The organism is uncultured Phascolarctobacterium sp. (genome assembly GCF_902463975.1).
Taxonomy (GTDB): domain Bacteria; phylum Bacillota; class Negativicutes; order Acidaminococcales; family Acidaminococcaceae; genus Phascolarctobacterium_A.
Genome location: NZ_CABQHJ010000018.1, coordinates 1 through 53,910, shown reverse-complemented (window position 1 = coordinate 53,910; position 53,910 = coordinate 1). Strand labels below are relative to the sequence as shown.

Here is a 53,910-nt window from a genome sequence, read left to right as displayed (position 1 = left end):
AAAATAATGGATTTGGTGAACGCTAACAAAGATACTATTTACGTAGATTGCAGAGAGCAGGCTGCTTACGAAGAAGACGAGGACTATGAGGAGTAAAACACTAAAACCGAGCACTCACTAACGTGGGTGCTTTTTATTTTCCGGCATGCGAAGGTATACCGTTTTTTCTATGTTCAAAATCAGGAATAAAATCCTAATTTTATATAAAAATGCTAAAATTTGGATTCCATTCCAAACTTTTAGGGAAAATAGAAAAAACTTGGAATGCGTTCCAAGTTTTCTTGCGTTTATAACAGGTTTGCTTTACAATATAAGTAAGAGGTGATAACTATGCAGCTTATTCCAAGAAAAGAATATCTTGACTGGTTATGTCGCTGGCAGGATAAACAAATCATAAAAGTAGTATCCGGTGTACGCCGTTGCGGAAAATCAACCCTGCTCACACTTTTTAAACAGAACCTGCTTAAGCAGGGGGTAGATGAAAAACAAATTATCAGCATCAACTTTGAAGCAATGGAATTTGAAGCCTTACAAGATTATCATACTTTGTATCAATATATAAATGACCGCCTGCAGCAGGACTGCAAAAACTATATTTTTTTAGATGAGGTACAGCATTGCACGGAATATCAAAAAGCTGTCGACAGCCTGTTCATTAAGGATAATTGCGATATATATCTTACCGGTTCCAACGCCTACCTTATGTCCGGAGAGCTGGCAACCGTTCTTTCCGGCAGATACGTTGAACTAAAGATGCTGCCGCTGTCATTTAAAGAATTTGTATCTGCTTTTAGTCCGGAAAATGCTGATGTAAGCATACAGGAAAAGTTTAATTTATACCTGAATTATGGTTCATTCCCTTTTGTAGCACGTTACAATAGCTTTGACGGTGATGCTTATAATTATCTGCGTGATGTATATAATACAATTATTCTCAATGATATAGTAAAACGTCTGAAGATTACTGATGTGAACGCATTAGATAAGGTAACAAAATTTATCGCTGATAATATCGGTAATGTTGTTTCTATAAACAAAATTGCGAATACCTTAAAATCCGGTGGCAAGAGTATAGACAACAAGACTGTTGAGAAGTATTTGCAGGGATTGGTAGATGCTTTGTTTTTATATAAAGCTCCGCGCTTTAACATCAAAGGAAAGCAATTGCTTACCAATATGCCTAAATATTATATTGTTGATATTGGTATGCGCAATATCCTGATACGTAATAAAGAAAGCGATATAGGTCATATCATAGAAAATCTTGCCTATCTGGAGCTGATGCGACGCGGTTATGATGTATACGTGGGGGATATTGATAAAGGTGAGGTTGACTTTGTAGCCATTAAAAACAACCAGACAGAATATTACCAGATATCCGCCACTACGTTAAACCCTGATACATTAGCAAGAGAGTTGGCACCGCTACAAAGCGTACAGGATAATTATCCAAAATATCTTTTGACACTTGACGAGCTTTTTGGCGAAGCTAATTATGATGGAATACAAAAGAAAAACCTGATAAAATGGTTGCTTGAATGAGAGATATACAAGCTTGCCTCCAAGCTGACCGCATAATAACTTCTTCCATAATATTATAAATTTTACCAGTTCTTCACAGCAGCTTGTGCCTTGCACTTCGCTGCTGTTTTTTTATGCGCCCTGATATGCTATAATATATAGTGTATGATTAGCTTTACTGCAATGAGCGTTACAGCCTGCGCGGAATAAATTCCGTTCCGGCCTGCAGCGCTTATTTGCCAGCAATAAGGAGTGATAAGCATGGAGATAAAATCTGTCGCACTTTTGGGAGCAGGAGCCGTTGGCTCTTATATAATCTGGGGACTGAGCAAGCTCCCCGATATCAGATTCGGCATTATCGCCGAAGGCAGCCGTGCTACGCGTTTGCGTGACGAGGGCTGCACCATCAACAACGTTACCTATCATCCGCAGGTGTTGAGCCCGCAGGAGGCCAATGGCGTAGATCTTTTGATTGTCGCTTTAAAATACGGCGCTCTGACCGGCGCGTTGGCAAGCATCCGCGAGGCAGTAGGCCCCAATACTACTGTCATGAGCCTGATGAACGGCGTGGACAGCGAGAATATTATTGCCGGTGCTGTCGACAGCAAGCAGATTCTGCCTGCATTGATTAAGATTGCGTCGCGTCACGAGGGCAACGGCGTGCGTTTCAACCCGGAAAAGACTATCGGTATTGTTTTCGGCGAAGCGCAGGCACCGTTTGAGAGTGAGCGTGTGCTGGCGATTGAAGCGCTTATGCACAGTGCCGATATCCATATCCGCCATACGGATTACATTAATGAAGAAATCTGGTGCAAGTTCCGCCTGAACGTCTGCAATAATCTGCCGCAGGCTGTGATTGGCGCAGGTCTTGGCTGCTATCAGGACAGCGAGCATATGCGTGCTATTAAGGAAGGTCTGCGCCGTGAGCTGGAGGCTATCGCCGCCGCTAAGGGTATTGATATGAGCAAATGTCCCGCAAGCTCCGGCCGTGGCAGTGCCGTTCCGCCATCTGTACGCTATTCCACGCTGCAGGATCTGGACGCAGGCAGACACACCGAGATTGATATGTTCTCCGGTGCTCTGATGGCGATGGGCAAGGAGCTGGGGATTCCCACTCCCTACAACGAATATACCTATCATATTATCAAAGCGTTGGAGGAAAAGAACGACGGCCTGTTCGATTATTCCGGACAGAACAAAGAAAATACCTGCGCGCGTTGAGTGCGCATTAAAGGAGGCAGAAAGCAGATGAAGAATTTGCTGACGATTGCCGGCAGTGATTCCAGCGGCGGCGCAGGAATCCAGGCCGATTTAAAAACCTTTGCCGCTCATGGCACCTTCGGTATGAGCGTCATTACCGCCGTTACGGCACAAAACACCTGTGGTGTTACCGCAGTACAGAATATTGACTGTGATATCGTCGAAGCACAGATTGCTGCCGTTTTTGACGATATCCGTGTTGACGCAGTGAAAATAGGCATGGTGTCGCAGCCGGAGATTATCCGTACGATTGCCGCCTGCCTGCGCCGTTATCAGCCGCGCATTATCGTGGTGGATCCGGTGATGATTTCCAAAAGCGGTTATCCGCTGCTGGCACCGGAGGCCTGCGAAACGCTGATTAAGGAGCTGCTGCCGCTGGCAACATTGGTTACGCCCAACCTGCCGGAAGCAGAGGCGATTACCGGCATGCAGGTTACGGAAAAGGCGCAGATGCGCGCAGTAGCGGAAAAAATTATTGCTCTGGGTGCGAAGGCTGTGCTCGTAAAGGGCGGTCATTTAAGCGATACGGCGGATGATTTACTCTTTGACGGCAGCGCGGAAACATGGTTCCCAGGCAAGCGCATTGCTACGAAGAATACCCACGGCACAGGCTGCACACTGTCGAGCAGTCTGGCGGCAAATCTGGCCAAGGGGCTGGAGCTGATGGATGCGGTACGTGCCTCCAAGGCCTACGTTACCGAAGCCATCGAGCATGGCATCGAACTAGGCAGCGGTTGCGGACCGACGCATCATTTTGTTGATTTATACAGAAAGGCTGGTATCTTAGACTAATGGATTTAAAAAATACTTTTGGCGAGCTGGTTGACAAGCTGCGTAAGGCAAGACCTGTCATCCACGAAATTACAAATTATGTTACGGCAGAAAGCTGTGCAGATGCTGCGTTGGCAGCGGGCGCTTCTCCGGTGATGGCTGACGAGCCGGAGGAGGTTGTACAAATTACCGCCGGTGCCGACGCACTGGTGCTGAATCTTGGTACGCTGAGCTTCAATAAGCAGATTGCTATGGAGCGTGCGGCGCAGGCGGCCAAAGCCAAGGGCATCCCCGTAGTGCTGGACCCCGTTGGCGTAATGGCTTCTACCGTACGTCTGAACTTCGCGCTGAAGCTGCTGAACGCAGGCTATATTGACATCGTGCGTGGCAACCACAGCGAATGCCAGGCGCTGCTGTTGGGTGCAACCGGAGGCCGTGGTGTGGACAACATGGAGCAGGGAACCGAAGAAGGCGAAGCACTGCGCACCGCTAAGGACGCTGCTGCCAAATTCGGCTGCGTATTTGCTGTTACCGGCCCGATTGACAACATCAGCAACGGCAAGCAGGCTGTTGTGCTGAACAACGGTCACCCGCTGCTGCAGGACATCACCGGCAGCGGCTGCATGACTACTACCTTAGTTGCCTGCTGCGCCGCTATCACCAAGGATATGCTTGTTGCTGCAGCACTGGGCGTAGTAATCATGGGCCAGAGCGCCGAGCTGGCAGCCAACTTTCTCGAGAAGAAGGACGGCCCCGGCATGTTCAAGGTGCGCCTGATTGACGCAATTTACCATGTAACTACGAAGTGGAATCTGGTGAATCTGAAACCGGAGGAAAAGGTGTCCTGATGAAAGCACAGCCTGATTACAGTATTTATCTGGTTACGGACGATGGCTGCCTGCAGGGAAGGGCGCTTATAGACTGCGTGCGTGAGGCGCTCGAGGGCGGCGTGACGCTGGTGCAGTACCGCGCCAAGACAGCATCCAGCGCGGAGATGTACGCCGAAGCGCTGCAGCTGAAGGCACTGTGCGACAGCTTTAACGTGCCGCTGATTATCAACGACCGTTTGGATATCGCCATGGCAGTGGGCGCAGCAGGCGTACACCTGGGACAGGACGACCTTCCCTGCGCTGCGGCGCGCAAGATTTTGGGCGAGGATTACATCATCGGCGTTTCGGCGCACAATCCGGCGGAGGCTAGAGCGGCGCTGCTATGCGGTGCGGATTACCTTGGCTGCGGCGCTGTCTTTGGCACTGCTACGAAGGCAGACGTCAAAAAGCTGGGTACGGACGGCTTGGCAGCTATCTGCAAGGCGAAAGAACTGCCTTACTCCGGACCGAATCTTCTGGCAGCTATCTGCTGGAAGAAGGGACTGCCTGTTGTCGGCATCGGCGGCGTAACGGCGGACAATTACCGCGAGGTGCGTGCGGCAGGCGCTGACGGCGCAGCCATAGTCAGCGGCATACTGGCTCAGCCCGATATCCGCGCTACGGTAAGAGCTATTGCCAGGGTAAGCCAAGAGTTTGCCAAATAATAAACGTTGTCACAAACGTTCCTTTTCAATAAAATTATGGTCATCTTTTAGGATGGCCATTCTTGCATTGTGGCTGATTTTCCGAATTATTTTTAGCTAAAACTGAAAAATGTTCACCAATTTGCCTAGATTTATCGCTATCCATATTGGATAAAACGCCGAAGTATGTTAAAATAGATACATAAATAGCAAGTATTCACCTCGAAAAAATTACATTGGAGGCCGTGTATATGAGTAACATTAGAAGACTTTTTGTAGAAAAGAAGGATGCCTTTGCTGTTGAAGCACATGGCTTGCTGGCAGACCTGCGCAACAACCTTGGTATGAGCAATCTTACCGGTATGCGTATTGTTAACCGCTATGACGTGATGGGCTTGAGCGATGAGGAATTCGCTATGGCTAAACAGCTTGTGCTGTCCGAGCCGCCTGTCGACAATGTCGTAGAAGAAGAGCTGCCGCTGGCTGCAGGCGAGGCTGCCTTCGCCGTAGAGCTGCTGCCCGGTCAATACGACCAGCGCGAGGATTTTGCCGAACAATGTATCCAGCTGATTACCCAGAAGGAGCGCCCGATGGTTGCTGCCGCTAAGGTATATGTGCTGGAAGGCGAGCTGACTGCGGAAGAAGTTGAAAAAATCAAGGCTTACTGCATCAACCCGATTGAAGCACGTGAGGCTGAGCAGGCTAAACCCGAAACCCTCATCAGCACCTGCGAGGAGCCGGAAAAGGTTAAATCCGTTACCGGTTTCCTGACCATGTCCAAGGAAGAAGCGGAAGCACTGCGCCAATCCATGGGCCTGGCTATGAGCCTGGACGACCTGCTGTGGTGCCAGAAATACTTCAATGAAGAGCACCGCGAGCCGACTATTACTGAAATCCGTGTGCTGGATACCTACTGGTCAGACCACTGCCGTCATACCACCTTCATGACGCAGATTGAGGATGTAGATATCGTTCCCGGCACCTTTACCCAGCCTGTACAAGAGGCTTATGACAAATACATGGCTGCCCGTGACGAGGTTTACGGTGAAGACACCGAACGTCCGGTAACATTGATGGACATTGCCGTAATCGGCATGAAGAAGCTGCGCAAGGAAGGCAAGCTGGCTGACCTTGACCAGTCCGAAGAAATCAACGCATGCTCTATCGTTGTGCCTATCGAAATCGACGGCAAGACTGAAGAGTGGCTGGTAATGTTCAAAAACGAAACCCATAACCATCCGACCGAAATCGAACCGTTCGGCGGCGCTGCAACCTGCCTCGGCGGTGCAATCCGTGATCCGCTGTCCGGCCGTTCCTATGTATATCAGGCTATGCGTGTAACCGGCAGTGCCGACCCGCGCACCCCGATCAGCGAAACCCTGCCCGGCAAGCTGCCTCAGCGCAAGATTACCATCGGCGCAGCTGCAGGCTACAGCTCCTACGGCAACCAGATTGGTCTGGCAACCGGCCATGTACAGGAATACTATCATGATAAATTTGTTGCGAAGCGTATGGAAATCGGCGGCGTAATCGGCGCTGCTCCCCGTAGCGCAGTTCGCCGTGAGCGTCCCGCTGCCGGCGATATCGTAGTGCTGCTGGGCGGCAAAACCGGCCGTGACGGCTGTGGCGGTGCAACCGGTTCCTCCAAGGAGCACACCGTTGACTCCCTCATGAGCTGCGGCGCAGAGGTACAGAAGGGCAATCCTCCGACCGAACGCAAAATCCAACGTTTGTTCCGCAACCCTGCCGTAACCGCAATGATCAAACGCTGCAACGACTTCGGTGCAGGCGGTGTATCCGTTGCTATCGGCGAGCTGACCGACGGTCTTGTTATTGATCTCGACAAGGTTCCCAAGAAATACGAAGGTCTGGACGGCACCGAGCTGGCTATCTCCGAATCTCAGGAGCGTATGGCTGTTGTTATCGCTGCCGCTGACCGCGATGCCTTCATCAAATATGCTGACGAAGAAAACCTGGAAGCAACTGTTGTTGCCGACGTTACCGAAGAACCGCGCCTGGTTATGTTCTGGCGTGGCGATAAAATTGTTGACCTGTCCCGCGCTTTCCTCGATACCAACGGCGTTGCACAACACACCAACATCGTAGTAAGCGAAGAAAAAGAGGACAACGTATTCGAGCAGGTTCCTGTTGAAGTAACCTCTGATGCTGACCTGGAGGCTGCATGGCTGGCTAACCTCGGCCGTCTGAATGTCTGCAGCGAAAAGGGCCTGTCCGAGCGCTTTGACAGCACCATCGGCCGCGGCACCGTAATGATGCCGTTCGGCGGCAAAACCCAGCTCACTCCGAGCGAGGGCATGGTAGGCCGCATTCCTGTGCTGCACGGCAACACCACCGCAGCAAGCGTAATGGCCTGCGGCTATAACCCGAACGTTGCCTGCTGGAGCCCGTTCCACGGCGCAATGTACGCTGTAACTGAATCTGTAGTTCGTGCCGTAGCATTGGGTGCCGACCCTGCTAAGCTGCGCCTGACTCTGCAGGAGTACTTCCCGAAACTGCATGATGCCAACAGCTGGGGCCAGCCGTTCAGCGCACTGCTGGGCGCTTTCACCACACTTGATGCTCTGGACCTGCCGGCAATCGGCGGTAAGGACAGCATGAGCGGCACCTTCATGGACAAAACCGTTCCGCCGACACTTGTTTCCTTCGCAGTAGGCGTAATCGACGGCAACAAGGCTGTATCTGCCGACTTCAAGGCAGCAGGCGACAAGGTAATCTTCCTGTCCTGCCCGCGCAATAGTGCCGAAGTACTGGACTTTGCAGCGCTGAAGGAAAACCTGACCGCTGTACACAAGGCTATGGAAGCAGGCAAGATTGCTGCTGCTGCCGCTGTTAAAGAGGGTGGCGTAGCTGCACTGGTAACCACCATGAGCCTGGGCAACGAGCTTGGCTTTGAATTCATCAAACCGTTCCACGATACCGACAGCCTCTTCACTCTGCAGCCCGGCGGCATGGTTATCGAGCTGGTAGCAGGCGTTGAACCGGAAGAGCTGTTCGAAGGCCTTGATTACATGCTGCTCGGCCACACTACTGCCGAAGCAGGCATCACCATCAACGACACCAAGATTGACGCTGCGAAAGCCTTTGCCGCATACCGCGAGCCGCTGCTGGGCATCTTCCCGGACGGCACTCCGAAGGCAGAAGAGCCTGCTGACATCGCTATGCCGCTGTACAAGAGCGAGCTGACTTTGACCGCTCCGGTGAATATCGCTAAACCGCGCGTATTCATTCCCGTATTCCCCGGCAACAACTGCGAATACGACAGCGCCCGTGCTTTTGAAGCTGCAGGTGCCGAAGCTAACACCTTCATCGTGCGCAACCTTACCGCTGCTGCTATCGAAGAATCCGTAGAAGCAATGGTTAAATATATCAACAACTCCCAAATCGTTATGATTCCTGGCGGCTTCAGCGCCGGTGACGAGCCTGACGGCAGCGGCAAGTTCATCGCTACCATGTTCCGCAACCCGCGCATCAAAGAAGCAATCAGCGACCTGCTCGAAAACCGCGATGGTCTGATGCTGGGCATCTGCAACGGCTTCCAGGCATTGATTAAGCTCGGCCTCGTTCCGTACGGCGATATCCGCGATATGACCAGCGATGCACCGACTCTGACCTTCAACAACATCGGCCGCCATATTTCCCAGATTGTTACTACCAGAGTTGTTTCCAACAAATCTCCGTGGTTCAGCCTGTGCGAGCCCGGCGAAGAACATGCAGTTGCCGTATCTCACGGCGAAGGCCGCTTCTACGCTCCGGAAAGCACCATTAAAGAGCTGTTTGCTAACGGCCAGGTTGCTACCCAGTATGTAAATGCTCAGGGCGTACCGACGATGAACACTCCGTTCAACCCGAACGGCAGCCTGTATGCTATCGAAGGCATCACCAGCCCCGACGGACGTATCCTCGGCAAGATGGGCCACAGCGAGCGCTTTGCTCCTGGCTTGTTCCGCAACATTGCCGGCGACAAGGATCAGAAGATTTTCCTGTCCGGCGTAAGCTACTTCAAATAAGCTAAGGCTTAATACCGACACAATAAAACGCTCTGCTGACCGTAAGGTTGGCAGAGCGTTATGTGTACGTTTTGGCTATCCTCAAAAACCGTACAAAGCTGTACAAACCGTACAAACGCAGGCCGGGCAAGGCTTTGCGCATGTACGGTTTTTGTTATGATGTACGGTTTAAACGTTAGTCAGTTCCCAACCGTTTTTCAACAAGAGGTTGAGCAGTGCCTTGTCTTGCATTGTAACCATAAGATAAAGAAGGAGAAATAATGATGCGGTATATGCAGGGAAATTTATATTCATAGCGAATAATTAAAATGTAAAGCTTATACAATAATTGTAAATGAAAAAAAGAAATATAGAGAGGAAAGTATAAGATGAAAAAGATTTTAGCTTTAGGATTAGGACTTTCTTTAATTATGTCCCTAGGCACTGCTAATGCTTCAGATGTTGCACAAAAAGGTGATACGGATATTTTCTTTAATCATTGATATCCTTGATCCCTTCACAAGCCGTAATGAGCCTGTAAAGTACCAATTCTAAGCAACTTCATAAAAATATGAAAGAAAAATGCCACACATCCTTAATACTTTGTGGAGTATGGTATTTTAAAAGGACATGCACATGGAAAAATGGCAGATATATTTATATCTTTTCTTTGTAGTCACAATATTGCACGCACTTTACGATAAACGTACCAAGCTAGCAGTAGGGGCATGTGTTTTCTTCGCTATTGTTATAGGTGCAATTAAATATGCAACATATGGTTTATATTCAGGATTACTAGCTTTTGTTTTGCTGCTTGCTCCTGCTGCCGTTGGTGCATCTATGCAAAAATCAGGGGTACTAAAGAAAGTATTAGATGAAAGTGATGATAAGACTGAGGATGCTCCACCTGTCTCTCTTGCTTCAGCGGATGAAGATTTCCCGAATACTGCACAGGAAAGCGTTAATCCGGAAAGCATGGTCAATTACCTGGATGATAATGGCCAACAGGTTGCAAATACATATCAACAATGCGAGCCAGAGAAAAAAACAGACGATGAAGCGGAAACTGGCAAAAAAATAATAATCTGTATAGTTATGTTTTTTCTTCTTGTCCTGCAAGATGTAAGGTTGTACGCAATTTGCGTAGCATGTTTTCTGTTGGTTTTTAAACGCAGAAATTACTTTATGGATAAAAGGATATTGTGGCCCCAAAGTCTGCATCTGGTAAAGAAATTTTATTACAACATACTGCTTATATTTAGAATCTGGTTTTACAGCATGATGCTTTTGATCGCGTCTGTACTAGTAACAAATAAGCTTTGGTGGCAACCTGATTATACTTTTGCTTTTTATGCTTTCGCAATTGCTTTTCCGTTCTTTTTCGGGTTCTTGCTTGTTGATATCAGCGATTTACATGATCTGTGGGCAATCCGTTATCAGGCAAAAACTATAAACAATAGGACTGATAAGCAGAGAAGCAACATAGATTATTACAGAAACCATCCAGATTATGAAAATTATCTGGCGCCTGCAGGATTAATTCTTCTTTTATTTTTGTTTGATAGTCCGTATTTAGCTTTAGCTATGGTATTAGTTGGTATACTTATCTTAGTGCAATATACTTTATGGACATCTTCAAAGCAGGCGAGGGAAGAATAAAATATATAACACTTAAAAACGACATAAAAAAGCGCTCTGCTGGCCGTAAGGTTGGCAGAGCGTTTCTATATGTTTATATATATTTTTTGGCTATCCTCAAAAACCGTACAATACTGTACAAACCGTACAAACGCAGGCGGGGCAAGGCTTTGCGCATGTACGGTTTTTGTTATGATGTACGGTTTAGACGATTATGCTATAATATACATATAACAAACGAGTGGAGGCGTATACAATGCTAGGTGCAATTATTGGCGATATTGTCGGTTCACGTTTTGAATGGGATAATTATAAAGCGAAAGATTTTGAGTTTTTGACTAATGACTGCTTTTTCACAGATGACAGCGTAATGTCTTTAGCGTTATGTGAGGCGCTTTTGGAGAGCAAGCCTGATTTCAGTGATTTGCGCGAGGAGGCTGTAGCAAAAATGCGTGCCTTTGGTGGCGCATATCCTGATGCAGGTTATGGTAGAACGTTTTCCTGCTGGCTTTATTTCGGCGACCCGCAGCCTTATAACAGCTATGGCAACGGTTCGGCAATGCGCGTGAGCGGTGTTGTCTATGCTGCGAATACTATGGAGCAGGTCAAACAGCTTTCGCTGATGGTTACAGATGTGACGCACAACCATCCGGAGGGCATTAAGGGAGCGGAAGCAACTGCCGTGGCAGCCTTTATGGCTAAGCAGGGCGCAGATATGCAAGCCATCAGGGATTATATTGATGCCAACTATTATTCTATGGACTTCACGCTCGACGGTATCCGCGATTCCTATATGTTCAACGAAACCTGCCAGAATACCGTACCGCAGGCATTGATGGCCTTCTTTGAGTCGACAAGCTATGAAGATGCTATCCGTAATGCTATTTCTATCGGCGGTGACAGCGACACACTGGCAGCAATCACCGGTGCGGTAGCAGAATGCTACTACGGCATACCACAAAAACTACGGGAGCAGGGCATGAGCTATCTGGACGAAAGACTGCTTGGTGTATTGCGAGCTTTTGAAGAAAAGTATCTGCCGAAGATTGTAGGGGTATAAGTATATAAAAATGCCGTACAAACGCAGGCAGGGCAAGGCTTTGCGCATGTACGGTTTTTGTATTGGTGTACGCTATTCTATTACTTCAGATACAAAATGCCGCATATAAAGGAATAATAAGCTTATTATCCTCCTGAGCAAAATTCTTGGTAGAAAGCTTGATAGCATATGCAGGCTCAAACCTGTCCATATACAGCTTCAAGCTTTTGGCTCTGGTGTTATCGGCAGCTTTTACTTCAATAGGAATTAGCTTGCCTTCGCGCTGAATGATAACGTCAATTTCAGCGCCACGGTCCGATTCCCAATAGTATGTCGTATAATCATTAATTTTCAGCTGATTATGCACATAATTCTCCGTCATGCCACCCTTAAAATCATTAAGTTCATCCACCATATAAAGAATATCGTTAGCAATGATATCTTTCTTGGCGCATAATAAGCCTACGTCTGACAAATAAATCTTAAAGGCATCAATATCACGATAGTTGGCCAAAGGTTTTTTGATTTGCTCAACCTTATAAACCTGGTCAACAATGCCAGAAAGAATAAGCCATTCTATCGCGTTTTCAAACTCAGCTGCCCGCGCACCGCTTTTTATCAGCTTATATTGAAAACGGGTATTCTTCTTGGAAAGCTGCACCGTTATATTATCATACGTAAGTCTGGTCTTTTTAATTTCATTTTCAGTATTGTACTTGCTCATATCATTAAGATAGCTTGCCAAGATAGTATCCTGAATATGACGAACAAAGACATAATCCTTCGTCTTGCTGAAGATCATCACTGCCTCCGGCATACCGCCCACAACAAGATATTGGCGATATAACTCTAAGGCTGATTGGTGTAAGGCTGCAGGCATAGCAGTTTTATCTGTAAAGCAGGCCTTGATTTTCTCCAACAGGTAGCTTTCATCCAGCGCCAAAAGGAATTCTTCCATATCCATAGGGTACATAGTAAGCATATCAACCTTACCGACAGGGAAGGAGTAGGTTTTGCGGTTAACTGCGACACCTAAAAGGCTTCCCAGAGCGATAATATGGTATTCCGGTGCCTGCTCGCAAAAGTATTTTAACGAGGTGAGAGCGCGTTCGCAAAGCTGTACTTCATCGAAGATGATGAGTGTTTTTTCCTTGATGATGCTGGTACCTGCTATATGCGATAAAATAGGCAGCAAATACCCCGGCTCTATGTTTTCCTCAAAGGTTGCGTTTAATTGTGTGTTGGTTTCAAAGTTAAAATATGCTACATTTTCATAGTTGTTACGTCCGAATTCCAAAACAGAGAAGGTTTTGCCTACCTGTCTGGCACCTTGCAATAGAAGTGGTTTGCGGAAAGGACTTTCTTTCCATGCAAGTAGTTTCTGTGATATTTTTCTATACATATTTATCACCTCCGGTAGTTCTACATATATTATAAAATTCTTTCGTGTCAAAAACAACACATTTCCGCAAAATATTCGTGTGAAAATACGTGAAAAAATGCACTTTTTTTACACTAAACTACACAAATAGCAAAAAACGCCTCAAATACGCTGAAATGAGAGGCGGTTTTAGAATACACAAGAGTGTTATCATATACTCAGAGTATTCGATAAGCTATATCTTGATAAAGCGCGCACAGCTCTTGCCCGTATGCTGGATTTCGCTGTCTACGATTTGCATTATGACATCAGAGAATTCTTTGAGTTTTTTCTCGCTTCCGGTATCGCCAGACGCTTCGAGCAGGGGGATTTCACTATTCTCGCAGGTATGTCTGGCGTGGAGCTTGCCTATACGGTTTTAGAGAACGTGGGACTGGCGTGGGAGCGCATCAAGCCTGATTATCCGGTCAACCGCAGTGAGGAATATTGGACAGGCTGGGCGCTGGCCTACTACCAGTGGCAGACGGCGCTGAGCTTTGCGGAGATTAACCGTTACGTTCCTATCAAAACTGTGCAGAGCCTGTACAATCCTTATCACGAGATGGATATTCGCCATTTTACGGAGAAGATGACGGAGCTTTATAAAGAAGCGAAGAAGGATACGAACCTGAAGCTGTTGCGCGTAAAGGCAGAGCTGACGCAAAGGGAGCTGGCGGAATTGGCAGAGGTTCCGCTGCGCACTATTCAGCAGTATGAGCAGCGACAGAAGAATATCAACCGCGCGCAGGCAGAAACGCTTGCCAGAATAGCAAAACAGCTTTATTGTAATATTGAGGATTTACTGGAGAAGGTCTAAACAACTAAAAACCGTACACAACGCAAAAACCGTACAGCCCCAAAGCCGCATGCAGCAAGGGTTTGTACGGTTTTGTACGGTTTGTACGGTTTTTAGAGAGCGCTCAGCCCTTATAGAAAAAATAGCTGATAATTGCCACCTGCAGGAAGAAAATGAGCGGTACGCCGAAGATGAACTTCAAATGCTGTGTCTTATGGCGGAAGAGCTGCATAGCGATAAATGCGCCTGCGCTGCCGCCAATCGCTGCCAAAAGCAGCAGCATTATTTCCGGCACACGCCAGCTATGCAGCTTGGCGAAGGCTTTATCCGCACCGTAGACGACAAAGGCGGTGCAGTTGATGAAGATCAGGTAATAATATAAAAAGCTGTGCATGGTTCATACCCTCACTTTCTCCTGTTCAGCTGCTTTACTCCAGCAGCTTGGCGATATCCGGCAGGGGAGCGACGCTGCGCTGTAAAATGCCGTGCATATAGGCAATGGCGATGCCGTAGTTGGTCATGGGGACGCTCTGCGCCGCCGCGCGTTCGCTGCGGCTTTGCATTTCGCGCTCGTTGAGCATGCAGCCGCCGCAATGCACTACGAGCTTATACTGTGACAGGTCAGCGGGGAATTCCGTACCGCTGCTGAAGCAGAATTCAGGCTCAGCTTTGGTAAAGCTGCGAATCCAGCCGGGAAGCTTTACTGTGCCGATGTCCTGACATTGGCGGTGGTGCGTGCAGCCCTCGCTGATGAGCACCTTATCGCCATCCTTGAGCGTATCGAGCACACGCACTGCCTCTACGGCTGCGCTGAGCGTGCCCTTGTAGCGCGCCATGAGAATGGAGAAGGAGGTGAGCGGAATGGTGGGCGGCACAATTTTGCTGACTGCGCCGAAGGCCTGACTGTCGGTTACGATGAGCTTTGGCGGGAAGGCAAGGCGTGCCAGTGCTTCCGCCAGCTCGCTTTCCTGCACGGTTACGGCAATGCCCTTGTTGTCGAGCACGTTGCGTAGTACCTGCTGCTGCGGCAGGATGAGCCTGCCCTTGGGTGCGGCGCTGTCAATCGGCGTTACGAGCACTACGATGTCGCAGGGCTTGATTAAATCGCCAAGCAGCTGGCGTTCTGCCTCACGCGGGCGCAGGGCGGCGATAGCCTCCTTCAGCTCGTTGATGTTGCGGTTGGCAAGGGCGCTGACGAGGAAGCATTGCTTCGTGAGCTTCATGGCCTCCATGGTGAGCAGCGCCTGGCGCATTTCGTCCAAAAGCTCTACCTTGTTCAGCACAAGGATGGAAGGCAGCTTTTTCGCCTGCAGCTGCTGCCACAGCGCTTTGTCCGCTTCGCTGAGGCCAACGCTGGCATCTACAACGAGCAATGCAATGTCGCACTTATTAAGCACCTGCTGAGCCTTGGCAATGCGCTGCGCGCCCAGCTCGCCCTCATCATCGAGGCCGGGGGTGTCGATAATCATCACCGGGCCGAGTGGCAAAAGCTCCATAGCCTTATATACAGGGTCGGTAGTAGTGCCCTTTTGTTCGCTGACAATGGCAAGCTCCTGACTGGTGATGGCGTTGATAAGGCTGGACTTGCCGGCGTTACGCTTACCGAAAATGCCTATGTGCACACGTTCGGCAGCGGGAGTTGTATTCAATGACATGGTGATGTCTCCTTTACATATATAAGAAATTGCGTTAGTTACAAACAGTATTAAAGCTAAGACCTGTGAATAGGGAAATGGAATGTCGTGAAGTGAATAAAAATTGCAGCGAATGAGTGTCTGGAACCACAGAAGGGGCGCAATGTCTGAGCGCTATGCCTAATTTATATAGTAGCATTTATCAGCTTAGCGCGAGTTTTGCGCCGCTTCGTCTTGATTCCACACGAAATGAGTGACCGTAATTTTTACTGAGCGTAAGGACATTTTATTTCCCGTAGTAAAGATTCTTTATACTACCAGTATCTCCTTCTTTCGGGTAGCAAAAAAGGCTGCAGCACTTTCGCACTGCAACCTCATTGTTGCAAATTATTTCACAAGCTCCATTTTGGGGTTAGGATTGTATTTGCGGCCAGCCTTAGCGCAATCCTTGCCGTCAACCTTAACGATATCAGCAGTGTAGTTGATGTTGCCGTCAAAGAAGGAAGAGCCTACAGCATAGGTATCAACCGGTACGCCAATTTCCTCAAACGCTGCTACGCGTTCAGCGTCAAAGCCGCCGGAAGCGATAATCTTAACGTGGTTGAAGCCTTCGGCATCCAGCGCACGGCGAACATTGCAAACAAGCTCCTTGCAAACGCCGGTCGGTTTAAAGGTACCGATCTGAGTCCACAGGCTCTTGTCAACCATGCTGCCGGAGGTATCCAGACGCACACCTGCAAGCTTTTTGCCCAGCTTGCGGGCAACAGCCAGAGAAGTGTTTACGCAGTCGTTGTCAAAGTCAACCAGAGCTATACGTGCGATAGACGGGTCAACATATTTATCGAAGGCTTCGGTAGCAGCGACAGTGTCACCCTTATAGGAAGCAATCAATGCATGGGGGATAGTGCCCAAGCCCTTGCCGCCTGCTGCCAGTGCGTTGGCATCGGTAGAAAAGCCGTGGATGCCGCCAACTAAAGCTGCATAGCCGTCGGATTCCTGAGTCTGGTAAATATCATAGCGTGCAGGGAAGAAAAGCACCGGCTTGCCGTTGGCAGCCTTCACTACGCGGCGAACATTGGTAGCAATGCGGCTCTGGCGTGCCAAAATACCCAAATAGATGGTTTCCAGATGCGCAAAGTCGGCATAATCGCCTTCAATAGTCATAACGGTTTCCCATTCGTCAACCTCTTCGCCGTCACGCAGGGAATGAATTTCGATAGTTTCCGGATGGAAAGCGCATTGACGGATCAGAGCAATGACCTCGTCGGTACCGCAAACAACAACATGGTCACGGGCGAACACCTGCATCAGCACGCGCGGATGATAATTATCACCGTTTAAGATTTCTTCGGAACGCATAAAATATGCGTCAGTATAATAACCTTGTTTAATTTTTTCTACAGGAAAGCTAAAGCTTTCAACAGGTCTTCTAGTAGTCATTTGATGAGCCTCCCAAAAATTTCTCACGAATTTTACGTTTCGCAAGAACATTAACTATTGATTGTAGTTAAAAATATGATACAATATAAAGGCTATGATAGCAAGCCTTTTTCGCAAAAAAATTCCGATTAGCTATATTTCCGATACAATATAGATGGTGATACATATGCAAAAAACACGAAAAAAATATACTGTGCTCCTGCTTTCGGCACCCATAGGCTCCGGACACAGACTGGCAGCCGAAGCCCTGGAGCAGGCCTTCGCCGACCGTCCGGAGGTTGAGGTCATCCACGGCAACATCTTCGACTTCTTCCCGCAGCTTTTGGGCAAGGCCTTTTTAGGCACCTACCTGTGGATTTTAAAATGCTGCCCGTGGCTTTACAAGCTGGCCTACAGCTGGGGCAATAAGCAGGGCGGCTCCTTATGGCTGCGTGAGCTTTTAAACCGCCTGCTGGCACGCTTAGGCGGCAACTACCTGCGCAGTGTGCAGCCTGACGCGGTAATCGCCACGCACGCTACACCCGCAGGCATTATCGGCTATTACAAAAAGCAGCATCCCGGTCTTTGGCTCGGCGCCGTAGTGACCGACTTTACGATTCACCGCTGGTGGGTTTGCGACGGCGTGGATACCTACTTTATTGCAGACGAGCTGCTGCGTGATAAGCTAGAAACAACTGCCGACATTCAGGCTACGGGCATTCCCGTGCGCCAGCAGTTTATGATTAAGCATGATAAGCAAAAATGCCGCGAGTTCTTCGGCTGGGACGAAAACGAACGCGTCTGCCTTTTGATGGGCGGGGGCGAGGGCCTTTTGCCGATGGCTGAAATTATTGCGGCACTGCAGCGCGCCGCTCTGAAAAACCTGCGCGTTGTTGCTGTCACAGGACATAACGAGGCGTTGGCAGCACAGCTGCAAGCCAAATACGGCGCTACGGCCGAAATTTACGGCTTCCGTGAGGACGTGCCGCAGCTTATGGCCGGCGCGGATATGATTATTACCAAGGCCGGCGGTTTAACCTCTGCTGAGGTGCTGGCGAGCGGACTGGACCTTTTAATCTACAAGCCGCTGCCGGGACAGGAGGAGGGCAACGCTGCCTTCCTGCAGCAATACTGCGGCGCTCTGGTGGCACGCTCTACCGACGAGCTGGTGCAGCACATCAAAAACAGCACGGTAAGCCCGCGTGAGACTGCAGCGTGCAGCGAGCATGCGCATCCTTTGGCAGCACAGCAGATTGTCGATTACGTTATGCAAAGACTGCAAAAATAAAAATTAATAAGCAGCGGACTCCTTCAGCCGAGGGAGTCCTTTTTGCTGCGTGGCGCGGTTTTGCGCACTTTTAGCAGTATGCTTTCCAAGAGTTTTGACTGATAATTTCTTCTATTGTATAATTAATTTACTTGACCAATACGAATTTCATCATTATAATGTAAGAAAATCGCATATTATGAAGGCTGTGGCATGAAGTTCCGCTCTGACTGCATAATCATGTAGAGAAAACAGGAGGAGTGTGACCTTATGGATACCTTATATCTTGCTGCAATCTGCGCTGCTGTCCCCGGTTTGGGACGCAGCAGAATCCCTGCTTTAATCAACGCTTTGGGCAGTGCCCGCGCCGTTTTTGAGGCTGATGCTGCCACACTTACAGCGACAGGACTTTGCACGCTGAAGGCGATTCACAATTTTCTTGGCAACCGCGATGCACGTATGCCGCAGAAAATTGATTACTTCTGCCGTCATCATGGCGTGGAGCTCTTAGCGTATACGGACGCTGCTTATCCGCAGAGCCTGCAGAACCTGAGCGACAAGCCTTTGGTGCTTTATATCAAAGGAAAGCTGCCCGAGGCTCCTTACGCCTTGGCGATAGTCGGTTCACGTCGCTGCACGGAATACGGTGTGCGTGCTGTCGCCTACTTTGCGCAGGCGATGACGCGCGAGGGGATACCCATTATCAGCGGCGGTGCCAAGGGCATTGACACGGCGGCGCACGAGGCCTGCCTGCAGGCCGGAGGGACGACGGTGGCAGTGCTTGGCTGCGGGCTGGATATTGCCTATCCGCCGGAAAACGCCAGACTGTTTGCCCGCATTGCCGAACGCGGCGCGCTCGTGTCGGAATACCCGCCGGGAGTACCGCCCATAGCAGCAAACTTTCCTGCGCGCAACCGCATCATCGTCGGTCTGTCGCAGGCCGTTCTGGTAGCAGAGGCAGGCAAGCGCAGCGGCGCTGTAATTACAGCGAACATTGCTGCAGATGAGGGACGCGAGGTATATTGCGTACCGGGGAATATTTTCGACGGCAGCAGCATTGGCTGTCACGAGCTTATCCGCACCGGTGCCAAGCTGGTGGATATGCCACAGGATATTTTAGACGATAAAAAGAGCTGGCAGCAGGCGATGAACCGCCGCATAACCCAGCCAAGTATTTTTGACTGTGCACCGCAGGAGCCAAAGCCTGCACCGGCACCGGTCACAACTGAATTAGGAGCGAAGCTGCTGGCACTTTTGCAGGCAGGGGCGCTTTCTTTAGAAAAGCTGACGGAGCAGAGCGGAGCCGCTTTTGCTGCCGTGAGCATGGAGCTGCTTGACCTGCAGGCCGCCGGACTGGTGGCTACAGACCAGGCGCAGCGTTACTACCGTAAGTAGGAGGAACATAAATGGCAAAGACTCTGGTTATCGTGGAATCACCTACGAAATCCAAGACTATCGAAAAATTTTTAGGCAAAAACTATAACGTAAAGGCTTCAATGGGACATCTGCGCGACCTGCCGAAAAGCACCCTGGGTGTAACCTTTCTGCCGGACGAGGAGCATGCAAACGAATTTGAGCCGAAATATATCAATATCCGCGGCAAGGGCGATTTAATCAAATCATTGAAGGCTGAAGCCAAAAAAGCCGACAAAGTTTTACTGGCAACTGACCCTGACCGCGAGGGTGAAGCAATCAGCTGGCATCTGGCATTTATTCTGGGCATCGACCCGACATCTGCCTGCCGCATTGAATTTCATGAGATTACCGCAGCTGCTGTCAAGGACGCTATCAAGCATCCGCGCTGCATTGACATGGATATGGTTGATGCACAGCAGGCACGCCGCATTTTGGACCGCATCGTAGGCTATCAGCTGAGCCCGTTGCTGTGGCGCAAAATCCGCAAGGGACTCAGCGCCGGCCGCGTACAATCTGTTGCTACCAAAATCGTTGCCGACCGCGACCGTGAAATCGAAGATTTCGTGCCGGTAGAATACTGGACACTCAGCGCCAAGCTGCGTGAAGGCAGCAAGGGGCAGCTCTTTGAAGCGGAAGCAGTAAAATATAAAGGCAAAAAACTGGAGCTGCACAACGAGCAGGAGGCAAGAGCAGCTGAGGAAGCACTCTCCAAGGCTGATTATATCGTGAGCGACGCAGTAAAAAAAGAACGCAAGCGTCACCCCGTACCGCCGTTTACTACCTCCAGCATGCAGCAGGAGGCCAACAAAAAGCTCAACTTCAGCGCCAAAAAGACCATGATGCTTGCACAGCAGCTTTATGAAGGCGTATCTCTGGGCAAAACCTCCGTCGGCCTTATTACCTACATGAGAACCGACTCCGTGCGTCTGGCAGAGGTTGCCATTGCCGAAATCCGCGACTATATCAAGCAAAACTTCGGCAGCGAATTCTGCCCGGCGAAGGAAAACCATTACAGCACCAAAAAGAACGCTCAGGACGCGCATGAGGCGATTCGTCCGACCAGCGTCATGCGTACCCCGGCCGAGATGCAGGAGTATCTTACTGGCGACCAGCTGAAGCTGTATACGCTCATCTGGAACCGCGTTGTTGCCAGTCAGATGACGGACGCTGTTTATGACGTTACCACCCTGACAATTGATGCTGCCGACTACCAGCTGCGTGCAACAGGCTCCGTGCTGAAATTCCCCGGCTTCTTACAGCTGCACAGCAAATATGACGATAAAGAAAAGGACTCCAAGGTTCCTTATGTTGAACCCGGCAGCAAGCTGCTGCTTTACAAGCTCATGCCGGCAGAACAGCACTTCACCGAGCCGCCTGCGCACTTCACCGAAGCAACGCTCATCAAGGAGCTGGAGGAGAAGGGCATCGGTCGCCCCAGCACCTTTGCCCCTACCATCGTTACACTGCTTACCCGCGGTTACGTTGTCAAAGAGGCCAAAAAGCTCCTCGTTACCGAGCTTGGCATTATGACCGTGGATATGCTCACCGAATATTTCAAGGAACTCATCAACATCGGCTTCACCGCCCAGATGGAGGAAAAGCTGGATGAGGTTGCCGAGAAGAAGCACACCAAGGACGAAGTCCTCAGCGAATTCTACGGTCCCTTCAAAAAGGAGCTGGACCACGCCGGCGTGGCAATTCCTATCGTTGAAATCCCGCTGGAAGTATCCGACGTACCCTGCGACAAATGCAACGACGGCACTATGATGGTTATCCGCGAGGGACGCTTCGGCAAATTCCTGGCTTGCCCCAACTTCCCCAAATGCCGCAACACCAAGCCTATTCTGCACCCGATTGGTGTAAAATGTCCTAAGTGCGGCGCCGATATCCTTGAACGTAAAAGCAAGACCGGCAAGGTATTCTATGGCTGCGAAAGATATCCCGACTGCGATTACACCACTTGGGATAAGCCGCTTAACGAAGAATGTCCGGAATGCAAGCATATGATGGTAGAGCACGTGGAACGCAACGGTAGCAAGCGCAAGTTCTGCAGCAACCCGGAATGCTCCAAGGCAAGACCGGTATATGCTTCTAAAACCGCTGCAGCAAAGACTACGGAAGCTAAAACAACCGCAACCAAGAAAACTACGGCAGCTAAAAAGACTACCGCTAAGAAAACTACTGCTACCAAAACTGCAGCAAAAAAGACTACTGCTACTAAAACAACTACCGCTAAAAAAACCGCTACTGCAAAGAAAACAACCGCAACGAAAAAAACTACTACAACTAAGAAAGGCAGCAACGAATAAATGACTATCTCTCCTGTACATGTAATCGGTGCGGGTCTGGCAGGCTGCGAAGCCGTTACCCAGCTCACACGCCACGGTATCCCTGTAATCCTGCACGAAATGCGTCCCGTAAAAAGTGACGAAGCACATAAAACCGCATATTTTGCCGAGCTTGTCTGCAGCAACTCCCTGCGCGCAGGCAATATTGAAAACGCTGTCGGCCTGCTGAAGGAAGAAATGCGCCGTTTAGGCTCTCTCATCATGCAAAAGGCTGACGAGCATCAGGTGCCTGCCGGCGGCGCTCTGGCTGTTGACCGCGACGGCTTTGCCGCTGCCGTAACCGAAGCAGTAAAGGCTAATCCGCTTGTTACCGTTATCCACGAAGAAGTGACCGACCTGGAAAGCCTCGAGGGTACTGTCATCGTAGCCAGCGGCCCGCTGACTAGCGATGCGCTTTTTGCCGATATCAAAAAGCTCTTGAAGTCTGATTATCTGCACTTCTTTGATGCCGCAGCACCGATTGTTACCGCCGATTCCCTGGACTATGACAAGGTTTACCGTGCCTCCCGCTACGACAAGGGCGGCGCCGACTACCTCAACTGCCCCTTCTACACGAAGGAGGAATACGTTGCCTTCTGGGAAGCTCTCTGCAATGCGGAAAGCGCTCCCGTAAAGGATTTTGAGCATGATGTCTTTGAAGCCTGCATGCCTATCGAGGAAATGGCTGCAAGAGGCGAGGACACCATGCGCTTCGGTCCGCTGAAGCCTGTAGGCCTCATTGACCCGCGTAACGGCAAGGAAGCCTACGCAGTAGTGCAGCTGCGCCAGGATAACGCCGCTGCCTCCCTTTATAATCTGGTAGGCTTCCAGACACATCTCAAATGGCCGGAGCAAAGACGTGTTTTCGGCATGATTCCCGGTCTGGAGAACGCAGAGTTCGTCCGTTTCGGCGTTATGCACAAAAACACCTATCTGAATTCGCCGCAGCTTTTGGATAAGCACTTCAACCTGCGAAGCAATAAACGCTTCTACTTTGCCGGACAGATGACAGGCGTAGAAGGCTACGTCGAGTCGGCAGCCTCCGGACTGATGGCCGGTTTAGCTGCTGCAAGAGCGGTATTGGAGCTGCCGGAGGTAGAATTCCCCGAAGTAACTGCGCACGGAGCACTGGCCAACTACATCAGCAATCCGACAATTGAAAACTTCCAGCCGATGAACATCAACTTCGGCCTCATTCCGCCGCTCACTGTACGCATCCGCAAGAAGAGAGAAAAGAACGCTCAGATTGCAGCACGCGCTCTGGAAGCACTGGACGGCTTTCTGCCCACGCTTAAAACTGAACAGGCGTAAAAATTTTCCTGTTATCTCTGAAATATGCTGAAAAAGCCAAAAATATTTTTAGAGAAAGACAGTATGTGTCCTCCCGCTATGGTAAAATTTGCTTATAGCCGGTGGCAAAACGTTTGCTTAAGAGAATGATTGTGCTATAATAAGCTTAAAGAAATTTTCTTACATCAACCGCTTTGCAAATTTCATGGCAGGGAGGAACTAATAATGACAGATTTACGCATCGCAAAGGATCGTTTGCTCTATATGTATTCGCGTCTGGTAGACGGCAAAATGCTCTACAAGAAGGAGGAGGCCCAACGCTTCGGCTGCTCCTTACGCTCTATTCAGCGCGACATAGAAGACCTGCGGTCCTTTTTACATGAGCAGAATGAAGCATCAGGCCTGATGCAGGATTTGGTCTACAACCAGAAGCTCGGCGCTTACCAGCTTGTACCGCCCTCACGCAATCTGCTGTCCAACGAGGAGGTTTTCGCCACGCTCAAAATACTGCTGGAAAGCAGGGCCTTCACCAAAAATGAGCTTTACCCGATTATCGATAAGCTGATTGACTGCTGTATCCCTAAAACGGAGCAGCAGCGTGTGAGCGAGCTTATAGGCAACGAAAAGCTGCTTTATGTAGAACCGCAGCACAAGGATAAGTTCCTGAAGAAAATGTGGGAGCTTAGCGGCGCTGTGCATGAGCATCTGGAAATAATCATCAACTACCGCCGTACCGACGGTGTGCTGGTGCAGCGCAGACTACAGCCCGTAGGCATCATGTTCTCCGAATTCTACTTTTATCTGGCAGGCTTCATCGTGCCCAAGGAGAAGGAGAAGCTCAAATTCGAGATAGAAAACGATCCCTTCCCGACTATCTACCGCATCGACAGAATCAACAGCTTTAGCGTCACCGAAACGCATTTCGCCGTTCCGTATTCCAAACGCTTTGAGGAAGGCGAGTTCCGCAAGCGCATCCAGTTTATGTACGGCGGCCATCTGCAGCGCCTGCGCTTCCTGTTTAAGGGTGGCAGCTACGAGTACATCCTTGATCGACTGCCAACCGCTAAGGTAGTAGAGGAGAGCGAAAACGGCACGCTTATCGAAGCGGAGGTCTTCGGCAAGGGCATTGATATCTGGCTGAAAAGCCAAGGCGAGCTGATTGAGGTTATTTCCAGACAGGAGATACCGGTAAACTAAGTACAAAATTCATTTTCACAAAAAATATCTAAAAATTTCTCAAAAAATTTTTTAGGATAGCCAATCTCTGGCTATCCTATTTTTTATAATAAGATTATGCTAAGGCATAACGAAAAAGCAACACTGATTGCCGGCACGTTTTTCAGGAATTCGCCTGTATTTACTTTGGCAAGCAGTATCAAGGCTGTCTTCGCACCTTTTTTTACATGAAGAAATGCCGGAAATACTGTAAGCTATAATCAGTAAGAAGTAGAGGAGTGGATGATATATGTATTGCGAAAAGTATGTAGAAATGGGCAGAAAAATACGTTATTACAGAATCATGCAGGAGCTGGGGCAGGGAATGCTCGCAGAGCAGATAGGCATTACTCCGCAGTATTTGAGTAAAATTGAGCACGGCAGCGCGCGCCCGAGTATGGACCTGGTATTCCGCATCGCAGATAAGCTGCAGGTGAAGGTGTCGCACCTGCTGGAGGCCTGCTGATACTTTAAGCCGGGCATGGATTTTTCCTCCTTTTTGTGGTACAATACCCATGTAATTGCTTCTGCTCGAGGCAATTAACAGCGTGACTGCCCCAGGGCAGCATACATGTAAGGAGGCAATTTAATATGAACGAGCAAAACAGCGTTTTAAACATCATTGGCAAGGTTAGCGGATTGTTATCCAAGTACATTGCCGTCGTGATTTTAATCACCTCTGCGGTTGCTTTTACACATCCGCAAAAATTCATGTGGATTCCGCAGTATACCGCTCTCTTCCTGGGCACGGCAATGTTCGGCATGGGCCTGACCATCAAGCGCGAGGACTTCCAAATCGTCTTTTCCCGACCTAAGGAGGTTATTTCCGGCTGTATCCTGCAATACACCATCATGCCCTTGGCAGCCTATTTTCTGGCTGTAGTGATGAATCTTGATACTGATATCGCTCTGGGCGTTATCCTCGTAGGCTGCTGCCCCGGCGGTACTGCCAGCAACGTTATTGCCTACATCGCTAAGGGTGACGTTCCCTTATCCGTGGGCATGACCATCACTTCGACCTTGATTGCACCGCTGGTAACACCTGTGCTGGTGTACCTGCTGGCAGGCTCCTGGGTTGAGGTAAGCTTTATGGCTATGGTGCTTTCCGTAGTGAAGATTGTGCTGCTGCCTGTCCTTGCAGGTATCATCTTAAACAGTCTTTTCCACGAAACCATCGTCAAGCTTGGCGGTATTCTGCCGCTGGTTTCCGTTGTAGCGATTGTAACCATTATCGATGGTATCGTTGCTGTCAACGCTGCTAAGCTGATGAGCTGCGGTCTGATCGTAATGCTGGCAGTTGTCCTGCACAACGGCATCGGTATGGCTCTGGGCCTGGGCATGGCGCGTCTGATGAAGGTATCCTACGCTAAGGAAACATCCATTGCTATCGAAGTTGCAATGCAGAACAGCGGTCTGGCGCTTGCTCTGGCAACCGCAAACTTCGCTGCTAATCCGCTGGCTACACTTCCGGGCGCTATTTTCAGCGTATGGCATAATGTTTCCGGTTCTATTTTCGCCAGCTGCCGCATTAAAGAGGTAGAGGAGAAGCAAAAGATCGAGCTTAAGGAACATGCAATAGCAAAATAAGCAAAAATACTAAAGGCACTACTGTGAGCGCAGTAGTGCCTTAATTATTGTATAGCGTAGAGCAGGGGAGCCTGCATATTATTTTTTGCTTTTATTATCTAAACCGAAGAGCATTTCCATAGGCTGCTCCGGCGCTTCCTTAACCGTCGCGCCTGTGCTGAAACCCGGCATTTCCGCCTTGGTCAGCTCAATTTTGCCGTATTGACGCTCATAATCATCGATAACCCATTTCAAAATCTGTTCGATTTCCTTATTGACCGAACGGCCATTTATCTTTGCCAAATGCTTCATCTTATTCATAATAATAGGATGAATGCGCAGTGTAAAGCGTGCTTCTTCCATGAATACTCCCTCCAGATTCTGACTATTCTACTAATTATTATAGGCAAGAACAGCGCTTTTGGCAAGGAGATAATCTTTTTTAGCAACAGCTAACTGTTTTTACAAGAATTTCAGACAATAGATATGCAAATATGTTATAATAAATACCATAGTGTAAATTTTTAGGAGGCAACAATGACTTTAGCAATAAATGCCGTATACCACGGCTTTAAGGTTTTACAAGCACAATTTGTAGATGAAATCAGCTCTCAGGCTTATATCCTGGAGCATATCAAAAGCGGCGCACGCCTTTTGTACCTTGCTAACGATGACGATAACAAGGTTTTTTCTATTTCCTTCAGAACTCCGCCTGCAGATGATACAGGTGTGGCACATATTCTGGAGCATTCCTCTCTCTGCGGCTCCCGCAAATATCCCTTAAAGGAGCCCTTCGTAGACCTCGTCAAGGGTTCTCTGAACACCTTTTTGAACGCTATGACCTTCTCGGATAAGACCATGTATCCCGTTGCCAGCCGCAACGATAAGGACTTCCATAACCTGATGGACGTATATCTGGACGCTGTGTTCTATCCTTCCTTCTACCAAAACAAATACACCCTGCGTCAGGAGGGCTGGCACTATAATCTGGACAGCCTTGACGGCGAGCTGAGCTACAACGGGGTTGTTTATAACGAAATGAAGGGTGTATATTCTTCGCCGGACGCTTATCTGGAAAACGAAGCAATGAAGGCTCTGTTCCCCGACAACTGTTACCGCTTTGAATCCGGCGGCTATCCGGACGCTATTCCGCAGCTGACTCAGGAAAAATTCGAGCAGTTCCACAAAACCTATTACAGCCCGGAAAACAGCTATATCTATTTATACGGTGATATGGATATCGACGCTACTTTGGAATATCTCGACAGCGAATATCTGAGCAGCTTCGAGAAAACCGGTACTGTTGATTCCGCTATCGCAGAACAGCAGTCCTTGCCGCGTACTGCGGATATCGAAGCCTTTTATCCGGTTGGGGCAGAGGAGGACTGCACTGCCAAAACATATCACGAGCTTTCTATCGTAACAGGCAAGGCAACCGACCTGCAGACCAGCATGGCTCTGAGCCTGCTGAAAAGCACATTGCTGGACAGCGAATCCTCCGCACTGCGCCGTGCGCTGATGGATGCAGGCGTAGGCCAGATTATCAACGGCGGCTATACCTCCAGCATGTATCAGCCGGTATTCTCTATCCGTGCCAGCGGCAGTGAGAAGGAGCTGCGCGATAAATTTATTAGCGTTATTTATAAAACATTGCAGGACATCACCATCAACGGCATTGACAAAAAGCTGTTAGAGGCCAACATCAACTCCATGGAATTCAAGCTGCGTGAGGCAGATTTCGGCGGCTATCCCAAGGGACTGATTCTGGGCATCGGCGTTATGGATAACTGGCTGTATGACGGCAATCCGATTGAGGGCCTCTGTTACAACAAATATCTGGCAGCTCTGCGCGATGGCCTGAAAACCAATTATTATGAAAGCATTATCGAAAACTATCTGCTGGATAACACCCATAAGGTGCTGGTAACCCTGCTGCCGCAGCCCGGCAAGGAGGAGGCAGACCAGGAGGCCGCTGCTGCCAAGATGAGCGCTATCAAGGCACAGATGAGTCTGGATGAGCTGCAGCAGCATATCGACGAATGCGCCGAGCTGCACCGTCTGCAGGCTACTCCCGACAGTGAAGAAGCCCGCGCAACTATTCCTGTACTGAAGCGCAGCGACATCAGACAGGAAGTAGAGAAGATTGAAACGCAGGAGGAAGAGCTGGGCGCAAGCCATCTGCTGTATCTTCCGCGCAACACCAATAAAATCGCTTATACCAGCTTCTATTTTGATATCACCGATATGGAAGCCGAAAAACTGCCTCTGTGCTATCTGCTCACAGATATCATGGGCAAGTTCAACACCGAGCGCTACAGCTATCAGGAGCTGGCAACCAACGCCATCATGTATACCGGTGGTATTGCGTTCGCTGTACGCGCCTTCACCGAAGCAGAATCTACGGATGATTATAAAATTTATTTCTCTGCCAAAGGCAAATGCCTCACCGATAACCTGCCAAAAATGCTGGATATTCTGCAGGCTATTGCTTTGGAAAGCAAGATGAACGACCTCGACCGCTTCCGCGAGCTGGTGTCCGAGCTGAAAACCGATTGGGATGACAATTTCTTCAACCGCGGTCAGACCGTTGCTATCACCAGACTGTTCTCCTATTGCTCTGCCGGCGCACGCGTCAACGAGCAGGATGAATTCAGCTATTACCAGTTCCTCAAAAAGCTGACCGACAACTTCGACGAGCTGGCACCGCAGGTACTGGAGCAGTTGCGCCTGTTAATCAAACGCTTCTTCCAGAAGAACCGTTTCCTGCTCAGCTATAGCTGTGACGTAAAAGAGCAGGCAACAGTAAAACAGCAGTGCCTTGATTTCATCAGCAAGCTGTCTGAGGCAGAAGCAGGGGAGAAGGCTGAGGTTCTGCCCGTAGGCACCGTTAACGAGGCTATTGCTACCGCAGGCAAGGTACAATATGTTGCTGCAGGCGGCAACTTTGCTAAGCACGGCCATAAATACGTGGGCGCGATGGCTGTACTGGAAACCATTCTGAGCTATGAATATCTCTGGACCAAAATCCGTATTCAGGGCGGCGCTTACGGTGTTACCGCACGCTTTGAGCTGAACGGCGTAGGCGTGTTTGCATCCTACCGCGACCCGCAGCTGCCGAAAACTCTGGAGGCTTACCAAGGTCTGGCAGAATGGCTGAGAAACGAAGAATTCCCCGAGCGCGAGCTGAACAAGTACGTTATCGGTACCATCAGCACGATGGATAAGCCCCTGACCAACAGCATGCGTCTTGACAAGGCAACCGCGCAATATCTGAAGCACGTTCCCGTTGAGCTGCGCCAGCGCATCCGCAGCGAAATCCTCAATGTAAGCAATAAAGACCTGCAGGCATTGTCTAAGGTAGTAGAGGATATGCTCAGCGACGGTCTGATCTGTGTAGTCGGCGGCAAGCAGCCTATTGAAGCCAATAAATCTTTGTTCAACAATATCATCAATGCGTAAATCTGTACGCTAGTAAATTTACGCTAAGGTTAATAAAAACCCGTGACGTCCGAAGGGAGTCACGGGTTTTGTCGTACATAAAAGTGCTATAAGGTTAATCTAACTCGCCGTTCTGCGCCTTTTTAACAAGCTCCTGATAAGCGTTATAAACGCCGCTGTTGAAGCAGGTAAGCACAACGCTCATGCCATAGTCGGCGTTGGCATTAATCCATTCGGTGCAGGTCAAAAGAGCGATACGGGCAGCCTCGTCCACAGGATAAGCATAAGCACCGGTAGAAATCGCCGGGAAAGCAATGCTGTGCAGATGATGCTTGCGCGCCAGGTCCAGGCTGTTCTTGTAGCAGTCGGCCAGCTCCAGTCTTTGTTCAACCTTACCATTATAAATCGGGCCTACAGTATGAATAATGTAGCTTGCAGGCAGGTTATAGCCATAGGTAATCTTGGCAGCACCAGTCGGGCAACCACCCAAGGCTTTGCATTCCTCCAGAAGCTGCGGTCCTGCAGCGCGGTGGATAGCACCATCAACGCCACCACCGCCTAAAAGCGTACTGTTGGCAGCATTGACAATAGCGTCGCAGTCCAGCGTAGTAATGTCACCACGCCAAACGGAAATAGCGTTCTGCTGCTTGTTCTTCTTGGCATCGGCCAGCAGTTCCTTGATCATCCGGTTTTGAATATTGAAGGGAGCAGGGGAAGCAGGGTTAAAGATAATGCCGGCAATGCCGTCCATTTGCAGGATAGCTTCAAAGTAATTGACCAGCGGACGACTGATAACGTTGCAGGGCTTGCCCTGCTCGTAGGCCTCTTTGCTGCTGTAAGCCGTCATGTATTCCAGGCCACTCTCGGTAGTCTGCGTCTGCAGCAGCAGCTGGCCCTCCGGCGCATCGGCAGCAGTAGGAATGAGCACCTCTGCACCTTCCTGCAGCATTACGCTGACTGCATGCAACAGCTTCACCAGATTAGCTTCGCTCTGGTCCGCAGCAAAGAATTGCTGGGCGTTCATGATAATATCAGTAGATGGATGTAACATATGCGTCATCTCCTTGTAAAAATCGTTTACACACATTCATAACTATAATATATAACAAAAAAACAGCTCTGTAAAGAGCTGTTTTTTGTATTTGACGCTAAAGTGACATCATTTTACATGCATTTTACAGTCATGCTATTAGAGCATACGGAATACAGAAATAACCTTACCAAGCACCTTAATGTTGTCAGAACCTACAATAGGCTCGTACTTATCGTTTTCCGGCTGCAGGCGCACACTGCGCAGCTCGCGGAAGTAACGCTTAACGGTAGTTTCCTCGCCGTCAATCAGGGCAACAACAATATCGCCGTTATTAGCAAAATTCTGCTTACGTGCAATAATGTAGTCATGGTCCAGGATACCTGCGTTGATCATGCTGTCACCGCATACGGAAAGCATGAAAACATCATCGTCACAGCCAATCAGGTCGCGAGGAATAGGATAGGTCTCTTCAATATTCTCGACAGCAAGAATAGGAACACCTGCGGTAACCTTCCCAACCAGCGGTACCGGAACAAGGAGCTTGTTTCTCCAGGCATCGCTTTCGCTCATCAGCTCCAGAGCACGCGGCTTAGCGGCATCACGCTGAATGAAGCCATACTCCTGCAGCTTCTTCAGATGATTATGCACGCTGGCACTGGATGATAAACCTACTGCTGCACCGATTTCGCGTACAGCAGGCGGATAACCCTTATGATTAATAAAAGTACGAACGAATTTCAAAATGTTACGTTGGCGTTCAGACAACATATCTTCGGTATAGTTGCCATCAAAGTCCGGCGGGAGTGCTTTTCTTCTTCCCATTTTAGACCCTCCAATCATGTGTTTATAGTTAACCTTATACAAATTATAACAGATAAAAGTAATTTCGTCAAACAGCAGTGCGCACAGTGGCTAATTTAACATAAAAAATGCTAAAAACTTCTCAAAACCTCCGGGGGAGGAGCAAAAAGCGAAGAATTCTCATAATCTGACGCTTTTCTCAGCATTTTCCTCAGCCGGGAAATAAACATGTCTATAATGCTGCCTTTTTACCGCAAAGACTGCAAAATAATATTTTACGTCCGATAATGTATATTATGTTAAATTTTCCTTTTCTCAGACGTGAGATTTTCATGCACTGCAACTCATTGCACCTGTGTAATTAAAAGTGCCATTCGTTTAGTTGCTGTTCAAGGCTTTTTTCCGTTTCAACGGCGGTTTTTTTGATAAAAAGCATCGCTGTAGCAGCTTTTTGGTTGCAGCTCAGTAAAATTTTGTTGTTATAAGCAAAATCCTTCAGCAAATCGGTATCAGCATTGATGCCGATAAGAGCTTTTTCCTGGGTGAAGTCAAAATTTGTCTTATAATCCTTCAAAGCAAAGTATTCGTTGCTGAAACCCTTCATGCGCTGCAGACCTTCGGAGATAAAACTCTCAACCGCCAGTCTGTTGGCAACAGGCGTTGCTAAAAGCTCTTTAGCATCAGCGTCATTAATATTATCTACGCTGACGGTAACAAGCAGATGATTCCAATGCTCCAGAACATTGCGCATGCCGCTGGTGTAAAGATCCATGAATTTTTGCTGGTATTCAGGATCAGACGCCGGAATAGCAAATACAGAATAGATATTGTCATAATCCGTATTTGCGGCAACGTCCTGCATTTGCTTCATAGAAGAAGCCATGGTCAGATAAAAGGTGCCTTTATCCTTATATCGCACACTCAGCTGGCCGTAGAACCAGTCATCCGGCAGCTGCACACTTTTGCCGACTGCAGTATCAGTAAAGCTGATGGCCTTCGGCGTGCTGGTCGGAGCAAAAGCCTTAAAGCCCTTCAGCAGATCAGTGTGTGCTTTATCAAAGCGCTGCATTGTTTCTGCAGGAATGTCGCGAACAAAAACGTTCTCAACCTCCAGAGCCTTTTCCATCTCTTCCTTTGCGGAAGCAGCAGATTTGGGCTCGGTCTTGGCCTCATCATTTTCGTCGCTTTCTTCGTCAGTATCGATATCATCAATATCTGCATCAGCGTCAGCGTCTTTTTCGTCCTTTTTGGGTGCGTAAAGATCCTGGTCAGTATTTACGGTAGACAGCAGATAAAGTCTGTCGTTGGCAGAAACAAGGCTGGTATCAATTTTAACCAGCACATCACCCTGTTTATATAGGTAAGAAATAGTTATCGCCTTTTTGCCGGCAATTTTCCCTGTCTTAATAAGAGGCGTAAGCTTTTCCAGCTTTTCTTTGAGCACCTTGCTCTGAATCGTCAGATTGCCGTTACTGTCATGCTCGGCATATTTATCAAGCTCCAGCAGCGGCGCAGGCACGGTTTTCGGATTAAGCTGGGAGCGCTCCAAAAGTGCCAGCTTCTCATATTCCGCATCAAAATAAGCCGTAGAGAATTTTTCGCCTAAAATCTGCTCCATATCCTCTGCTGTGTAATAGTTAACAATATTAACTGCGGTATTTTTTAAATCCTCTTCGTTCTGATAAGCCTTTTTGCTGCTGATATTGGTATACGCATAAACCTTCTTCGCTTCCAGCTTATAGTAAGGCTGTCCGTCCTTAACGCTGTAGCCTGCGTAGCTGTTTTCGTAGGCTGAAGCGTGCGCAGCGCACAAAACAAGCACTGCCGCCAAGGCTGTAATTTTTTTCATATACTCACCATCCTTTTGTTGGAAAAACGGTGGAATTATTTATTGTAGACAACGTTCACCATCACGCCACTGCCCAGGTTGCAGGCATTAGCTTCGTCGGTGTCGATATGAACCTCGTCAGCATGCTTTACGCCCGCACGTACCAGAACATTATGCAGTGTTACAGAACGCTCGCCCTCTGTCTGGATATCAACGATATCGCCATCCTTCAGGCCGTATTTTTCAGCGGTTTCGGGGTACAGATGCACGTGGCGCGCAGCGATGATAATACCCTCCTTCAGCTCCAGCTCGCCCTTCGGACCGATGAGCTTAGCGCCAGCGCTGCCTGCGATGTCGCCGCTGTTGCGGATAGGAGCATCCATTCCTACCTTGCGTGCGTCAGTCAGAGAAAGCTCAATCTGAGTTTCCGGACGAAGAGGACCGATGATACGCAGCTTCATGGAATCCTTGGGAGTTACCATGGTAATCTGTTCTTCGGAAGCAAACTGACCAGGCTGGCCAATCGGCTTTTTAACGTGCAGCTCGCTGCCTTCACCAAATAAAATATCCATATGCTCACGGCACAGATGTGCGTGACGTGCAGAAACACCTAAAACTATCGGAAATTGCATTGTATGTCACCTCATAAAATAATTTTTTGTTTATATACTTATTATAGCTTGAATTGTGGTAATTGTCATCAGTTATCGAAATTTTTTTCATATAATAGGATATCAGCTACAGGCAAAGCTTCTTTTTCCTACATATATACAGGAAAAAAATAATAGGACCGGGTTTCCCTAGTCCTATTATTACACAAGATTTTTTTAGAATTGACCGCTTACCATGAAATGGATGCGAGTTGAATCTACATCAGTATTATTGATTTCCTTAATCAAAGGCACGCCCAATGTTACCACAGCACCGATGTGCTTGGTGATGTTGCTGCGCACGCCCAGGCCACAGCTTGTCAGTACATGGCTGTCAAAGGCACTGTCGCCAAAGACCTGACCATGATCCATAAAGACGAAAGCATTAGTCTTTTTGTCCTTAGTCACAGGCACGGAATATTCCAGGCCCACACTGTAGCCACTGTCGCCGCCAAGCAGGCTTTCTTTGTAGCCGCGTACGCTGTACATACCGCCAATGTAGAACTGGCGGGCGGAAGGCAGATAATTGTTGAAGCCACGCTGTGCGTCTAGGCGCAGGCTCAAAAGCTGCCCATGCTGATACATTTTCTGGTACAGGCCGTTAAGCTGGTACAGGGAAAAATCCTTGTCCTTATCGGCAATATTGGTATGCGTACCGGCGTTAAAGCTGTGCTTTTGGTAAATAACAGAGCTTGCGCCGTAATTAGTTACGGAATAGCCTGCCGTAACGCCTTTAATGGTATCATCGAGCCAATGCTGGCCGCTGAAATCAGTCTTGGAATTTTGCTGGCCGTAATCAAGCGTTGCCTCAGTACGAGTCTTTTCCGTCACTACCAACGGCTGGCTCAGGCCAACGTTCATGGCATAAGCATGACCGCGTACATTCAGCGGCTCCAGCTGTCCGTCCGTAATGTGAACGCTGTTGGCGCTGTACTGCAGGTTCAGCTTGGTACCGCTATGGCCTAAGGGCCTGCTATAGCCAAGGCCGAAGGATTTGGTGCCATCGCTCAGCATCGTATTCAGCGTCAGCGCGTCACGCACACCTGTCAGGCTTCTGTCCGTAAAGAACAGGCCGCCGCGGTATTCGCCGCTCGTATCACTGCCTGCGTTATCACTGTAAACAGTCCAGGTAATGTTTTGCGGTTCATAGGCGCTGATGACGTAATCCGTAGTACCAGGCTCGCTGCCGGCCTGCAGAGAAATGCGCAGCTGCACGTCATTAGCAGCGTTAAAGCGCAGTAAATCGTCATTCAGCTTGTTGATGTTGGCAACCTCGCCCTGCTTCAGGCTCATACGCTTGCTGATGTATTTGCTTTTGGTATACTTGTTGCCCTGCACCTCAACAGCATTCGTTTTGCCTTCGATAAGCTCAATTTTTACCGTACCGTTTTTAATTGTCTGTGCCGGCAAAATTGCACGACAGGTAAAGTAACCATTATCAAGATACAGCTTGTTTATTTTATTCACCAGCTCGTACAAATCCTTGACGCCAACCTCTTTACCGATATACTCAGCCGTCAGCTTTTGCAGCTCTGCCTGCTCCAGTACGGTGGATTCATCAAGCTCCAGCTTTTCCAGCTTAAAGGTTACTGCCGCCTGCTGCTCCGCATCAGGCTTTTGGCTCCCCTGCTCTACCTTGCTGCTTGCCTTGGCCTTGTCCTCGGCAATCTGTCTGGCAACACGCTGGCGCTCCATATACTCTATCGCTCTGTTGGCTGCCACACCGGCGTTGTTCAGGCCGCTTTTATGGAATTCTGCTTCCTGCGAAGGTGTAGGCGCTGCGAAAGCAGCGGCACTGCATCCCAGCAAAAGCGTAACCAGTAGCAAGCTTGTTTTATTAGTAATCATCGTCAACACCCCTTTGATATACAAAATTTTGCTGCATCCGGCAGGCTAATTGGCCTGCCAGATGAGCTGCATTATTCTTTTATATTCCTTTTCCAGATGCTTGATGATTACATCCAGCACGGTATAAATCATGTCGCCCTCCAGCCTGCCATTTTGGCAGAGCAGGCAGCTGTCCAGGTAGAGTGAACCGTCATCTGTAAGATAATATTTGAACACCTTATATTGACGGTTCACCTTGTTGATTTCCCTCAGAATAGCCACTTCGTTACTCTCGTTGACAGCATTTGCTGCCAGCTGCACGCGAAGCATACCATAAATACTGCTGTCCAGGATGACCAGCGTCGGCAGACGCTGGCCTTCAACAACAATGTGAGAACGGAAGACCACTGTGTTCAGCTTATCCTCGCTAATCTGTTCAATGGCAAAGCAGGTAATCTTCTTATCATCCAAGTATTTGATAAAAGCCTCTGCCTTTTTGTTCATCAGCGTTTCCTCCTATGCTTCTACAGTGATTTTTACGGGTTCACTCTTGTTATCGTCTTCATCCAGGTCATACAGGTCGTAGCGGAAGTATTGTACTACATCCGGTGCGTGATTGATGTCATATTCCTCTGCTTTGTTTTCGTTGAGCTGCTGCAGCATATGGTCTACAGCGGTAAAGCGTTGGTCATAAACATAATCATAATTGCGCAGGTCAAGCAGTGCGCCGTTGCTGTGCTGAACGTTCGGCTGTGCAGTGAAGTGCAGGTACATCCATTTATCCGGGTTAGTACCCTCCTGCTGCCATTCAGTCAGATTATCTGCCGGGTTGTTCACTGCAATGTTGTTCCAGTAAACGCTGTCGCTGCCGTCACGCTGCGGCGGTGCGCCCCATACAGCAGTCTTCATATGCTTATTGCTGAAATGCGCAACATTGTTGACTACCAGCTTATCGATATGGAACATGCCCTCGCTAACTTTGATAGAGCCGTTATTCAGCCACAGATGCTCGAAGCGGACACCCTTATTAGTAATTATCTCACCAATCTTCAGGTTGTCAATAGGCTTATCAGGCTGTGCGCCGTCCGGAACGATGGTCAGAAGGCCGTCAGCATCCAGACGCTGCTGAATCTTGTTCAGGTCAATGTCGCTGCCCTGAGCAATAATCTTGGTGCCTGCGATAAGCTCGCCAACCTTCAGCTGCTTGCCTTCGGTCTTCAGCTGCAGAGCTACCAGATTGCCGTCGATTTTTGCCAAGGTAAGATTGCCGTTGGCAACGTCGATAAGCGCGTTGTTGGTAGCATAAATCTCGTGGATGTCAACATCTCCGGTACCCTTGATCTGCAGTTTGAAGTTGCCGCTGTTGATATCACCCTTGTCGCCAAGAGCTTTGAATTTGTTGTCATGGTCTGTTACACTACCGTTCTGCAGTACGTCGATATTGATGTTGCCATGATCGGCAGTTACATCGCCGCCGAAGGTGATGTCGCCTTTAGCCGCGTCTGTCTGCAGGTGGATGTTGCCAGCCGTGCTGTTGATAATATCGCCGGTAGTAATGCTGCCTTTAGCATTGTAATCAACATTTTTCTGAGCTTTAACTTGTCCGTTGGTCGTAATGCTGCCGCCTGCGTTCAAATCTACGTTAGCGTTAGTAGAAGTGAGGTTACCGTTGGCAGTGATATTATTCGCTGCATCGATGTCTACTTCGTTATTAGCTTTAACGTTCTTTGTTGTTACGTTACCTGCGCTGGAGTTGAGCTTTGCTTTACCGTTTTCTGCAGTAACATCGCCGTTGGTGTTGATATCGCCGTTAGCGTTGGCAATTACGTTGTTAAGCGCATTTACTGTGCTATTCGTAGTTACGCTACCACCTGCGTTCAAATCTACGTTAGCAGTGTCGGAAGTGAGGCTACCATTAGCAGTGATATTATTCGCTGCATCGATGTCTACTTCGTTATTAGCTTTAACGTTCTTTGTTGTTACGTTACCTGCGCTGGAGTTGAGCTTTGCTTTACCGTTTTCTGCAGTAACATCGCCGTTGGTGTTGATATCGCCGTTAGCGTTGGCAATTACGTTGTTAAGCGCATTTACTGTGCTATTCGTAGTTACGCTACCACCTGCGTTCAAATCTACGTTAGCAGTGTCGGAAGTGAGGCTACCATTAGCAGTGATATTATTCGCTGCATCGATGTCTACTTCGTTATTAGCTTTAACGTTCTTCGTCGTTACACTGCCCTCACTGGATTTGAGCTTTGCTTTACCAGTTTGTGCAGTAACGTCGCCATTGGTATTGATATCGCCTTTAGCGTTCGCAATTACGTTGTTAAGCGCATTTACTGTGCTATTCGTCGTAATGCTGCCGCCTGCAAGCAAATCTACGTTAGCGTTAGTAGAAGTGAGATTGCCGTTAGCAGTAATATCTTTCGCTGCATCGATGTCTACTTCGTTGTTGGCTGTTACGTTACCGCCAGTTGCAACAGATCCCTTCTTAGAATTGATGCTTACCTTATCAGCTGCATTCAGATTAACGCCGCCTGCAGTAGTAATGTCGCCATCTGCCTTAACCGTAATATTACCGGTATGCTCATCATTATACTTAGAGGTATCAATAGTGGAATTAATGGTAATCTTGCCGGTATCTGCCTGGTAGTTTTCAATCAGGACATCGCCCTTGATATGAGAATCATCAACAGTAACCAGCAGATTATCCGTCGTACCGTTAAACCTGGTTACGCCATTAACCATCAGGCTGCTGCCTGCGTTCTTACCCTTAATCGTTAGGCTCTTCACCTTATTGTTCCTGCTGAGCAGCTGCTGCGTCTTGCCGGATTCAACTGTCAGATTATCTGCAGTGATACCCTTAGCCGCCTCATCCTGCATTACGCTGCCATTAGCATCAAGCTTCAGTTTATTGTTAGCACCTTTAACTGTCATGCTGCCGCTGCCAAGCGCGATATTGCCATTAATTGCGGTAATTACGCTATCAGCACCAGCTGCCAGCGTGCTGCTGTTCAGGTTAACATTGTTGCCTGCAGTGATATTGCCTGCGCCGCCTGCAGTAATGCTGCCGGTTGTCACATTTACATCATTATTTGCAGTGATATTGCTTGCCCCGCCTGCGGTAACAGTGCCTGCGTTCAGGTTAACGTCTCCGCCTGCGGTGATGTTGCCTGCTCCGCTAGATGTAATGCTGCCGGTTGTTACGTTCACATCTTTACCTGCAGTGATATTGCTTGCGCCGCCTGCAGTAACAGTACCTGCGTTCAGGTTAACATTGTTACCGTTAACAGTTACATCTACGCCTGCGCTAATGCTGCCGTTACCTGTGTCGTTACCGAAGTTTACATCACCATCCAGGTTGAGCTTAGCATTTCCTTTAGCAGTAATACTGTCAACTACCAGGCCTGCATCCTTCGTGCCTGCGCCCTGCAGGTAAACAGAACCGTTTTCTGCCTTAGCGTTAATCACAGCGCCGTTTTCCAGAATGCGGATACCGTCATCAGCTTTACCAATATCGCCGTTGGCTGCCTGCAGGTTAATGCTGTTGGCGTTCAGATAACCGATATTCTTGCCTGCTTCCGTAGTCATCTGCATACCGTTATCTGCCTTGAGCACCAGCGTACCTGTTGCAGCATCCTGAATCGTCAGCACCTGCGCCGGTTTGTTGCCTACAGCCGTCTGATGCAGATATACACCGTAGCCGGTATCGGTATTAGCTTCCAGATTACCGCTGATATTAGTCTTGATGAAGGCATCCTTGCTGCCTACATCACCATTGCCGCCCTGGATAATAAGGTTTTTGGCAACAATGCTGCCGTTGTTCATGCTAACGCCCTTATCACTGAGCAGCTTAACATCCTGCGTCGTGTTAATCGTACCGGAAATATCCAGCGTCGTATTCTTAACGCCAGCCAGATAAACATTACCGGTATTGTCAGCACCGCTGGTGTTGGCCTTAAGATTCAGCTTGCCGCCATCTGCCAGCTGTACCGTAATCTGACGCTGCTGACGAACTTCAATTCTGTTGTCGGCATCATTCCAGGTAAGGTCACCGGCCTTAGCCTGTGCCAAAAGCTTAAGATTATCCAGCTTGCCCATCTCGCTGTAGGCAATGTTAGTTGCTTCGCCGTCGATACCGATGTTCTTGCCTGCGCTCAGGCTGATGTTCTTGCCCTGAACGTTGGCCTTATCTACTGTAAGTACCTGGCCGGGGGCTGCATTCAGCACGCTGTCCTGAATAGCATACAGCAGCTCATTTTTGCTCCAGCCGTAGGCAGTGCTGTTATCAACCTCTGCGTAGTTGATAATCCACTGCAGCTCAGCATCGCTATAGCCTTTGTCAGCAAATACACTGTCTTTTCTTAAGGCCTGCATATAAGCATCGCGAGCATTAGTAAGTGCTTGTTTCTGTGCATCCTTATCTGTAAGCTTCGCTGCTTCCGCACTAGCATCAATGTAAGCCTTCTTCGCTTGCTGGAGAGTTTTGCTGCCGGCAAACTTATCATTATAATCTTTAGCTGCTGCTTTATAATTGTCAACCTTAGCTGCATCCAAACGTTGTGCCTGTTTTTCCAGTGCCTGTACGCGTTCGCTCTTGGCTACCGCTGCAGATGCTGCGCTTTCTTCATCCTTATCATTACTGTTAATCAGTCCCAGCTCCTGCCATTTTTGCAGCTTGCTTTCGCTGTCGGACAAGGTGCTGTCGCCTACTGCGTCGATAAAGCTGCCGCTGGTTGTAAGGCTTACATTACCATTCTGGCTGGCAATATGACCGATACGCATATCGCCGTTGCTGTTGGTCAGCGTAATATCGCCATAAGCGTTGGCATTTACGCTTGCAGACATGGTATCACTGCTGGTCAGCGTCTGACCGGGAGCAATCGCTGCGTTGATCGCTCCAAGGCTGGTGAAATCAATGCGGTTGCCGTTCAAAACAGTGCCATCAGCCGTAGTAATGTCTCCTGCTGCGTTAATTACCAGGTTGCCGCTCAACGCGCCCTTATTGCCGCCGACAAATTGCAGCTTGCCGCGGTCGGAATTAATGCTTACGTCACCAGTCGTTGCTTCAATATTCAGCTTCGCCATGTTGCCCAACGCACTGTGATTAATGCTGATGCCTTTGGCAGCTTTGGCAGTCAGGTCGTCCGCGTCAACGCGTGCACTGCCAACAGAGCTGATAGCGCCACCAATGCTGTTTAAGGTAACCTTGCCGATTGCACTGCCGTCAGCCTTAGTCGCATTGCTGATATTGCCTGCAAGATACATATCCTTGGCGCTGATAACGCTGATGTCACCGCTGCCGCCGGTCATAAAGCCAACATTAATCGGCTTATCGCCCTTAATCGTATAGGTACTGCTGGTGGAATGCATCTGGGTTTCAGTCCAGGTGTAGGTGCAATTGCCATAGCCGAAGATTTTACCTGCTGTACCGGAAAATTTCTTGTTCTCGACAACAGGAGTATAAGAAATTTGATTAGGATCATGATAATCCTTAGTCGTTACACCATATTCCTTGGCGTTATTGTTTACCTTAATAACAGTACCCTGTCCCAACGGATCGGCGCCAGTAATACTGGAGGAAGAAACCTCTGTCTTACCGTTCTTAACTTCCTCGTTCTCGACAAAGTCCTTAGTAGTGCCATATTTGATCAGGCCCCAGAAAACGAAGTCCTTCTCATACTGCCACTTGATAATCTTCTTATCACCGGAGGTGCCACCTGTCCAGTTAATCGTCATGCCGTCAGCCGGTTTATAAGTGGTAGTAGCGCCATTAACCTGTGTTGTGCTGCTAGAAGCCACGTTACCATTTTTAAGCTTGGTTGTTTTAACGGACATCTTCTGCCCATCAGTGGTGTACTCAGTCAAGGTATTCTTCTGCGTATCCTTAATGCTGATGAGGCCGGTAATATCCTTATTGGTGATTTTGTTCACCCGCAAATTGCGATCTGCCTTTTGGGTATCAATCGCAATGTTGGCAGTACCGTCCATCGCCAGCAGCTTGCCGCTGCCAGTGCTCGACAGAGCACCGGTAATATAAATCTTACCGCCGTTAGGCTCAATTGCTTCCGTCAGCAGCTCCTTAGTTGCAGGGTTGTAGTAAACCTTCACAGTATAGTCATAAGCGCCGGTTTTTGAGTTATAAACTGCGCCAGCATTGGTGCTTACGCAATACTTATCGTTGGACATAACATATTGATCGGTAAGTGCAGTCTGGTTACGAGCATAGTCCCTATCCAGATTGCTGATTTTGTTGTTGGCTGCATTATCAAGTGTAACCTTGAATTCCTTGTAGCCACTCTGTACCAGGCCGTCCAGGTTAACATTCAGGCCGCTGATATAAACGTTGTTGCCTGCAACGATACCGCTGGATTTATTGACGCTGTAATTCCTGATCTCATTAACCTCTGCATCAGTAAGTCTAAGCTCGTCCTTATGCGCAATCAGAGCGTCCTTATACGCCTGATAGCTGCCGATATTGCTCAGCCAGTCAATCTTAGTCTTGCCATTAACAGCCTGATTGGAAACATAGCTTTGAATCTTTTTAGCAATAGCATCGCTGAACTGGTACTTGGTTACCGGGTCGCCGCCGATAAGCAGCAGGCCCTTGCTGTTCTGCGTTACCGAACCCTTGTCAGCCTTCAGCTCAATGTTGCGCGCGCTGATATTGGCATTGCCGTCTACGTTGATATTGTAATTGCTGTTTTGGATTAAAACGTCACCGGTGCTGTTCTGCACAGTACCAAAGATACCGATATCAGCCTTAGTCAAACCGTTGGTAGATGTGCCAGTACTCTTGACAGTAATCTTCGGATCAGCGTCAGTACCTGCAGCAGTATTCATTGTACCCGTGAAGCCGTCAACCTTGCTCACCTCAGCATCGTTGTAGCGGATTACGCCGCCCTTATCCTTGATAGCCAGGTCATTAATCTTCAGGTACAGGTCACTGCTGTTATTAATCGTCAGGTTCTTAGCACCCTGCGCCGTCAGGCTGCCGCTGCCCTGCAGCTTGTCAGCCTCGATGTTGATGTTGCCGCCGGAAACAACGATATCCTTGACATCAACTGCCGGCAAAGAAATTTTATCGAAAATGCTCTTGTAGGTTTTGCCACCCTCTACGCTGGTCTTGACAAAGCCATTTTCTTCCATCTGGGTGATGATGCGGTTTCTTTCATTGTTCAAAATGCTGTATTCGTCAGAAGTGGAAGCATATTGGCCCAGAAGATCATTAATTTCCTGCAGACGGGCATAAAGACCATTTTGCAGCTCAACCACACCTGCAGCAACATTCTGCTCTTTATTGAACCAATCCTGACCTGCACCGGTGGTAACCTTGATGCCGCTGAAGTCTATGCTGCCTTCTTTAACAACCTTACCATCCTTATATTGCGGCTGTATAACCTTAGTGCTGCCGCTGATGGTAAGCTCCAGATTATTATGGATGCCTGCGCGTACCTTTTTACCGCTGGCAATATCCACATAGTTGGCAACCGTTTCGCCCGGAGTTACCTCGCCCAAAGCGGTGGAGGTAACGGAACCGCTGCCGCTGGTACCCTTATAGATGTTATATTCGCGGGCAGAAGTCGATACAGTGGTCATGCCCTTGCCAGCCTTAAAGTTGACGTGGCGTACACTGTCGATATCGCCGTTGATGCTTACCTGATTTTCCTGCGTCATCGTGTTCTTGGCTTTCGGAGCAGTAGCCAGAGGAACTGCCGTCTTGTTATATGCATCCGCCAGCACGTTATAGGTCAACGAGGAGGTGATGCCGTCCAGGTTTGCACCTGCGTAAATATTTACGTCATTGGTGCTGAGAATCTTACCATTAGTAACGGTAATCTTGTTGCTGCGGTTCAGAGTGTTATCTGTTTTGGCAGAAGCTGCACCCACAGCACCGCCCTGGGTATCAGCAGTAGTATCAAAGGTTGCCGTTGTTTCATCCGTTGCTGCGAGGGTGATATCCTGATCAGCCTTCGCCGTCGACAGATTACTGCCAGTAACATTGATGCTGTTGTTATAGGTGATAACATTCTTGCTTGCTGCGATAGTAACAGGAACAACGCCAGCAGATTTAAGCGTATTACTGTAATTCATCTTGCCGTCGGTATAAGCAAGCGCCTCAATAGAGCCTGCGCTGCCGGTACCGCTCAAGTTTGCATTGTCGATATTCACGCCTGCAGTATATTTCAGCACGTTGTCCATATCATTGACGTTGATACTGCCACCGCCATAACCGCTGCCCTTCAGGTCAACGTCATGGTTCAGCGTGTTGTTGGCAATGTAGGACTGCTTGCCGCTGGTTGTAATATCGCCTGTTACGTTGATGTTGGCATTATGCGTAACATTGTTTTTAATTTCTGTGCCGCTGGCACCGACAACGGCCGCCGTCAGGGAGTCCGCCAGAATATCCAGCTTATCCGCATTGTTGGCAGCAACGCTCAGGGAGCCGACATTCTGCCACTTGCCGCTCACGTCAGCAGTAGTAGTGGTAGTAATCTGATTCTGCGACCTTGCGGCAACAGGGTTGAAGCCTACGATACCGCCGCCATAGCCATTGGCATCATTGTTTACTGCACTGTAGCCGGAGCTGCTGATGTTTACAGCGCCCAGGCTGTTATCATTCCCCTTAACACCTGCAGCCTTCACGCTGGTCGTCAGGTTCGTCTTGGTATCAGACCAGTTGCTGCCGCTGGCAATATAACCGCCCACTGTTACGCCCAGGGTATCTGCCGCAATAACCGAAGCATTATCAGCCTTAAGCTTCAGAGCATTGACATTATACTGCTCCTTGCCCACATCAACGCTGACAGTCATAGTATTTTCTGCATAAGCAGTGTTGAAGCCTGCAGCGTATTGTCCGGAGGCAGTAGCGCCGATTGTTTTGGCGCTTACATTATCTACAGCATATTCGTTATTGTTCTTGTCCTTGGCAGTCTGGGTGGTTACGTTTGCCGTAATCTCTACGTTATCGGCTGCAAAGCTGCTGCCGTCCGCAACCGTTGCTTCTACCGTACCGCTGGCCTTAGCCTTGGATACTGCCACGCCTGCTACCGCCAGCAGGCCGCCAGAATAAGCCTGTGCCTCTGCGCGTACTGCAGGCTTATTGGTTGCGTTCATGCTTACGCTGTTGCCCAAGAAGCCGGAAGCACCGGTTACATTAACCTTGCTGCTGCCTGCATCCGTAGCGAGTGCAACAATGCCCTGCGCTGCAGCAATGCCAACCATGCCACCGTAGGTTTCTGCAGTAATGCTGTTGGCTTTGACAGAAGCAACGTCAACCTTGCCAATATTGTTGTAGCCAATCACCTTATCGTAATCCGTCTTGTAATAACCTGGTTTACCGTCTTTAGAAGGCACGTAGGTTTTTTCATATACATCTTTACCGGCAATAAGCTTGCTGCCGCCGATAGTTACAGTATTATCGCTATTATTCGTAGCATTAGTTACCAGCACACCGCCAGCCATAGCGCCTGCAGTTGCACCGATAGTGCGTACTGCTGCACTGCTGGTATCCTCTGCCTTAACTGTCAGTGTACCTTTGGAGCTGTTATCGCCTGTAGCCTGAAGCGTACTGCTATCGATAGTAATAGCATTAGCGCCATGCAGACTGTTCTGCGCGTAGGCAGCACTTCCTGCGAAAGCAGCGCCTGCTGCTACCTGATAAGCATCAATATTGGATGTGCCGTCCTGCGCACTGCCAAGCGTTACATTCTTGCCGCTAAGCTTGCTGTTATTGTTGATGGTTACGCCGGTCTTGCGTTCTACATCCAGCACTGCCACAGAAGCGGCAATGCCGTTGCCTGCGATACCTGCTGCCACCTGCGCCGATGTCAGCTTGGCATCAACAGTACGCTTAGCATTGACCTTCGTATCGCCTGTTGCCTGCAGCGTAGAAGTGCTTACCTTCGCCTGCACGCCTTCAGCCGTGCCGCTGCCCTTGCTGGCAGTAGTGCCAGGTGCAGCATTCAGTTTTTGTCCATTGCTGCCGGTATATTTATCAAAGGTCATGCCTGCAGCGTTAGAACTGCTCTTGCCGTCTTTATTAGTAACAGTGCCGACAGTTCCCTGCCCTGCAATTGCAGCATTTGCTTTATTGAGAATATCGTTTGTATTAAAGGTTGCCTTTTTATCACTATTCGTAGTTTCAGTATCGCCATACTGGTCTGCAGCTGCTGCGCCAATCGTGGTTACGCTGACGTTTGCACTGTAGCCATGGCCGCCGAGAGCAGCGTTTTCTACTACCTGCTTAACGTCCAGCTTTTCGGTTGCGGCCACATCGATAGCACCGGCAGTAATCTTGCTGCCGCTAATTTCGGTGATCACGCCTGTGTCAATCGTGTTCACGCCTACGCCAATGGCAACACCTGCAGCGCCAACAGCATCTGCACCGTTAACAAAGCTTGTTTTTACACTGTTATCTGCCTTCGCTGCGAAGGTGCCCTGTGCTTGCAGGTTGCTGTTATCCTTCACCAGCGTGGAAACAGTGTTATCCAGATTATTTACAGCTACGTTCAGACCACCTGCAACCATGCTGGCAGCTACGCCAAATACTGCCGTTGTCACGTCAGTCTTGTTGGCAGCGTTGACAGTAATATCACCTGTTTCAGCCGTTACATTGCTGCCGCTCAGCTCAGCAACAGTCTTGCTGTCATCGTCCACTACGCCAATGCCTGCGCCACCGGCAGCGCTCACAAGCGCGCCGGAAGCTGCGGCAGCAGCGCTGCGCAACGTAATATCGTTAACGTGGTCAGCAGTAATTGCCAAACCATTATTCGTACCCTGGATATTCTTTACTGCAGCAGTAGTTTCTGCGTTCAGCTTAGCAACCGAAACGGTGCCTGCGCCGGCTCCGGCGCCATAAGCGCCGCCGGCTGCAGCAATACCATAGGAGTTGGTGGACATTTTCGCCTTATTCAAAGCAGCGACATTAACGTTTTTTCCGTTAACGGACTTCTTCGCGTTGCCACCGTCAATCATCGCCGTAACATTTCTGCTGACAACACCTGTATCAGATGCCAGACCGAAGCCTGCACCACCGTCAGCGCCACCGCCTACACCCAGCGAGCCTACATGGCTTTCGCTCTTGGTAGCATCGTTTGCTGCTACATAAACGTCTGCCTTGCTGCGGTCGGTCAATGCTGCATTAATGCTGCTATCCGTTGCCGTGGCATTTGTTGCGCCCAAAATGCGATTAACAGTAACCGTACCTGCGACACCCACGCCAACGTCAGCACTTACTGCCACACCAGCGCTGACTGCTACATTCGTCAGGTTGTGCTCCGCATCAGCCGCGATGATAACGCCGGTGCGCTTTTTATCGCTGACTACATTATCATTATCCTTATTGCGTTCGTTGACAGCCACGCCTGCATCATTGCCTGCTGCCGTCAGCTCTGCATTATTAACTACGCTTTCAGTAGTACCGCTGATTTCATTGTAGGCTACGCCCATGCCAACGCCGGCCTGACCGCCTGCCGCCACACCAAAGGCACCTGCAAAATTCTGCAGGGTATCCTTGCTCTTGGCAATTACGGCCAGCGTGCCGTCTGCATTAATCTTCGCACCGTCAATCGCAGCCCTGGTATCGTTCGCCAGCAGGTTAACGCCGATGTTACCGGCAATACCTGCAGTTTTGGCAACACCGCCAGCTACGCCGACAGAAAGAATGCTGCTGTCAGATTCAGCTTCGGCTGTGAAGCCCTTAACCTTGTATTCGCCCTTGGTAACAGTAGTATTGGTATCAGCATCAAGCTGATTAACTGCAATGCCTGCGCCGATAGCTGCGTCCTTGGCACCTGCAGCAACAACGGCAACGGTTGTAATCTTGCCCTTGCTGTCAGCAGCAGCCTGTACAGTCGCTGCATTATTCTTATCCTTATTGATATTGGTATTAACAAGCTCTGTATCGGTCTCCTTCTTGATCATAGCAGCAGAGCCTGCGCCACTGAAGGCCACATTACCTGTAGTAATGGAGGTACCTACGGAAATAGTCGTCAGCGTTGCCCTGTCAATGGCATTGACGCTAATCTTGCCATCGTCAGTAGTGGTAATATCAGCATTATTGATAGCAGCCTTGTTGATTTGCTTTTTCTCGCCAGCGCTGCCGGTGATATTGCCGATTTCGTTGTAGGCTACGCTGCCGCCAGCCGCAAATTTGGCATTGCTGCCTGCGCTGACGCTTACCGCACCCACTACTGCCAGCTGGTTGCTGTCATCCGAGGACTTCACTGCCACCTTACTCATATTATTGAGCTTCGTACGTCCACCATCAGTTTTCGCATTTTCGCCGTCATATTTGTCAATAACAGCTTCTACATCATTACGACCGCGGTTAACAACAACCACGCCGTTCAAAGCGTTGGCCGTACCTGCGGTAACTGCTGCACCGACGCTGTAAACATTGCCCTTGTTGGCTGCATCTACAGTAAGAGCGCTGCTTGCACTATTCGCGCCGCTGATTTCGCTGCCCTTGACATACGCGCCGGTATTATTGTTCAAGGAATTGTAGGCAACTGCCAATCCTGCGCCCAGCTTAGATTTGGAACCGGCAGTAACGCCAATCTGTCCTGCAACATTTACTGCCAAAGCGCCGCTTTCAGCCTTTACATCAGTTTTGGGCGTAATAAGCTTACTGTTTTCAACAGCTGCCGTAATATCGTTGTTCAGCGACTGCCAGTTAGCACTGCCGCCTACACCGAAGCTGCCTGCAGTTCCGGCAACACCGGCCGCAAAGCCTGCCAGTACAGTATGGCTTGCCGCATTAACGTTCGTGCCGACCAATTTGTCACCGCTGCCTTTGCCGGTAGTCGTAATATTGCTATCCTTAATCTTAGCATTATAATCGTTGTCAATATCGCTGACAGTTACAGATGCAGCTGCGCTGCCGCCGTCGTTACCGGTGGTAACGCCTACGCTGACCGCGCCTGTAACAATCACATTGCCACGACGGGTAGTATTAACATTAGTAGGCTGATCCTTGTCGCCGCTTTCATCTGCTGCCTGCTTCACCTGCTCCAAGTATGCAGAGCCGTCAGCATCAAGGCCGCGTTTCTTGAGATATGCAGCCTGTTCGTTGGCAGATTCCGCTGTATCATAGGCTGCAACATTCAGGCTTTCGCCGGTTAGTGTCACGCCCTCAACCGTTGCGTTGGCATAGTTATCCAATTTATTGTACGCGGAATTGCCGGAGAAAGAATAGGAGGTCTGAGCACCGCCTGCTACACTCACGTTGGCAGCTACGCCAACCTGCGTCATGTTGGTAGTCGCTTTGACATCAGCAGTAGTAATCTTGTCATAGGTGCCACCAAGAATTGCCGCCTGCACATCATTCTTCAGCGAACCGTAGGCCACAGTCGCACCGCCGACAAAAGCGTTATTGCCACCAACAGAAATGCTGGTGTTCACGCCGCCGGTTATCTGAATATCGTTATCAAAAGCTGCATTGGTAATAGAGGTTGCACGCTTGTCTTCACCGCTAACAGTATCGGTGTTCACCTTATTATTCTGCAGCAGTGCATAAGCAGTATTATCCGCAATATTTACCGACGCATTGACGGTAGCAGCAATATTCGTACCGCCGTTGCCACCGGCAGAATTCTTCGCCAGCGCCAGGCCCAGGCCTGCAGCTGCCAGCGAGCCGGATTTTTGCGCATTGTTAATAATCGCAGCAGCGTTTTCAATTTCACTGTTGCTAATTACCGCCAAGGTCTGCGAATCAATATCATTTACAGCAACTGTACCGCCAAAGGCCGCATTATTGCTGTTCGCGTTATTGTCCTTAGTCAAATTCTTCCAGGAGATGCCTGCAGCACCACCGGCAGCCACCATCATAGCAGTGTCTTTGGCAGTTACAGTGATATTCTTATTCTCAGTAGTATCCTTGGCAATGTTGATTTTAACATTGTCCACAAGCGCACCGGTATCGCCATCCAGCAGATTAATTGCTGCGCTGCCTGCACCGGCAATAGTTACAGAGGACTGCTGTCCGGCCGGAGTAGCGGTAGGCTTCTGGTCAGTAGGCAGTACCTTTTGCGCTTCGGTCTGACGGTCCATCAGGCCGTTAATTTTGCCTGCTACCTTATGGTCAAGTGCCAAAAGTTTATTACTGAGTGCATTAGTCTTGTTGCCTACAAAAGTGCCCAGCTTGTCAAAAATACCAGCTTCACCACTGTCATCGCCAGTAGATGCACCGCCGGCAACAGCTACGTTGATAATTTTGCCGCCGGTTTCAGCATTAACCTTAAACGAGCCTGCACTGATAGAGCCTTTTTTAGTGCCAGTTGCCGTCTTGGAGCCGAAGAAGTCTGCCTGCTCGGTATTATCCGTATCTTGACGCAGACCGGAGGCATTCTGTACCAGCTGCTGCAGAGTTGCACGTTTTTCGGCAGCAGTATTCGCCAGCTTTTGCGCTTCCTTGCTGCGGTCCGCGTTCGCGTCCTCGCCAAGGGTAGCACTTGTATCAACGCTATCGCTGCCGCTTTCTCCCTGCTCAGTCGTTGCCTGCGGAGGAGCTGCATAGCCATTATCACCAATCGCTGCATAGGTATAGCGGTCAAAATTGGTAATCGTTGCCGCAACGCCAATACCTGCAGTTTCGCCCATAGCAACAGCACCGGCTGCGCTATAAACATTAGTATCATTTTTAGCATTGAGGTTGACTGCGCCTGTGCCTGCGTTAATAACAGCTTCGTCATCTACGGAAACAAGGCTGTTGCTCGCACCCTCAAGGTATCCCACCATGCCGCTGACGCCCTTATCCGCGCCTTTACCTGCAGCAAGCGACAGCTGAATATGGTCAATTTTATTTTCTGTGCCTATATCTATAGAGCCTGCAGTCAGCTTCGCTCCCTGTGCAACCGCAACAAGGCTGTTGGCATCCGCAAGGCCAATGGCAAAGGTTCCGCCAACTGCACTTTCGCCACCGCCATTAAGGCCGAGCTTACCTGCCAGCGATACATCAAACTGCTTCGACTTAGCCTTCATTGTCAGCTCGTTATTAGTTGCAGTAATGTTGGCATTCTTGCCGATTAGTACGCGCGCATTGTTGCCCAGGTCGGTAGCTACTGCACTGCCTGCCAGTGCAATTGTAGCAGGCTTTTCATTTTCTCCAGGGCCGCTCTTGCCGCCGTTAGCACTACCTGCCGAGAAATTAAGATAGCTGTTGGGATTAGCAAAGGCTGCAGCTGCGCTCACTACGTTAATCGGGCCTACAGCGATATCCGTCGCTTCACTGCCCAGTGCACTGGTCAAAGCGCTGCAGGCAGCAGTGAACTCTTTATACTTTTGTCCGCCAAACAGGTCCATGAAATCTACCTTCTCTTCTCCGTTGGAAGAGAAGCAGTTATCCTTGGCATATGTAAAGAAAGCATCAGCTGCTTTTTCAAGAGCATCTGCTTTAGCCTTAATCTCATCATGGTTAGCGCCTGTATAGGCAGCCTTAACCTTGGCACAGGCATCCTTAACCTCCTGCACCATGCGGTTGATACGATTATATTCAAAGCTGCTGTTGGCCGCAATATTTACCTTGCCACCGGTAAGCGTAACGTTGGTAGCATCGGCAGGATTCTGTGCTCCCTCGCCGCCGGCAACAGTTACGGTTGCAGTATTATCCAGCTTGCTGTAGAGCACGGACGCATTGACAAGTGCTTTGTTGCTTGTATCCTTGTCATAGTTATTGCTCTTGCCGGTAATTTGCATCTGGGTATCCTGAATAACGCTTTTGGCAGTAATATCAAGATCATTTTTGGCAGTGAGCGCAACACCTTGCCCAATTTTAACATCAGCAGTATTGCTTTCCACCGCAACGCCCACACTGACGCCGGTGCTCATGAAATCAGCCAGCTTATCCCACGGTTTAGGCTGATCCGGCGTAGAAGGCGCATTAAGCTTATCCTTCAGCTTTTGCGGCGTATACTTGGCGTTAGCCAGCCAGTTTGTAATACCGTTCAAGACTCCACCTTCACCGGTAATTGTATCTACCGTCTGGCTGCCTTTGATATTGGTAACAAGCTTCTTCATAAATGCCGAAGAACCCATAGCGTTATTGGCAATAACAGTATTATCCGTCAAAACATTTTCTGCATTAACAGACAGGCTTCCATCCTTGCTGCTTACGTTGCCGTTGATGTTGACATTTGCCTTGCTATCATAATCGGTTACGTTGATGGCGGTAGCAACAACAGCCTTTTCACCTGTGCTTACCTCTGCCTTGGTAATCACACTGTTTACAGATTTCGCTTGAATGTTGACGTCCTTTTGCAAATCAGTCATCTTCGCAGTCTTGCCGATAGTAACACTGCTCTTATTGTCACCTGTAGTAATATTCAACGCAACATTGAGCGTGTTAGGGTTATCAGAAATATCTATGGTGGTGTCTTTGGCTTCGCTGTTCACCTTGCTGTCGGCCAAGGCAGTAACGGACGTGCCATCATTGGATGTAAGGGTGCCGTCAATATTTACTGCTGCCTCATTATGTGTTTGGCTGTAGGTTACGGCAGCCGCCGGGATGATATTGGTGCCTGCCACGTTCATAACCTTCAGTAAAGCAGTGCTGGCACCTGCGCCAGCTTCCACGCTGCTGTTCGCCTGGATATTCAGCGCTGGCTTTACAACCTTGCCCTCGCTGCCAACAGTATCACTGCCGGTGGCGTTGATAACAGCGTCCTGACCTACATTGACCTCAGCCTTGCTGTTCAAAACTGCATAGGAAGCATCAAGATTTGCTGTGAGTGCGCCCACGATATTAGAAGTAATGTTGCTGGCGTTCAGCACACTGCTTTCCGCGCTAATATAACGGTTCTTTGCATCGGCAGTAATATCAACCTGCTGTGCTTCAACCTTGCCATCAACATTGACTGTGGCATTAGTAGTAACAATCTGCCCATAAAGATGGGAATTTGTTGCGGTAGAGGGAGTATAATCTGCTTTATATTGGTCGGATTTTTCAACTAAAACATTGTTCAACGCCTGAGCGCTCAGCTTAGCATTGCCTGCAGCCTTCACCTCAGCGTCTTGGGCAATGGTAACCTCTGCATTAACGCTTTCCCCAGCAATGTTTTTGAAGTCATCCTTAACACTATAGTTATCATTATAATTGTTATAGGCTGCAAGAATGATATCACCGCTGGCTGTTTTTTCCGCAGTAAGTGCAGTATCAGACAAACCAGATTTAACTTTACCAATGTTGACAATATTCTTAAAATCAACAACACCAGTACGAATAGACGCACCCGGTTCCGTTACCGTTGCGTCTGCAGCTACGCCATCGAAAGTCTCACCACTTACATTTTTGCCCACGCCAATCTTGGCAGCGCGCATGTTAACAGCATTTACTGCATTAACCTTGCCTAATACGCTGATGGTGCCGCTGGCGTTGATGGGAATCTTGGCAAAGCCTTCATCCTTGATTATGGTATTAAACTGATCCTCGGTATCAAGTTTCTTATATTCATCAAATTTAGTACTCGTCGGCGTAGCAACATAAAGCGCACCGGCATTAATTACACCGCTTTTGCCAACTGCCATACCGTCGGAGCTGAAGAAGAAAAGGTTACCGCCAATCTTTTTGTTCTGAATCGCATTGACGGTGCCGTTGATATCAATGCGTGAATCAACAAAGTTGACCAGATTAGCAGCGCTGTCATTTGCTTTATCCTTGCCAAAATACATATTGGCAATATTATTAGCGTCCAGCTTGAATTCTTTAAACTGGTTAATTGCAACGTCACCGACAACTTTGCCGGCAAATACGTCAGCAACACCATTACTAAAGCTGACATTTGGACCACCATCGGTTCTAGTGATAGTGCTCGCCAGTGCAGCTACAGGCTGCATTACAAAGCCAATGGCCGTAACAGCGCTGACAATTTTCTGTGCAGCGGAATCTTTCGCAATAGCGCTCAAGCTAAGCCTTTCCGCGCTACGCAAGAATTTACGATTGACCTTCATCTTAGTTTCCCTCCTTATTAATGCCTAGCCGATATGCATAAAAAAGCAATAATTTTCTGAATTAATCTTAGAGCATCCTCTGCGAAACAGCAATTAACTAAAGGTTATGACCACCTGCTCGCAGTAAGATATATTCTATTAATTTAATGGAACAAAACATATAGTTAAGCATAAGGGTATACTTAACCTTATACTTTAATTATAAAGCCATCTTGGCTTAACGTCAATTAATTAAAATATTTTTTTCTCATATGAGTGATTAAACCGATAAGCTTCTGCTTTTATTATTTA

At 48.9% G+C, this 53,910-nt stretch carries 29 protein-coding genes and 1 pseudogene; 17 read left to right on the top strand and 13 right to left on the bottom strand.

Translation table 11 applies throughout. The features are described from left to right. Window positions 1–330: 330 nt before the first annotated feature. From RDW05_RS06635 to RDW05_RS06600, 8 genes are all read left to right on the top strand, one after another. Window positions 331–1,542, top strand: a complete 1,212-nt coding sequence (locus RDW05_RS06635) for an ATP-binding protein (protein ID WP_307978313.1) — start codon at window positions 331–333, stop codon at window positions 1,540–1,542. A gap of 240 nt (window positions 1,543–1,782) precedes the next feature. Further along, a complete protein-coding gene (locus RDW05_RS06630; RefSeq protein WP_307978311.1) occupies window positions 1,783–2,742 on the top strand; it encodes a 2-dehydropantoate 2-reductase in 960 nt (319 codons plus the stop codon). A gap of 27 nt (window positions 2,743–2,769) precedes the next feature. After that, a complete protein-coding gene (gene thiD, locus RDW05_RS06625; RefSeq protein WP_307978309.1) occupies window positions 2,770–3,573 on the top strand; it encodes a bifunctional hydroxymethylpyrimidine kinase/phosphomethylpyrimidine kinase in 804 nt (267 codons plus the stop codon). Further along, window positions 3,573–4,400 (top strand): hydroxyethylthiazole kinase, encoded by an 828-nt coding sequence (thiM, locus tag RDW05_RS06620; RefSeq protein ID WP_293724527.1) that lies wholly within the window; start codon window positions 3,573–3,575, stop codon window positions 4,398–4,400. The genes thiD and thiM overlap by 1 nt, the downstream gene beginning before the upstream one ends. Continuing rightward, complete coding sequence (gene thiE, locus RDW05_RS06615; RefSeq protein ID WP_307978307.1) at window positions 4,400–5,086, top strand: thiamine phosphate synthase; 687 nt, start codon at window positions 4,400–4,402, stop codon at window positions 5,084–5,086. The genes thiM and thiE overlap by 1 nt, the downstream gene beginning before the upstream one ends. Before the next feature lie 230 nt (window positions 5,087–5,316). Next, the gene (locus RDW05_RS06610; protein WP_307978306.1) at window positions 5,317–9,093 is read left to right on the top strand and encodes a phosphoribosylformylglycinamidine synthase; all 3,777 of its coding nucleotides are present in this window, start codon (window positions 5,317–5,319) and stop codon (window positions 9,091–9,093) included. A 615-nt stretch (window positions 9,094–9,708) separates the two neighbouring features. Continuing rightward, on the top strand, window positions 9,709–10,731 hold the full coding sequence (locus tag RDW05_RS06605) for a hypothetical protein (RefSeq protein ID WP_307978305.1): 1,023 nt from the start codon (window positions 9,709–9,711) through the stop codon (window positions 10,729–10,731). 235 nt (window positions 10,732–10,966) lie between these two features. After that, window positions 10,967–11,770 carry an ADP-ribosylglycohydrolase family protein gene (locus RDW05_RS06600; RefSeq protein WP_307978303.1) on the top strand — a complete coding sequence of 268 codons (804 nt, stop codon included), beginning with the start codon at window positions 10,967–10,969 and terminating at the stop codon, window positions 11,768–11,770. 85 nt (window positions 11,771–11,855) lie between these two features. Here RDW05_RS06600 and RDW05_RS06595 read toward each other — a convergent pair whose 3' ends face one another. Next, entirely contained in the window at window positions 11,856–13,151 is a 1,296-nt protein-coding gene (locus RDW05_RS06595) for an ATP-binding protein (RefSeq protein ID WP_307978302.1), read from the bottom strand. Between the two features lie 250 nt (window positions 13,152–13,401). On the opposite strand from RDW05_RS06595, the gene RDW05_RS06590 reads away from it, so the two are divergent. Then, entirely contained in the window at window positions 13,402–13,986 is a 585-nt protein-coding gene (locus RDW05_RS06590) for a helix-turn-helix transcriptional regulator (RefSeq protein ID WP_307978301.1), read from the top strand. Between the two features lie 103 nt (window positions 13,987–14,089). Here the strand turns inward: RDW05_RS06590 and RDW05_RS06585 are convergent, their stop codons facing one another. The 3 genes from RDW05_RS06585 to RDW05_RS06575 all read right to left on the bottom strand — a co-directional run bounded on the left by RDW05_RS06585 (window position 14,090) and on the right by RDW05_RS06575 (window position 17,039). After that, on the bottom strand, window positions 14,090–14,359 hold the full coding sequence (locus RDW05_RS06585; protein ID WP_307978300.1) for a DUF1294 domain-containing protein: 270 nt from the start codon (window positions 14,357–14,359) through the stop codon (window positions 14,090–14,092). A 34-nt stretch (window positions 14,360–14,393) separates the two neighbouring features. Then, window positions 14,394–15,620 carry a [FeFe] hydrogenase H-cluster maturation GTPase HydF gene (gene hydF / locus RDW05_RS06580; RefSeq protein WP_307978299.1) on the bottom strand — a complete coding sequence of 409 codons (1,227 nt, stop codon included), beginning with the start codon at window positions 15,618–15,620 and terminating at the stop codon, window positions 14,394–14,396. A 366-nt stretch (window positions 15,621–15,986) separates the two neighbouring features. Beyond that, entirely contained in the window at window positions 15,987–17,039 is a 1,053-nt protein-coding gene (locus tag RDW05_RS06575; protein ID WP_307978298.1) for a nicotinate phosphoribosyltransferase, read from the bottom strand. Between the two features lie 166 nt (window positions 17,040–17,205). Between RDW05_RS06575 and RDW05_RS06570 the strand changes: the two genes are divergently transcribed. The 7 genes from RDW05_RS06570 (at window position 17,206) to RDW05_RS06540 (ending at window position 26,120) form a co-directional block, all read left to right on the top strand. After that, window positions 17,206–18,306 (top strand): glycosyltransferase, encoded by a 1,101-nt coding sequence (locus RDW05_RS06570; RefSeq protein ID WP_307978297.1) that lies wholly within the window; start codon window positions 17,206–17,208, stop codon window positions 18,304–18,306. 249 nt (window positions 18,307–18,555) lie between these two features. After that, a complete protein-coding gene (gene dprA, locus RDW05_RS06565) occupies window positions 18,556–19,680 on the top strand; it encodes a DNA-processing protein DprA (protein ID WP_307978296.1) in 1,125 nt (374 codons plus the stop codon). An 11-nt stretch (window positions 19,681–19,691) separates the two neighbouring features. Continuing rightward, entirely contained in the window at window positions 19,692–22,010 is a 2,319-nt protein-coding gene (gene topA, locus RDW05_RS06560) for a type I DNA topoisomerase (protein ID WP_307978294.1), read from the top strand. Beyond that, window positions 22,011–23,339 carry a methylenetetrahydrofolate--tRNA-(uracil(54)-C(5))-methyltransferase (FADH(2)-oxidizing) TrmFO gene (trmFO, locus tag RDW05_RS06555; protein WP_307978293.1) on the top strand — a complete coding sequence of 443 codons (1,329 nt, stop codon included), beginning with the start codon at window positions 22,011–22,013 and terminating at the stop codon, window positions 23,337–23,339. A gap of 204 nt (window positions 23,340–23,543) precedes the next feature. Continuing rightward, entirely contained in the window at window positions 23,544–24,515 is a 972-nt protein-coding gene (locus RDW05_RS06550; protein WP_293812291.1) for a YafY family protein, read from the top strand. A 268-nt stretch (window positions 24,516–24,783) separates the two neighbouring features. Next, window positions 24,784–24,999, top strand: a complete 216-nt coding sequence (locus tag RDW05_RS06545) for a helix-turn-helix domain-containing protein (protein ID WP_210684417.1) — start codon at window positions 24,784–24,786, stop codon at window positions 24,997–24,999. Between the two features lie 125 nt (window positions 25,000–25,124). Next, window positions 25,125–26,120, top strand: coding sequence for a bile acid:sodium symporter family protein (locus RDW05_RS06540; protein ID WP_307978292.1), 996 nt, complete (start codon window positions 25,125–25,127; stop codon window positions 26,118–26,120). A 78-nt stretch (window positions 26,121–26,198) separates the two neighbouring features. On the opposite strand, the gene RDW05_RS06535 is transcribed toward RDW05_RS06540, so the two are convergent. Continuing rightward, window positions 26,199–26,462 (bottom strand): Arc family DNA-binding protein, encoded by a 264-nt coding sequence (locus RDW05_RS06535; RefSeq protein WP_009144608.1) that lies wholly within the window; start codon window positions 26,460–26,462, stop codon window positions 26,199–26,201. 174 nt (window positions 26,463–26,636) lie between these two features. Here RDW05_RS06535 and RDW05_RS06530 point away from each other — a divergent pair, with 174 nt between their 5' ends. Then, the gene (locus tag RDW05_RS06530; protein WP_307978291.1) at window positions 26,637–29,558 is read left to right on the top strand and encodes an insulinase family protein; all 2,922 of its coding nucleotides are present in this window, start codon (window positions 26,637–26,639) and stop codon (window positions 29,556–29,558) included. Between the two features lie 94 nt (window positions 29,559–29,652). On the opposite strand, the gene RDW05_RS11675 is transcribed toward RDW05_RS06530, so the two are convergent. The 8 genes and pseudogenes from RDW05_RS11675 to RDW05_RS06495 all read right to left on the bottom strand — a co-directional run bounded on the left by RDW05_RS11675 (window position 29,653) and on the right by RDW05_RS06495 (window position 53,619). Continuing rightward, a complete protein-coding gene (locus tag RDW05_RS11675; protein WP_367269570.1) occupies window positions 29,653–30,222 on the bottom strand; it encodes an O-acetyl-ADP-ribose deacetylase in 570 nt (189 codons plus the stop codon). A gap of 3 nt (window positions 30,223–30,225) precedes the next feature. After that, window positions 30,226–30,561, bottom strand: a pseudogene (locus tag RDW05_RS11670) (SseB family protein); the annotation flags it as partial. 165 nt (window positions 30,562–30,726) lie between these two features. Beyond that, window positions 30,727–31,392, bottom strand: a complete 666-nt coding sequence (gene lexA / locus RDW05_RS06520; protein ID WP_050787083.1) for a transcriptional repressor LexA — start codon at window positions 31,390–31,392, stop codon at window positions 30,727–30,729. A gap of 340 nt (window positions 31,393–31,732) precedes the next feature. Beyond that, on the bottom strand, window positions 31,733–33,220 hold the full coding sequence (locus tag RDW05_RS06515; RefSeq protein ID WP_307978289.1) for a hypothetical protein: 1,488 nt from the start codon (window positions 33,218–33,220) through the stop codon (window positions 31,733–31,735). A gap of 35 nt (window positions 33,221–33,255) precedes the next feature. Further along, complete coding sequence (pduL, locus tag RDW05_RS06510; protein ID WP_307978288.1) at window positions 33,256–33,831, bottom strand: phosphate propanoyltransferase; 576 nt, start codon at window positions 33,829–33,831, stop codon at window positions 33,256–33,258. A 195-nt stretch (window positions 33,832–34,026) separates the two neighbouring features. After that, entirely contained in the window at window positions 34,027–35,697 is a 1,671-nt protein-coding gene (locus RDW05_RS06505; protein WP_307978287.1) for a ShlB/FhaC/HecB family hemolysin secretion/activation protein, read from the bottom strand. Window positions 35,698–35,742: 45 nt separating this feature from the next. Further along, on the bottom strand, window positions 35,743–36,180 hold the full coding sequence (locus tag RDW05_RS06500) for a YbjN domain-containing protein (RefSeq protein WP_304230683.1): 438 nt from the start codon (window positions 36,178–36,180) through the stop codon (window positions 35,743–35,745). Between the two features lie 12 nt (window positions 36,181–36,192). Next, a complete protein-coding gene (locus tag RDW05_RS06495) occupies window positions 36,193–53,619 on the bottom strand; it encodes a hypothetical protein (protein WP_307978286.1) in 17,427 nt (5,808 codons plus the stop codon). Window positions 53,620–53,910: the final 291 nt, after the last annotated feature.

What these genes read in the sequence shown, in the direction of transcription:
- topA (WP_307978294.1), top strand. Translation starts at nt 19,692, where the DNA reads ATGGCAAAGACTCTGGTTATCGTGGAATCACCTACGAAATCCAAGACT.
- RDW05_RS06610 (WP_307978306.1), top strand. Translation starts at nt 5,317, where the DNA reads ATGAGTAACATTAGAAGACTTTTTGTAGAAAAGAAGGATGCCTTTGCT.
- RDW05_RS06550 (WP_293812291.1), top strand. Translation starts at nt 23,544, where the DNA reads ATGACAGATTTACGCATCGCAAAGGATCGTTTGCTCTATATGTATTCG.
- RDW05_RS06530 (WP_307978291.1), top strand. Translation starts at nt 26,637, where the DNA reads ATGACTTTAGCAATAAATGCCGTATACCACGGCTTTAAGGTTTTACAA.
- dprA (WP_307978296.1), top strand. Translation starts at nt 18,556, where the DNA reads ATGGATACCTTATATCTTGCTGCAATCTGCGCTGCTGTCCCCGGTTTG.
- RDW05_RS06500 (WP_304230683.1), bottom strand. Translation starts at nt 36,180, where the DNA reads ATGAACAAAAAGGCAGAGGCTTTTATCAAATACTTGGATGATAAGAAG.
- RDW05_RS06630 (WP_307978311.1), top strand. Translation starts at nt 1,783, where the DNA reads ATGGAGATAAAATCTGTCGCACTTTTGGGAGCAGGAGCCGTTGGCTCT.
- RDW05_RS06535 (WP_009144608.1), bottom strand. Translation starts at nt 26,462, where the DNA reads ATGGAAGAAGCACGCTTTACACTGCGCATTCATCCTATTATTATGAAT.
- RDW05_RS06570 (WP_307978297.1), top strand. Translation starts at nt 17,206, where the DNA reads ATGCAAAAAACACGAAAAAAATATACTGTGCTCCTGCTTTCGGCACCC.
- RDW05_RS06590 (WP_307978301.1), top strand. Translation starts at nt 13,402, where the DNA reads ATGCTGGATTTCGCTGTCTACGATTTGCATTATGACATCAGAGAATTC.
- hydF (WP_307978299.1), bottom strand. Translation starts at nt 15,620, where the DNA reads ATGTCATTGAATACAACTCCCGCTGCCGAACGTGTGCACATAGGCATT.
- RDW05_RS06585 (WP_307978300.1), bottom strand. Translation starts at nt 14,359, where the DNA reads ATGCACAGCTTTTTATATTATTACCTGATCTTCATCAACTGCACCGCC.
- thiE (WP_307978307.1), top strand. Translation starts at nt 4,400, where the DNA reads ATGAAAGCACAGCCTGATTACAGTATTTATCTGGTTACGGACGATGGC.
- RDW05_RS06635 (WP_307978313.1), top strand. Translation starts at nt 331, where the DNA reads ATGCAGCTTATTCCAAGAAAAGAATATCTTGACTGGTTATGTCGCTGG.
- pduL (WP_307978288.1), bottom strand. Translation starts at nt 33,831, where the DNA reads ATGCAATTTCCGATAGTTTTAGGTGTTTCTGCACGTCACGCACATCTG.
- RDW05_RS06515 (WP_307978289.1), bottom strand. Translation starts at nt 33,220, where the DNA reads ATGAAAAAAATTACAGCCTTGGCGGCAGTGCTTGTTTTGTGCGCTGCG.
- RDW05_RS06545 (WP_210684417.1), top strand. Translation starts at nt 24,784, where the DNA reads ATGTATTGCGAAAAGTATGTAGAAATGGGCAGAAAAATACGTTATTAC.
- trmFO (WP_307978293.1), top strand. Translation starts at nt 22,011, where the DNA reads ATGACTATCTCTCCTGTACATGTAATCGGTGCGGGTCTGGCAGGCTGC.
- RDW05_RS11675 (WP_367269570.1), bottom strand. Translation starts at nt 30,222, where the DNA reads ATGATCAAGGAACTGCTGGCCGATGCCAAGAAGAACAAGCAGCAGAAC.
- RDW05_RS06495 (WP_307978286.1), bottom strand. Translation starts at nt 53,619, where the DNA reads ATGAAGGTCAATCGTAAATTCTTGCGTAGCGCGGAAAGGCTTAGCTTG.
- thiD (WP_307978309.1), top strand. Translation starts at nt 2,770, where the DNA reads ATGAAGAATTTGCTGACGATTGCCGGCAGTGATTCCAGCGGCGGCGCA.
- RDW05_RS06540 (WP_307978292.1), top strand. Translation starts at nt 25,125, where the DNA reads ATGAACGAGCAAAACAGCGTTTTAAACATCATTGGCAAGGTTAGCGGA.
- RDW05_RS06605 (WP_307978305.1), top strand. Translation starts at nt 9,709, where the DNA reads ATGGAAAAATGGCAGATATATTTATATCTTTTCTTTGTAGTCACAATA.
- lexA (WP_050787083.1), bottom strand. Translation starts at nt 31,392, where the DNA reads ATGGGAAGAAGAAAAGCACTCCCGCCGGACTTTGATGGCAACTATACC.
- RDW05_RS06575 (WP_307978298.1), bottom strand. Translation starts at nt 17,039, where the DNA reads ATGACTACTAGAAGACCTGTTGAAAGCTTTAGCTTTCCTGTAGAAAAA.
- RDW05_RS06595 (WP_307978302.1), bottom strand. Translation starts at nt 13,151, where the DNA reads ATGTATAGAAAAATATCACAGAAACTACTTGCATGGAAAGAAAGTCCT.
- thiM (WP_293724527.1), top strand. Translation starts at nt 3,573, where the DNA reads ATGGATTTAAAAAATACTTTTGGCGAGCTGGTTGACAAGCTGCGTAAG.
- RDW05_RS06505 (WP_307978287.1), bottom strand. Translation starts at nt 35,697, where the DNA reads ATGATTACTAATAAAACAAGCTTGCTACTGGTTACGCTTTTGCTGGGA.
- RDW05_RS06600 (WP_307978303.1), top strand. Translation starts at nt 10,967, where the DNA reads ATGCTAGGTGCAATTATTGGCGATATTGTCGGTTCACGTTTTGAATGG.